Source organism: Ruegeria sp. C11 (assembly GCF_056537725.1).
On sequence record NZ_JBQFSB010000005.1, the window covers coordinates 1 to 55603 of the forward strand.

At 56.0% G+C, this 55603-nt stretch carries 60 protein-coding genes, 1 tRNA gene and 1 pseudogene; 27 read left to right on the top strand and 35 right to left on the bottom strand.

Features of this window, described 5'->3' with window-relative positions; translation table 11 throughout:
- A pseudogene (glyA, locus tag ACR0NA_RS10575) lies at window positions 1-326 on the top strand (serine hydroxymethyltransferase); the annotation flags it as partial.
- 95 nt (window positions 327-421) lie between these two features.
- Here the strand turns inward: glyA and ACR0NA_RS10580 are convergent.
- From ACR0NA_RS10580 to ACR0NA_RS10595, 4 genes are all read right to left on the bottom strand, one after another.
- Complete coding sequence (locus ACR0NA_RS10580) at window positions 422-706, bottom strand: YiaA/YiaB family inner membrane protein (RefSeq protein WP_480728715.1); 285 nt, start codon at window positions 704-706, stop codon at window positions 422-424.
- Window positions 707-755: 49 nt separating this feature from the next.
- On the bottom strand, window positions 756-1439 hold the full coding sequence (locus ACR0NA_RS10585) for a PspA/IM30 family protein (RefSeq protein ID WP_480728716.1): 684 nt from the start codon (window positions 1437-1439) through the stop codon (window positions 756-758).
- 90 nt (window positions 1440-1529) lie between these two features.
- Complete coding sequence (locus ACR0NA_RS10590) at window positions 1530-2120, bottom strand: TetR/AcrR family transcriptional regulator (RefSeq protein ID WP_480728718.1); 591 nt, start codon at window positions 2118-2120, stop codon at window positions 1530-1532.
- 57 nt (window positions 2121-2177) lie between these two features.
- A complete protein-coding gene (locus tag ACR0NA_RS10595) occupies window positions 2178-2552 on the bottom strand; it encodes a hypothetical protein (protein ID WP_480728719.1) in 375 nt (124 codons plus the stop codon).
- A gap of 48 nt (window positions 2553-2600) precedes the next feature.
- Here ACR0NA_RS10595 and ACR0NA_RS10600 point away from each other — a divergent pair, with 48 nt between their 5' ends.
- A complete protein-coding gene (locus tag ACR0NA_RS10600; protein WP_480728721.1) occupies window positions 2601-3401 on the top strand; it encodes an alpha/beta fold hydrolase in 801 nt (266 codons plus the stop codon).
- Window positions 3402-3405: 4 nt separating this feature from the next.
- Here ACR0NA_RS10600 and ACR0NA_RS10605 read toward each other — a convergent pair whose 3' ends face one another.
- The 6 genes from ACR0NA_RS10605 to ACR0NA_RS10630 all read right to left on the bottom strand — a co-directional run bounded on the left by ACR0NA_RS10605 (window position 3406) and on the right by ACR0NA_RS10630 (window position 12392).
- On the bottom strand, window positions 3406-3591 hold the full coding sequence (locus tag ACR0NA_RS10605; RefSeq protein WP_480728723.1) for a hypothetical protein: 186 nt from the start codon (window positions 3589-3591) through the stop codon (window positions 3406-3408).
- 83 nt (window positions 3592-3674) lie between these two features.
- The gene (locus ACR0NA_RS10610; RefSeq protein WP_480728725.1) at window positions 3675-4067 is read right to left on the bottom strand and encodes a rhodanese-like domain-containing protein; all 393 of its coding nucleotides are present in this window, start codon (window positions 4065-4067) and stop codon (window positions 3675-3677) included.
- Between the two features lie 105 nt (window positions 4068-4172).
- The gene (locus ACR0NA_RS10615; RefSeq protein WP_480728726.1) at window positions 4173-5513 is read right to left on the bottom strand and encodes an HlyD family type I secretion periplasmic adaptor subunit; all 1341 of its coding nucleotides are present in this window, start codon (window positions 5511-5513) and stop codon (window positions 4173-4175) included.
- Window positions 5514-5522: 9 nt separating this feature from the next.
- A complete protein-coding gene (locus ACR0NA_RS10620; RefSeq protein WP_480728728.1) occupies window positions 5523-7868 on the bottom strand; it encodes a type I secretion system permease/ATPase in 2346 nt (781 codons plus the stop codon).
- A gap of 40 nt (window positions 7869-7908) precedes the next feature.
- Window positions 7909-9891 carry a type I secretion protein gene (locus ACR0NA_RS10625; RefSeq protein WP_480728729.1) on the bottom strand — a complete coding sequence of 661 codons (1983 nt, stop codon included), beginning with the start codon at window positions 9889-9891 and terminating at the stop codon, window positions 7909-7911.
- 137 nt (window positions 9892-10028) lie between these two features.
- Entirely contained in the window at window positions 10029-12392 is a 2364-nt protein-coding gene (locus ACR0NA_RS10630) for a hypothetical protein (RefSeq protein WP_480728731.1), read from the bottom strand.
- 613 nt (window positions 12393-13005) lie between these two features.
- On the opposite strand from ACR0NA_RS10630, the gene ACR0NA_RS10635 reads away from it, so the two are divergent.
- The 3 genes from ACR0NA_RS10635 (at window position 13006) to ACR0NA_RS10645 (ending at window position 14860) form a co-directional block, all read left to right on the top strand.
- A complete protein-coding gene (locus ACR0NA_RS10635) occupies window positions 13006-13791 on the top strand; it encodes a helix-turn-helix transcriptional regulator (RefSeq protein ID WP_480728732.1) in 786 nt (261 codons plus the stop codon).
- Complete coding sequence (locus ACR0NA_RS10640) at window positions 13781-14278, top strand: hypothetical protein (protein WP_480728734.1); 498 nt, start codon at window positions 13781-13783, stop codon at window positions 14276-14278. The genes ACR0NA_RS10635 and ACR0NA_RS10640 overlap by 11 nt, the downstream gene beginning before the upstream one ends.
- Window positions 14279-14386: 108 nt before the next feature.
- Window positions 14387-14860 (top strand): hypothetical protein, encoded by a 474-nt coding sequence (locus tag ACR0NA_RS10645; RefSeq protein ID WP_480728736.1) that lies wholly within the window; start codon window positions 14387-14389, stop codon window positions 14858-14860.
- A gap of 554 nt (window positions 14861-15414) precedes the next feature.
- Here the strand turns inward: ACR0NA_RS10645 and ACR0NA_RS10650 are convergent.
- Complete coding sequence (locus tag ACR0NA_RS10650; protein ID WP_480728738.1) at window positions 15415-15981, bottom strand: hypothetical protein; 567 nt, start codon at window positions 15979-15981, stop codon at window positions 15415-15417.
- Between the two features lie 303 nt (window positions 15982-16284).
- On the opposite strand from ACR0NA_RS10650, the gene ACR0NA_RS10655 reads away from it, so the two are divergent.
- Entirely contained in the window at window positions 16285-16440 is a 156-nt protein-coding gene (locus ACR0NA_RS10655; RefSeq protein ID WP_480728740.1) for a TrmO family methyltransferase domain-containing protein, read from the top strand.
- Between the two features lie 4 nt (window positions 16441-16444).
- Here the strand turns inward: ACR0NA_RS10655 and ACR0NA_RS10660 are convergent, their stop codons facing one another.
- Complete coding sequence (locus ACR0NA_RS10660; RefSeq protein WP_480728742.1) at window positions 16445-17500, bottom strand: adenosine deaminase; 1056 nt, start codon at window positions 17498-17500, stop codon at window positions 16445-16447.
- A gap of 97 nt (window positions 17501-17597) precedes the next feature.
- On the opposite strand from ACR0NA_RS10660, the gene ACR0NA_RS10665 reads away from it, so the two are divergent.
- On the top strand, window positions 17598-18095 hold the full coding sequence (locus tag ACR0NA_RS10665) for a MarR family winged helix-turn-helix transcriptional regulator (protein WP_480728744.1): 498 nt from the start codon (window positions 17598-17600) through the stop codon (window positions 18093-18095).
- Window positions 18096-18246: 151 nt separating this feature from the next.
- Here ACR0NA_RS10665 and ACR0NA_RS10670 read toward each other — a convergent pair whose 3' ends face one another.
- A complete protein-coding gene (locus ACR0NA_RS10670; RefSeq protein WP_480728745.1) occupies window positions 18247-19143 on the bottom strand; it encodes a LysR family transcriptional regulator in 897 nt (298 codons plus the stop codon).
- A gap of 73 nt (window positions 19144-19216) precedes the next feature.
- Between ACR0NA_RS10670 and ACR0NA_RS10675 the strand changes: the two genes are divergently transcribed.
- On the top strand, window positions 19217-19672 hold the full coding sequence (locus ACR0NA_RS10675; protein ID WP_480728746.1) for a PACE efflux transporter: 456 nt from the start codon (window positions 19217-19219) through the stop codon (window positions 19670-19672).
- 272 nt (window positions 19673-19944) lie between these two features.
- Here the strand turns inward: ACR0NA_RS10675 and ACR0NA_RS10680 are convergent, their stop codons facing one another.
- Window positions 19945-20484: a CHAP domain-containing protein gene (locus ACR0NA_RS10680; protein ID WP_480728747.1), complete on the bottom strand. Its 540-nt coding sequence runs from the start codon at window positions 20482-20484 to the stop codon at window positions 19945-19947.
- A gap of 258 nt (window positions 20485-20742) precedes the next feature.
- Between ACR0NA_RS10680 and ACR0NA_RS10685 the strand changes: the two genes are divergently transcribed.
- Complete coding sequence (locus tag ACR0NA_RS10685) at window positions 20743-20994, top strand: hypothetical protein (protein ID WP_480728749.1); 252 nt, start codon at window positions 20743-20745, stop codon at window positions 20992-20994.
- A 107-nt stretch (window positions 20995-21101) separates the two neighbouring features.
- Here the strand turns inward: ACR0NA_RS10685 and ACR0NA_RS10690 are convergent, their stop codons facing one another.
- On the bottom strand, window positions 21102-22082 hold the full coding sequence (locus ACR0NA_RS10690; protein WP_480728751.1) for a hypothetical protein: 981 nt from the start codon (window positions 22080-22082) through the stop codon (window positions 21102-21104).
- Window positions 22083-22328: 246 nt separating this feature from the next.
- Here ACR0NA_RS10690 and ACR0NA_RS10695 point away from each other — a divergent pair, with 246 nt between their 5' ends.
- Entirely contained in the window at window positions 22329-23309 is a 981-nt protein-coding gene (locus tag ACR0NA_RS10695; RefSeq protein WP_480728754.1) for a serine hydrolase domain-containing protein, read from the top strand.
- A 22-nt stretch (window positions 23310-23331) separates the two neighbouring features.
- Here the strand turns inward: ACR0NA_RS10695 and ACR0NA_RS10700 are convergent, their stop codons facing one another.
- The gene (locus ACR0NA_RS10700; protein WP_480728756.1) at window positions 23332-23769 is read right to left on the bottom strand and encodes a hypothetical protein; all 438 of its coding nucleotides are present in this window, start codon (window positions 23767-23769) and stop codon (window positions 23332-23334) included.
- A 283-nt stretch (window positions 23770-24052) separates the two neighbouring features.
- On the opposite strand from ACR0NA_RS10700, the gene htpX reads away from it, so the two are divergent.
- The 3 genes from htpX (at window position 24053) to ACR0NA_RS10715 (ending at window position 29440) form a co-directional block, all read left to right on the top strand.
- Window positions 24053-24958: a zinc metalloprotease HtpX gene (htpX, locus tag ACR0NA_RS10705; RefSeq protein ID WP_480728758.1), complete on the top strand. Its 906-nt coding sequence runs from the start codon at window positions 24053-24055 to the stop codon at window positions 24956-24958.
- 163 nt (window positions 24959-25121) lie between these two features.
- A complete protein-coding gene (locus tag ACR0NA_RS10710; protein WP_480728760.1) occupies window positions 25122-26435 on the top strand; it encodes an MFS transporter in 1314 nt (437 codons plus the stop codon).
- A 470-nt stretch (window positions 26436-26905) separates the two neighbouring features.
- A complete protein-coding gene (locus ACR0NA_RS10715) occupies window positions 26906-29440 on the top strand; it encodes a cation:proton antiporter (RefSeq protein ID WP_480729211.1) in 2535 nt (844 codons plus the stop codon).
- Window positions 29441-29839: 399 nt separating this feature from the next.
- Here ACR0NA_RS10715 and ACR0NA_RS10720 read toward each other — a convergent pair whose 3' ends face one another.
- From ACR0NA_RS10720 to ACR0NA_RS10745, 6 genes are all read right to left on the bottom strand, one after another.
- Window positions 29840-31000 (bottom strand): energy transducer TonB family protein, encoded by a 1161-nt coding sequence (locus tag ACR0NA_RS10720; RefSeq protein WP_480728762.1) that lies wholly within the window; start codon window positions 30998-31000, stop codon window positions 29840-29842.
- Entirely contained in the window at window positions 30997-31374 is a 378-nt protein-coding gene (locus tag ACR0NA_RS10725; RefSeq protein WP_480728763.1) for an ExbD/TolR family protein, read from the bottom strand. The genes ACR0NA_RS10720 and ACR0NA_RS10725 overlap by 4 nt, the downstream gene beginning before the upstream one ends.
- A gap of 4 nt (window positions 31375-31378) precedes the next feature.
- Complete coding sequence (locus ACR0NA_RS10730; RefSeq protein WP_480728765.1) at window positions 31379-31744, bottom strand: ExbD/TolR family protein; 366 nt, start codon at window positions 31742-31744, stop codon at window positions 31379-31381.
- Entirely contained in the window at window positions 31737-32399 is a 663-nt protein-coding gene (locus ACR0NA_RS10735) for a MotA/TolQ/ExbB proton channel family protein (RefSeq protein WP_480728767.1), read from the bottom strand. Before ACR0NA_RS10735 ends, ACR0NA_RS10730 begins: the two co-directional genes overlap by 8 nt.
- Complete coding sequence (locus tag ACR0NA_RS10740) at window positions 32396-32899, bottom strand: hypothetical protein (protein ID WP_480728768.1); 504 nt, start codon at window positions 32897-32899, stop codon at window positions 32396-32398. Before ACR0NA_RS10740 ends, ACR0NA_RS10735 begins: the two co-directional genes overlap by 4 nt.
- 160 nt (window positions 32900-33059) lie before the next feature.
- Complete coding sequence (locus ACR0NA_RS10745; RefSeq protein ID WP_480728770.1) at window positions 33060-33593, bottom strand: TetR/AcrR family transcriptional regulator C-terminal domain-containing protein; 534 nt, start codon at window positions 33591-33593, stop codon at window positions 33060-33062.
- 75 nt (window positions 33594-33668) lie between these two features.
- Here ACR0NA_RS10745 and ACR0NA_RS10750 point away from each other — a divergent pair, with 75 nt between their 5' ends.
- Together ACR0NA_RS10750 and ACR0NA_RS10755 are read left to right on the top strand one after the other, a co-directional pair.
- On the top strand, window positions 33669-33998 hold the full coding sequence (locus ACR0NA_RS10750) for a pyridoxal-phosphate dependent enzyme (RefSeq protein ID WP_480729212.1): 330 nt from the start codon (window positions 33669-33671) through the stop codon (window positions 33996-33998).
- On the top strand, window positions 33986-34108 hold the full coding sequence (locus ACR0NA_RS10755; RefSeq protein ID WP_480728772.1) for a hypothetical protein: 123 nt from the start codon (window positions 33986-33988) through the stop codon (window positions 34106-34108). The genes ACR0NA_RS10750 and ACR0NA_RS10755 overlap by 13 nt, the downstream gene beginning before the upstream one ends.
- Here ACR0NA_RS10755 and ACR0NA_RS10760 read toward each other — a convergent pair.
- Window positions 34105-34563, bottom strand: coding sequence for an Lrp/AsnC family transcriptional regulator (locus ACR0NA_RS10760; RefSeq protein WP_480728774.1), 459 nt, complete (start codon window positions 34561-34563; stop codon window positions 34105-34107). The two genes, ACR0NA_RS10755 and ACR0NA_RS10760, sit on opposite strands and share 4 nt — an antisense overlap.
- A gap of 114 nt (window positions 34564-34677) precedes the next feature.
- On the opposite strand from ACR0NA_RS10760, the gene ACR0NA_RS10765 reads away from it, so the two are divergent.
- Both ACR0NA_RS10765 and ACR0NA_RS10770 read left to right on the top strand, forming a co-directional pair.
- Window positions 34678-35880: a methionine gamma-lyase gene (locus ACR0NA_RS10765; RefSeq protein ID WP_480728776.1), complete on the top strand. Its 1203-nt coding sequence runs from the start codon at window positions 34678-34680 to the stop codon at window positions 35878-35880.
- Between the two features lie 10 nt (window positions 35881-35890).
- Window positions 35891-38287, top strand: coding sequence for a transketolase (locus tag ACR0NA_RS10770; protein WP_480728778.1), 2397 nt, complete (start codon window positions 35891-35893; stop codon window positions 38285-38287).
- A 343-nt stretch (window positions 38288-38630) separates the two neighbouring features.
- On the opposite strand, the gene ACR0NA_RS10775 is transcribed toward ACR0NA_RS10770, so the two are convergent.
- Window positions 38631-38706, bottom strand: a tRNA-Thr gene (locus ACR0NA_RS10775).
- 599 nt (window positions 38707-39305) lie between these two features.
- Between ACR0NA_RS10775 and ACR0NA_RS10780 the strand changes: the two genes are divergently transcribed.
- Complete coding sequence (locus tag ACR0NA_RS10780; protein WP_480728780.1) at window positions 39306-39989, top strand: hypothetical protein; 684 nt, start codon at window positions 39306-39308, stop codon at window positions 39987-39989.
- A gap of 52 nt (window positions 39990-40041) precedes the next feature.
- Here the strand turns inward: ACR0NA_RS10780 and ACR0NA_RS10785 are convergent, their stop codons facing one another.
- Window positions 40042-40302: a DUF2312 domain-containing protein gene (locus ACR0NA_RS10785; RefSeq protein ID WP_170651516.1), complete on the bottom strand. Its 261-nt coding sequence runs from the start codon at window positions 40300-40302 to the stop codon at window positions 40042-40044.
- Window positions 40303-40502: 200 nt separating this feature from the next.
- On the opposite strand from ACR0NA_RS10785, the gene ACR0NA_RS10790 reads away from it, so the two are divergent.
- On the top strand, window positions 40503-40721 hold the full coding sequence (locus tag ACR0NA_RS10790; protein ID WP_170651515.1) for a hypothetical protein: 219 nt from the start codon (window positions 40503-40505) through the stop codon (window positions 40719-40721).
- Between the two features lie 9 nt (window positions 40722-40730).
- Here ACR0NA_RS10790 and ACR0NA_RS10795 read toward each other — a convergent pair whose 3' ends face one another.
- On the bottom strand, window positions 40731-40946 hold the full coding sequence (locus tag ACR0NA_RS10795) for a hypothetical protein (protein ID WP_170651514.1): 216 nt from the start codon (window positions 40944-40946) through the stop codon (window positions 40731-40733).
- Between the two features lie 264 nt (window positions 40947-41210).
- Here ACR0NA_RS10795 and ACR0NA_RS10800 point away from each other — a divergent pair, with 264 nt between their 5' ends.
- From ACR0NA_RS10800 to ACR0NA_RS10815, 4 genes are read left to right on the top strand one after another with little or no spacing between them, the layout of a single operon-like run.
- A complete protein-coding gene (locus ACR0NA_RS10800) occupies window positions 41211-42074 on the top strand; it encodes an MBL fold metallo-hydrolase (protein WP_480728784.1) in 864 nt (287 codons plus the stop codon).
- A 40-nt stretch (window positions 42075-42114) separates the two neighbouring features.
- Window positions 42115-42543, top strand: coding sequence for a YeeE/YedE family protein (locus ACR0NA_RS10805; protein ID WP_480728785.1), 429 nt, complete (start codon window positions 42115-42117; stop codon window positions 42541-42543).
- Window positions 42543-42974, top strand: a complete 432-nt coding sequence (locus ACR0NA_RS10810; RefSeq protein WP_480728788.1) for a DUF6691 family protein — start codon at window positions 42543-42545, stop codon at window positions 42972-42974. Before ACR0NA_RS10805 ends, ACR0NA_RS10810 begins: the two co-directional genes overlap by 1 nt.
- Before the next feature lie 9 nt (window positions 42975-42983).
- Window positions 42984-43415 carry a protein tyrosine phosphatase family protein gene (locus ACR0NA_RS10815; protein WP_480728790.1) on the top strand — a complete coding sequence of 144 codons (432 nt, stop codon included), beginning with the start codon at window positions 42984-42986 and terminating at the stop codon, window positions 43413-43415.
- Between the two features lie 5 nt (window positions 43416-43420).
- Here the strand turns inward: ACR0NA_RS10815 and ACR0NA_RS10820 are convergent, their stop codons facing one another.
- The 6 genes from ACR0NA_RS10820 to ACR0NA_RS10845 form a co-directional block, all read right to left on the bottom strand.
- Window positions 43421-44548 carry a FliM/FliN family flagellar motor switch protein gene (locus ACR0NA_RS10820; protein ID WP_480728792.1) on the bottom strand — a complete coding sequence of 376 codons (1128 nt, stop codon included), beginning with the start codon at window positions 44546-44548 and terminating at the stop codon, window positions 43421-43423.
- Window positions 44549-44624: 76 nt separating this feature from the next.
- Window positions 44625-47303, bottom strand: coding sequence for an ATP-binding protein (locus tag ACR0NA_RS10825; protein WP_480728794.1), 2679 nt, complete (start codon window positions 47301-47303; stop codon window positions 44625-44627).
- Window positions 47303-47575: a hypothetical protein gene (locus ACR0NA_RS10830; protein ID WP_480451013.1), complete on the bottom strand. Its 273-nt coding sequence runs from the start codon at window positions 47573-47575 to the stop codon at window positions 47303-47305. Before ACR0NA_RS10830 ends, ACR0NA_RS10825 begins: the two co-directional genes overlap by 1 nt.
- Before the next feature lie 32 nt (window positions 47576-47607).
- Complete coding sequence (locus ACR0NA_RS10835) at window positions 47608-47988, bottom strand: response regulator (protein ID WP_170651506.1); 381 nt, start codon at window positions 47986-47988, stop codon at window positions 47608-47610.
- 79 nt (window positions 47989-48067) lie between these two features.
- Window positions 48068-49363, bottom strand: a complete 1296-nt coding sequence (locus tag ACR0NA_RS10840) for a short-chain fatty acyl-CoA regulator family protein (RefSeq protein ID WP_480728796.1) — start codon at window positions 49361-49363, stop codon at window positions 48068-48070.
- Between the two features lie 199 nt (window positions 49364-49562).
- Complete coding sequence (locus ACR0NA_RS10845; RefSeq protein ID WP_480728798.1) at window positions 49563-51071, bottom strand: class I adenylate-forming enzyme family protein; 1509 nt, start codon at window positions 51069-51071, stop codon at window positions 49563-49565.
- Between the two features lie 86 nt (window positions 51072-51157).
- On the opposite strand from ACR0NA_RS10845, the gene ACR0NA_RS10850 reads away from it, so the two are divergent.
- The 4 genes from ACR0NA_RS10850 (at window position 51158) to aat (ending at window position 54385) form a co-directional block, all read left to right on the top strand.
- Window positions 51158-51694 carry a LuxR C-terminal-related transcriptional regulator gene (locus ACR0NA_RS10850; protein ID WP_170651503.1) on the top strand — a complete coding sequence of 179 codons (537 nt, stop codon included), beginning with the start codon at window positions 51158-51160 and terminating at the stop codon, window positions 51692-51694.
- Window positions 51695-51844: 150 nt separating this feature from the next.
- Window positions 51845-52345, top strand: a complete 501-nt coding sequence (gene accB / locus ACR0NA_RS10855; RefSeq protein WP_480728800.1) for an acetyl-CoA carboxylase biotin carboxyl carrier protein — start codon at window positions 51845-51847, stop codon at window positions 52343-52345.
- 9 nt (window positions 52346-52354) lie between these two features.
- A complete protein-coding gene (accC, locus tag ACR0NA_RS10860) occupies window positions 52355-53704 on the top strand; it encodes an acetyl-CoA carboxylase biotin carboxylase subunit (RefSeq protein WP_170651501.1) in 1350 nt (449 codons plus the stop codon).
- Between the two features lie 48 nt (window positions 53705-53752).
- Entirely contained in the window at window positions 53753-54385 is a 633-nt protein-coding gene (aat, locus tag ACR0NA_RS10865) for a leucyl/phenylalanyl-tRNA--protein transferase (protein ID WP_480728802.1), read from the top strand.
- Here aat and ACR0NA_RS10870 read toward each other — a convergent pair.
- The 3 genes from ACR0NA_RS10870 to ACR0NA_RS10880 are packed head-to-tail and all read right to left on the bottom strand — an operon-like array spanning window position 54349 to window position 55557.
- Window positions 54349-54708, bottom strand: a complete 360-nt coding sequence (locus ACR0NA_RS10870) for a DUF2155 domain-containing protein (protein ID WP_170651499.1) — start codon at window positions 54706-54708, stop codon at window positions 54349-54351. The genes aat and ACR0NA_RS10870 overlap by 37 nt on opposite strands.
- Entirely contained in the window at window positions 54705-55160 is a 456-nt protein-coding gene (gene mlaD / locus ACR0NA_RS10875; RefSeq protein ID WP_170651498.1) for an outer membrane lipid asymmetry maintenance protein MlaD, read from the bottom strand. The genes ACR0NA_RS10870 and mlaD overlap by 4 nt, the downstream gene beginning before the upstream one ends.
- Window positions 55161-55173: 13 nt before the next feature.
- The gene (locus ACR0NA_RS10880; RefSeq protein WP_170651497.1) at window positions 55174-55557 is read right to left on the bottom strand and encodes an NADH:ubiquinone oxidoreductase subunit NDUFA12; all 384 of its coding nucleotides are present in this window, start codon (window positions 55555-55557) and stop codon (window positions 55174-55176) included.
- Window positions 55558-55603 lie beyond the last annotated feature (46 nt).

The following is a 55603-nucleotide window of genomic DNA, read 5'->3' on the forward strand; positions in this document are numbered from 1 at the left end:
TGGTGCTGGTCGACCTGCGCCCCAAGGGCGTCAAGGGCAACGCCACCGAAAAGGCTCTGGGCCGGGCGCATATCACCTGCAACAAGAACGGTGTGCCGTTTGATCCGGAAAAGCCGACGATCACCAGCGGCATCCGTCTGGGGTCGCCCGCCGGTACCACCCGCGGGTTCGGCGAGGCCGAATTCCGCCAGATCGCCGACTGGATCATCGAGGTTGTGGACGGTCTGGCGGCCAATGGAGAAGACGGCAACAGCGCCGTCGAGGCCAAGGTCCGGGCCGAAGTCGCCGCCCTCTGCGCCCGCTTCCCGATCTATCCGAACCTGTAAAGACACCCTCTTTGAGACACGCAAACGGCGCCACAACGGCGCCGTTTCTTGTTTAGCCACACCAGTTTAGCGCCCCAACGCGCCAGGGGGGACGTCTAGATTTCCGATTTCGAGTCTGTCAGAACCTCTTCCAGCAACTTTTCATTGCGTGCTTCTTCAATCCGGTTAATGCGATCTTCGGCCGAACGTGCGTCAAAGCGGTATTTGACAACGTTGATCAGGCTCAGAGTCAAAAGAATGATGCCCATTCCCCAATACCCTTTTGTCGCCAGCGGCACGTCCGTGGAAAGGTAAAGTGAAATACCAAGCAGCGCATATGCCAGAACAACCCCGGCACCGTTCAGCATAAGGATCAAGGCGTTTTCATTACGGCTGGTCATTTGAATTCTCCTGTTTATTTGGTTCTGTAATTCGGAAAGGCAGTTGCGCTCAGTCTTTCTTTTGTTCCATCAGGCGGCTTAAGACGTCCTTTGCGGTCGAACGGCTTTTTGGCCCATATCCAGCTTCTTCAAGACGAGATGCGATCCCCGCGTGGCTCAAGCCGTCGTCGATTTCCCGCAAAATCTCGGACTGCTCGAATGGGTCGTCCTGCTGCAAAACCCGACCGATGAGTGTTTCGGCCTCATCGATGGGGCTGTCGCCGCCAAGATGGCGGTTCAGCTTTCGCTGCAGACCCTGTTCGCGTCGAACCGCACGCGCGGATATGGCGCCTTGCTTCAGGTCGACAATGCGACGGCTTGCGGCCTCGGTCGTTTGGCGCAGCTGTAAAATTCGGGCATCCAGGCGTTCAACCGTTTGACCGCGCAAGGTGACCTCGTTCTCAAGGTCGGCAATTGCCTGAGCGGCACTTTGCGCCAAGTCATCGCGTTCATCTGCTAGCGCCTGCCGGGCACGGAGCATCAGATCGTCAATGCGCGCCCTCAACCCGTCAACCTGGCGGGTTTCATTTCGCTGCCGCTGTATCAAGCTAGCCAGGGTTAGTTTCGCAGCTTTCAGATTTTGCTCCGCTTCGCGAATTTTCTGGTCAATCAGCTCAATTGAATAGCTGTCACGCAATTGCTCTTCAGCACGGGCATTTACACCGACAATCAAGGTTTTCAATGTGCCAAACATGGGCTCCTCCAATATGAACATTGTTCATGTAGTGGAGGTAGTAATTTTATGAACGTCGTTCAATACTTTTCTTGAACACCGTCCAGGAAACTATTTGTTTCCAATTCTGGAAAGAACCTGTGCGATCATGCGTTCGATCTGTTCGGGCGGGACGCCCGAAATCCGGTTTTCCAGCCCCAATGTCACAATGCCATGCACCGAAGAAAACAAGGCACGAGTCATCAGATCCAGCTCGGCCTTGTCCAGTTCGGGGAACAACTCGGCAACAGGTTCAGCGATATAGGCAAACAGCCCTTTCAGGGCGTCCCGGTACCATTCGGGCACCGGCCCATCATCGGACATTTTCAGGTCAAAAAGCGCGCGCCAGAGATTGGTATTGTCGTCGGCGAACCGCAGATAAGCGTTGCTCATGACAATCAGACGCTTCACCGGTTCTTCGCCGCCATCGAATGATCCAGATACCGCTTCTCCCAAATCGCGAAAGGTGCGGCCATTCACGGCCATGACAATAGCGTTCAGGTCTTCGAACGCATTGTAAATTGCACCCAAAGCACAACCGGCGTCTTTCGCAAGATCCCGGGCTCTCAGCTCGCCCAAACCGTCGCGTGCGATCCGGGATTCAGCTGATTCAACCAGTTTTTCGCGCAACTCCGCGCGCCGTATCTGGGATTTGGATAACATATCGCCCCTCTGCCTGAACCGCGTTCAAAGTAGCCCGGGCGTTTAACAAGCGAAAGGTCAGATCAACCCGCGCCACCAAAGAAACAAGAGAACAAGCACCGCCAGAACCAACAGATTGAACGTTAGTCCGCCCAGCATCCCCAGAAACCAACCCCACCTGCGATCCGCAAGGTCAATCGCCCTCAGGTGTGTTTGCACATCCTGAGATGCCTTGATCAAACCCGGGGTATCCAAAATCATACGAAGTTTCGGGTGTTCAGCCATCTGCTCGGCGCTGGCCAGCGTCATCGCCTGTGCATAGACCCGACGAGGCAAACGTCGCTTTACCCGGCGAACCGATGCCGCCAGCGTTTTGCCACGCACGCCAAGTTTCTTGCGCAACAGCAAGATGGTTTCGGCGATCTGGGTCTGAACCTCGGTATCCTGTTGCATTTCGCGCCTCCTGACGGGATAATGTAGCCCCGCCAAAGCGCGGCCACAATGGGGGTGGCAGTTCCCGCGACGCCCGGCTATCACCAAAACATGCTCAACACGATCATTCATGGCGAACCGACCTCCCTGCCCCCCTTGCTGATTGCACACGGCCTTTACGGCTCGGCCAGAAACTGGGGTGTCATTGCAAGACGGCTATCAGACGAACGGCAGGTGGTCGCCGTTGACATGCGCAATCACGCCTACAGTGACTGGACACAGGCGCATGACTATGCCGCGCTTGCCTCAGATTTGGCCGAGGTGGTCGAAAACCTTGGTGGCGTCGCGGATGTGGTCGGTCATTCAATGGGGGGCAAGGCATCAATGATGCTGGCTCTGCTACACGGGCAACTTGTCCGCAAGCTGGTGGTAGCCGACATCGCCCCGGTGACCTATGGCCATAGTCAGATCAAATACATCGAAGCCATGCGCGCGATCGACATGTCCGCGGTTGAACGCCGTTCTGACGTGGAACAGCAACTTGCTGAATTAGGGGTCGAGAAGGCGCTGCAGAGCTTTTTCACCCAATCGCTGGACGTCGCCGGGAAACGCTGGCGGCTGAATCTGGATGTTCTGGCCGCCGAGATGCCCAAAATCATGGGCTTTCCGGATATCGATGCATCGTGGCACGGATCAGCACTGTTTTTGTCAGGGGCGGAATCCGACTATGTCCTTCCGGAACATCGGGCCAGAATCCGCGCGCTGTTCCCGAACGCCCGGTTTGCTAAAATACCGGGCGCAGGTCATTGGCTTCACGCGGAGAAACCCAGAGAGTTCGAGGCGGCGGTCAGAACGTTCCTGAACGCCTGATTTTTCACCCGTCCTGATACAATCGCCTTGCGACCAGCCAGGAAACCGGCGCCGCAATCGCCCCCCCAACACCGGCGGCCCAAAGTATTGCCGACACCGATACCAACCCTGCGGACAGAACCGCGATTACCGCTGATCCGGCAATAGCGGTAGCAATCAGTGAATAAAGCATGGCTGCCAAACGTAGCATGGCCGTAGTCCTTTTATTGAGCTTCGGCCATTACACTGGGGTACGCGAATATGTTTGGCTTTGACATGCATCAGATCAACAGCCTACATCCCGGCATCAAACGGAGCGACCATTTCTCCACCACCGTTCTGCCAATCTGAAATGCCTCCCAGATTGTAAACCTGCTCGTATCCCATATCCCTGAGCAATTTGCCTGCAAGAGCCGCACGGCCACCTGACGCACAATGCAATACAATGGGTCGATCCTTGCGCAATTCAGGATCGTGAAACGGCGTGTTGGAATCCGCCCGAAATTCCAGCATGCCACGTGGAATATGATGAGATCCAACCGCCCGGCCTGTGCGCTCCAACTCGGGCGCGTCCCTGACGTCCAGCAGCAGGCCCCCCTGCTCTATCAGTTCTTTCGCCTGGGCGACGTCAATGCGTTCGACCACGGCGTTTGCGGCTTCCATCATGTCTTTGACCGTCAATGTCATATGCAGCATTCCCTGAACAGTTTCTCAAGAAATATCATGCGACTTTTGGAATGTGTAGACGCTGATTGACAGTAGTTGAAGGTAAGCAGCGGTCGTCCATCACACTCAGTGTTCACGAAAAGCGCGTGACATGCTGTCGACGATTGGCTTGGCGATATAGGCTGCAAAGGTTCTTTCTTCTGTCTGGATCATGATTTCAGCCGGCATTCCCGGTGTGGGAATAAAACCGCTAACCCGATCCATTTCATCCAAAGATAGCGAGATTCGGGCCAGATAAACCTCTTTGGGAACCCCCGCCGACTCTTCCATCAGCGCATCCGCAGAAACATAGAAAACCTCGCCATTCAGTACCGGCGTCGTGCGTTGGTTCAACGCAACCAGACGCACTGTCGCTTTCTGGCCATGGACGACACTGTCAATTTCGGTACGGGGGATCTGGGCTTCGATGATCAGAGGAGCATCAGATGGTAGGATTTCGGCGATGGGCTCGCCCGTTTCAATGACACCGCCTGATGTATGGTAATGCAGGCGAACGACCGTACCAGCGACCGGCGCACGAACCACCGCACGATCAAGTACACTGCGTGCCTGCCGCGCCTTTTCACGTACACTTTCCAGATCGGCCTCGATAACGCTCAGTTCATCAAGCGCAACTTCTCGATATGCAGATTGGGTACGGGATATCTGTTCCTCGTATTTCAGCAACATCTGGCTGATTTCCGAAGCCTCGGCCTGTAGCCGGGCAAGCTGCCCCTCAGCCTCGGCCTGCACCCTCCGGATTGTGTTCAACTCGCCCTTTCTGACCAGCCCTTTTTCGAACAGAGCATTTTTGGTATCGAACTCTTCCTGCAAGATTTCGGAACGCCGGGTCATGGAAACAAGCTGTGCCTCGAACCCGCTTTCCCTGATTTTCAAGGCTTCGATATTACGCGACAGCAAGGCGATATCGTTCAGCAGTGTCTTGCGTGATACCTCAAAGCTCAGCATCTGATTGTCCAGAATGGTCAGGATTTCGGCATCGTCCGAAGCTGCAACCAGTTCCTGAGAGAACGTCAAACGGTCCTGTTCCCGGTACTCGGCAAGCAACCGTTCTGCCATCGCCTGAAGGCGGATCTTGCGGACAAACAGCTCGCGCTCATTCGACTCCGCCGAGGTCTGGTCCAGTGTCATGAGAACCTGATCCTTTTCGACAGTCTGCCCTTCCAGAACACGGATTTCCTCGATTATCCCCCCCTCAAGGTGTTGTACGATCTTGTTGCGACCGGTCGCGACAAAGCTGCCCTGAGCGATAACAGCAGCGGCAAGCGGGGCGCGGAAAGACCACACGCCAAAACCGCCGAAACACACCAGCAGCATGATCATTCCTATTACAATCAGCCGATTGATCGAACGCGGTACCTCTGCATACCACTGCGATGAGTCTTCGATTTTCGCCAATTCAGTCATTTGCCACCCTCAGCCGCGCAGTTCAGGCTTGTTTCGAGGTCCCTTCAGTTGCTGCATCACCTGTTCACGCTCGCCAAACAGCGCCACGCGCCCATCCGTCAACAGCATGATCTTGTCGACAACGTTCAAAAGCGTCGGCTTCTGAGTAATCACGATCACGGTAATCTTGCTGTTTTTTGCCTGTTCGATCGCGCGGGCCAAAGCCTTGTCGCCCGCTACATCCAGGTTCGAGTTCGGCTCATCCAGCACCACCATTTGCGGATTGCCAAAGAATGCACGCGCCAGAGCGATGCGTTGCTTTTGCCCGCCTGACAGCGGGGTGCCGTCCGCGGCGACAACCGTTTCATACCCTTGTGGCAGTGTGGCAATCATGTTGTGAACATCAGCCAGAACAGCTGCATCGTGTATCTGTTCGTCTGTCGCATCATCGCGCATCCGACCAATGTTGTCCTTGATGGTGCCGGGAAACAGTTGCACGTCCTGAGGCAGGTAGCCGATGCTTTCACCGAATTGACGCGGGTCCCAGTTGCGTATGTCCATCAGGTCCAGCCGGACACTGCCGGACGTTGGCAGGATCGAGCCGACCAAGGTCTTCCCAAGGGTCGTTTTCCCGGCGCCGGAATTACCGATTATGGCCAGCGTCTCGCCAGGGTTCATCGAAAAGGTAATCCCGTTCAGCACGACGCGCTTGGTTCCGCCGGGAACGTAAAGCAGACGCTCAACATCCAACCGCCCCTCGGGTCGCGGCAGGCGCAGTTTTTCATGCTGCAAGGCCGAGTTCGCCAAAAGGTTTCGAATCCGATCATACGCGCCACGCGTCAGAAGGAACGTATTCCACCCTTCGATTGATCCCTCAATCGGCGCAAAGGCGCGGCCCGCAATGATCGAAGCGGCGATTACCATGCCCCCTGTGATTTCTCCCTGAAGAGCCAGAAAAGCACCCCAGCCAAGGATGCCGATCTGCGTCAGCAACCGCACTGCGCGGGATATGGCGGCAAAGATCACGTTCCGGTCCTGTGCCCGAACCTGCCATGTCAGCGAGGTCGCCGTGTCGCGCCCCCAGATTCGAACAGCCTCAGGGATCATGGCCAGCGCATTGATGATCTGGCTGTTTCGCGACATCGAATCCAGATGCATGTTGGCCATGGACTGCGCCCGGTTTGCCTTGGCAAAAGGTTTGGCCGTCATTCTCTGGTTGATCAAAGCAATGGTCATCAGCAGCAAGGCGGTGACGATAACGATCATCCCAAGTTGGGGGTGCACCAGAAAAATCATTAGAATGAACAAGGGCGCAAAGGGTACATCAAGAAAAGCAATCAATGTGCTGGAGACAAGAAAACCCCGCACCTGCTGCAAATCTCCCAACGTCTGATATTCGCGCCCGGTCCCGTGCAACGACGCATGAGCAGCGGCGCTGAGGATCGGCGCCCCCAACCGGGCGGCCACTTCGACCGCCGTTCGCATCAACATGAACCGCCTAACCGCGTCAAAAGCCGACTGAAAGATAACTGCGCCCGCCACAATGGCCGTCAGCATGATCAGAGTATCCAGAGAGCGACTGGTCAGAACTCGGTCACTGATCTGAAACAGATAGATCGGAATGGCCAATATAAGGATGTTGGTCGCGCAGGTGAGGACCAGAACGAAACTCAGATTGCGCCGGATCGCGCGCATCGAAATGCGCAGGATTTTCTGAAAATCTTCCGGAGGCGTTCGCCTGTGGAAATTTTGGGGTGGCCCATTGCCTCCGCCTCCGCCGGAATTTGACGTTGGCAGCGGCTGGTTCGCCTTGGCCTCGATCGTGGTACCGACCCGATCCCGTGCCCCCGTCGGCGCAGAGGGGGTCGCTCGCGCCTTTGGTTGCGGGTTGGCATCGGGTTTGGGGCCTTTGGCGCTGGCCACCCCAGTGCCGTCACCCGCCATGTCTTGTTCTGCCGCAGGTGGCGGCGGCGCGCGCCGTTGAGGAGGTTCGACGCGCCGAGTGGAACTGGTCGTTTCCGATGGATTGATTTGCTTATTGTCACCAGAGCTGGGTTTACTGGATTGTTGCCCACCCTGAATGTCAGAGACTTGCTCAGGCCCGGCATCCGAGCAGCCCGCGTTCTGAGGGAACGCATCCGTTGTCGGTTTGTTTTCCTCTTGCCCCAATGATTTACTTGGTTCCGTTCGGGCCGGATTCTCCACACGCATCCCACTGGAAAGTCGCAGTGCGGTCCTGCCTTTGGTTTCGTCGGCACCTTTAGGGCCCATCGGTTCAGTCTTGTCCCTTTGCTTAAGCGGCAACGGGCGACCGCCTCCATGCCGGTCAAGCGGGCTGGCATACCGGGTGCGGCGCGATGAAAATATGATCGACATACTCAAACCTTATGATCACTCGTATTCTGATCGCCTAAGATCAGGCCAGCATGCTCTGCATGCCATCCGACTCGACGAGCGTTTTATCTCCGACAGCTTCCTGATCATCGGGACCTTGCGATCCAGGCAACGAATTCGAGTCGGTCGGATCGTCCATCAAGAACGCGACGGCCTCGTTTACCAACTCGTCACCGTTGTCATCCTCCGGCGTGTCAATCAGGCTGGCCTGATGCAGCAACAAATCCGAATAGGTTTCGGAGTTTGCCATGACCACAGAATCAATGCCAAGTTTGTTGATGCTGGCCGAATTGAGGATTGCATTGCTTCCTGCAATTACATCCGTGTCTCCGGCGGCCGCCCCGGTCAACTCGACATCATCCTGATCGGCCAACATGCTTACTTGTTCAAAAATGTTGACCTGCAACAGGCTGCCATCAACTTTCAACACCCGCATTTGTTCAAGCCCTGCAAACAGGGGATCGTTGAGCAAGGCCTCTTCCAGTGCGTCCTGATTTGTTTCAGGCAGCGCCAGAACGTCCGCCATGGCCTTGTCCATATCCTTGTGGGTGTCCTGACCCTGCGAATTCAACGTCGCATGGTTCATAACCAGATTCTCGTCTCCAGCCCCTCCGGGACCAGGCATCCCGCCATCGACCACGTCATCATCCATCAGAACAATCGTCTGGAACAACATATCCAACGAGATCATGTCGCCGCCGATCATGATCAGATCATAATAGCTGCCAAGTTGCATAATATTATCCAGATTGGTCAGTTGATTATCGCCCATCGCGAAATACGATGACGACGCAGACACTTCGGTATTTATGTGATCGATGTCCGTGGCATCTATGACTTGTTTGATGAAATTCGCGACGACCAGATCTCCCTGTATCCAATCAACCGAAATAAATGAGGGTTGTTCACCATCCGATTGTGCATCTGCAATCCAGGCCGCCGGGTTTGACTGCATATCGATCTGAGCTGCCTGAACGACGTTTGTGCCGCTTCCACAGCCGTGCGATCCCTCGTCCATATCCGATACGACCGCCACCTGACTGAACATGGTCAGGTTGATCGATTGCCCGCCCAAAGCAATATAGGGGGCATCGACCCAACCAACGGTAACGTTGATCTCGTTAATCAGCAGGTTGCCCCCTGTGATGACTGTATGCCCGTCCTCGATAACCGGTTCGGGACCCTGCTCCCATTCATCGGGATACGGGGTGGGCGCCTGAACATCCTCGTCAGAGGTTTCTTCCGGCTTGTGGTAGGCGGGCAGTAGGTCATTCCAGACCGGCATTTCATCGACGTATTCGCCGTTTACGATCACGCCAATCGCATCAGCACCGTGAAATTGATGAATTGTCACACCTTCAACTTCAGCGGAGAAAGGCTCAAGCATCTCTTGCGCCAGTGCTTCTACCTTATCGACCGACAAATAGTCGGAAACCGACAACGAAGGTGCTGACATTGCGTGAAGCGACAGCGCAACGTCCAAAGACTGCTCGGCCTCGGCAATCAGGACGTCTGTATCCCTGAAGTCGCCCTGTCCAAGCGTGTCGTTGTCGCTCAGGAAAAGGTATTGCATCGTATAGGTTACGACAGACCCCAACAGCTCGCTTGAACCTTCCGGAGTGTGTTCGACATAAGTCACCTGCCCGGCATTCGGACTCGCACTGTCATTACCGAAGAAATCCACCTGAGGTATTACGGTTTCAGGAGCTGTCGGCGTTCCCAGCTGAATTGTAGTTCCATAGCTGACGTCACCGGGCGGAGGGGGCGCGTCAGGCAGTTTCTGGGGCTCTTGGAACCGGTAAGGTGTAAGTTCAATTTTTACCGGATCTGGTTCCAGCTTGGCGCTTATTTTGATCGTGGTCGGATCGTCTAACTGATCAAGCTCGGCCTTTTTTCTGTAGGCCGTAAATTCATCATATTGATCCCGAAGTCTGGCCTGCTCAACCGTGAGCTCAAATGTTCCGATAAAATGTGCAATTGTTTCCGTAATACTATCGAGAGACATGTCGGTTTTCCCTGTCCCCCGCGCCGGGCTGAATTCTCCGGTTTGGGTTAAGCTGGGCCGAGGCCGCAACAAACGGCCTCGGCGTTTTCATTAATGCTTGTCGGGACCCGTATTGGTGGTTCCCGGCAATTGTTGTTTTAGACCTCGGTGTCGTCGCTTGCGTAAGACGACGTCATCGAACCGCCAACCATGGTGGTATCAACCGAGTTACCAAGCACATTGGCACCCATGACAATCGTCTGGTTGAAGGCATCTGTGTCGACGACCGCTGCTGCGGACGCATAGGATTCACCGGTCACGACGCTGTCGCCACCATTGTTGGACCCCCAGTTGCCGCCGTGGCCGCCGTTTCCGCCATCGCCCGAATTTGCGCCTGACGCCTGACCACCTTTGACGTTGCCGCTTGTGGTGTCGCCAGACATGGCATCTGTCATCGACTTGCCGCTGGTGCCGCCGGTGGATGTCGAGCTGCCGCCACCGCCGCCGCCGCCAGTGTTGGCTGCGCCAGTCGCATCACCCGAGCCAGCCGAGCTTGCATCATTGTCGGAGTTGGCTGCACCACCATACCCGGCGATGGCTTCGGCCATGCTGTCCGATGTGCCGTCGGTATCCGAAGATGCAAACACATCTGCCGCGCCACCGGCACCGGCAGTGTTGGCCGCATCTGCAGAACCCGCGCCACTACCGGCCGAGTCAGCAGTCGATGTACCCGATCCGCCTGCACCAGCAGTGCCGTCTGCAGTCGAAGTACCGGTACCCGTGCCATTGGCCGCGCCGTCAGTCGTATTGCTGCCGCCTGCACCGCCGGTTCCATCTGTGTCCTGGGCGGTATTTGCCGCACCGTCAACATTACCTTGGGTTTGGTCGATGTCCGGGCCGCTCGCGGATTGGTCACCTACGGCCTGCGAGTCAGAGTTGGCCGCCGAGCTGCCACCGGTTCCTGTTCCACCGGTTCCGCTACCGCCAGTTCCCGTGCCACCGGTTCCGGTTCCACCAGTCCCTGTGCCGCCGGTGCCGCCGGTAGCATCGGCTGTGTTGCCACCGCCGGTTGTTGCGTCTGCGTCGCCGTCATCATCACCTTCTTCAGCTTCTTCATCATCATCGGTGATTTCATCAAACAGTGCTGCAACAGCCGCTTCTACAAGTCCGGCAAATCCGCCGTTGGCATCGCCACCGTTTCCGTTGCCGCCGTCGCCATTGCCACCATTGCCATTGCCGCCGTCGCCATTTCCACCATCACCGTCTGCAGTGCTGCTGGATGTAGAGTCGGAAGTACCGTCCGCATCGTTGTTACCAGCGGTCGCATCATCAGCCGATACGTCATTGTCGGTGCTGTTGTCGGCAGAACCATCGTTGTCTGCATCACCGTTGCCGCCGTCTGCTCCGTCCGAAGCCGAGTCATTATGTGCGGCACCAAAGCCCATGCCACTCGAATCTGAATCGGTGTCACCGCCATCGGCGCTGCTGTCTGCACCGGCCCCCGAAAGACCAAGACCAATACCCAGCCCCAGCGAGTCTGCGCTGCCGCCGGTTCCGCCGGTACCAGCTGCATCGGTATCTGAACTGTTGGAGTTGTCGGACGCTGAATCACTGGTGCTGTTGCCACCTCTTCCGCCGTCGCTGTCACCGTCAGAACCTGCACCGGACAGGCCTAGGCCAATACTTGCGTTACCGGCTTCACCAGATGCACCACCGGAACCTGCGTCGGCATCCGAACCAGCATCCCCCGAGTCGCCACCTTGCGCCCAGGCAGCGCTACCTTGGGTCGTGCCACCCTGGGCGTTGCCGCCATAAGAGTAGCCACCTTGGCCTGAGGCGCCGCCACCGGTTGACGTACCAATTCCCTCTTGTGCATTGGCGGTACCGCCGTTTGCATTGCCGTTCTGGGAAAAGTCGCCATCGTTTGAAACAGTAGCATCTTCGATATAGTCATCGTCGTACAGGCTGGCCACCTGGTTGTTGACTGATGCCATGTCATTCCCGGCGCCATTCATCGTGATGTCAAGGTTCATGTCATCGCCGGGATCGTAGTCCAGATTGCGCCCTGCGGTAATCACGTCACCGACAGTGGCGGAATCGCCAAGATCCAGATCCACCTGATCATCATCACGCGGAATCCACTCGCCTTCGCCGAAGTCAATATTGACAGCAGTGCTGTTGTCGATGTCGTTGCTGTCGTCACCGCCATTCACGTTTTGCTGCTGCTGACCCTGTTGCTGGCCCTGCGCCTGATCCTGGCCCTGGTCCTGACCCTGATCCTGACCCTGCTCATTCGCGTTATCCGATGTCTGAGCCTGGCCCTGACCCTGATGTTGCGAATCTGACGTATCTACGGTGTTGTCGTTATCAACTGTCTGATCTTGCTGTTGATCTTGCGAATTATCGTTTGCATCAACAGTGGCTTCTTCGACCTTAATTTTGGTCTCAAAATCAGCTTTCAGATGCTCTACTTTGATTTCGTCTACGGTTGTGACGTTGGCGTTGTTAGTATTGCGTTTCATTGTAATTTTCCATTCTACATAACGCCAGTCCACCATTCATCTAACAGGCGGCATACAGCGTTTTTGGTTTGAAAAATCTTCATCCGAACACGATTTCAGGTTCGCATGAAGTACGAACATGTTCTGGTTCGTTTTCCGTCACCTCCAATCTCGGCCCAGCCGATAATCGTCCGTGCGGGAATTTCGCTCTAATACGCGGCCGCAGGTACGTCAGGTTCAACGATGCTTCTGTAATTGAAGCCTTACTATCGTTGCAGTTGATGGCGGCAGTGGCTAGCTGACCGAAAGATCAGTTCCATCTATATATTTGTTATTTATCTGTTTTTTCGATATTCGTACAAAGTCCGAACTGATAGATTGGGGAAATTCAACAAGCGTTACTCAATTCACTAAAAACCTAATACTTTGAGATAGGTAGGAATGGGTTTTTTTTCGAACAGACTACCCAAAAGCAATAGATTTGGTTCTAGATCAAAAACAAACCGTTGAAGATTTCGGAACTTTCGGATATACTAATAGGCTAATTAATTAGATGATTCAGGCATTTTTCAGCGTGAATATTCTGCGCTGATATTCATTGGTACCATGTTCCCGGTGCCGGATTCCTTTGCAGATGGAGGAAGCCGTGAGTTTACCATTGGCAAGTGAAAATTCTAATGGAATTGAACATCAAGACGATATTCCGGTCTTATTCATTGGAAAAGAATTGTTTTTTTCCAATCAAACACTGAGAAATGTCCAGAGTGAGTTTGGCGTAACAGCGCGTCGCTGCGATTGTCTGGGGCAGGCTCCGGACATCACCGATGTCGATATCTCTTCGCTCAGGATGTTGGTGGTAGATCAGTCAATGATCGAAGACCTTCTGAGCAAACCGCAATACTATGTCAAAGCGTCCGGATCGGGATGTCTTTCTTTTGCATACCGATCAGAAAGCGCCGCCAGATCACTGTTCGAACGTTGGGACAGACGGAGATACGGTGACATCGGATACTTGCCGATGAATGTCGGACCAGATATCTGGCGGGCCGTTCTGCGCCTGTTGATGAATGATCAGAAGTACTTGCCTGCCTGCTTCGCCGAATGCGTCAATCCGAACACCAATGGAAGGGCCGCGTCTGGTTCTGCAACGGAAGAGCGACTGGAACCTTCAACCCCTGACACGCGGAATGAGGCTCTTTTTCACAAGCTGACACGTCGTGAGAAGCAGGTGCTACGCCTCGTGTCACACGGAGAAAGCAACAAGATCGTTGCATCGAGGCTAGGAATAACAGAGCACACTGTAAAGCTGCACATGCACAACGTAGTGGGAAAGATTGGCGTGAACAATCGGACCGCTGCGGCGCATTTCTATTTCGAGGTCGCACCGGAGACGGCACGGCAACAGCACATTGACCAGTGACGTAGAGAACCGTTTCGACCAGTTGATCTTGCTCGTTGGTCGCCTGAACTACATGTGGACCAATACGGAAAGCCTGTTGATCCATCTGATCGCCGGTTTATCTGGTACCAACAAGGATGTGGCCGTGATCATCTTTCTCACGTTGAACACAACTCGAGCCCGTATTGATCTGGTCGAAAGGCTGGCAAAAATGGAAGGGCAGCAACCATCGGTCCGTGATCCGATCCTGGAACAAACCCGCCGCTTGTCCAAACTCTCAGGGGTCCGCAACAAGTACAATCACTGCATATACTCCTTTGATCCGGACAGCGGAAACCCCAAGACAATTCTGATGCGAATTGCAGATCGAAAAACTGACATCAAACTCGGGCGGGCAGACACAATCGATGACGCGGCAATCTCACAGATCGAAGGTGCGATTTCGCAACTCACGGCTGCCAATCAGGATATCTGGCGCCTAATCGGGAAACTTGGGTTCCCGACCTGATCGCCTTGGGCCTTTTTTCGCCCGTGGAGCAGAATTAACCAATGCGCCACGTCGCGATGAACTGAGTTGCAGATTTAAAATATCTCTCGTTACTGAGGAGCATTTATTATGGAAAAGATATCTGTAAGGACAAAAGTCAGTGAAGATCAGTCAGTATGCTCGATTGACCTGAAAATTGAAGGAATGCACCTAGGCGAAATCCTGTTGGATGCTGCCGAATTAGAGCGTCTGATTCACAAACTCGCAAGCGCCAGGGCCAGATTGGCCGAGCGCGTCCCCCCTTCTCTGGACCCTGGTTCACGGCTCGTGGCAACGCCCAATCCGGCTTGGTTGGTGCCCGACCCACCATGGGAGAACCAGAGGCTATTGGCCATCCGCGATCCAGGCCTCGGCTGGCTTGGCTATTTGTTTCCCCTGGCTACGGCCAAAGAAATCGGCAACCGCCTTGTACATTCGGCAATTAAACCGGATCAGCGAAACTGTGCTGTTTCGAAACGCGTGCATTCAACCCCGGTAACATTGAAGCGCACCTCCACAGGCAGAATTCCACTGGTTCTTGATCCGGAACACGTTGAAAAATAAAGCATGTTCGTGGCATCGTTTGGCAGCAATCAAATACAAAGGGTGTATGACAACACACTTATTATTCGGCGCGTGGAAACCCGGTGCTATTGGATATTATTTGGACGGGCGATAAAACCTCAGCCCTACGATTTTAATACTGATCAACAAAAGTTCTTGGCGTGAACCTTGCCCGATATGGGCAGTGATGCAACTCTCCATCCAAAGGCCTGCCCTTTCTTTACCAGCACACGATTGCGAGGCAATCAGCGAATACTTGGAGTGATAAAATTACTCCGTCGGTATTGAGATTGCCCTATCCCGTGAATTCCAGAGTTTATTGGAACCCTGCATTCTTCATCAAACAGACACAATTCAGCCATTTGATGAGGCTACGAAACAACTGCGGCGCGTCATGATTTCTTATGACGATTTAAATGAGGGGGTACGAGTTCGGCGCGTCGCACCACATACCTGGTCATTGTCAGATCACATCATGACCAATTCATCTTGATTGCCACGCTTCGAAGACTTTCTCTTGATGGATTCAGCGCTGATTTAGGCTGTATCGATCATCAAGCGGTTTCCGGTGAAATAGCGGGGCTTACTGCCTTCAAAAAGTATGTTTGTGTTGGGCAAAGTTGATGGGTTTTGTCACTGCCCAAGCTACAGGCCGACCGAGTAAGACGCGTCAAACCATCGGAATCCGCTAAATTAAGCGACTTGTTTGATACCGCATTAACGACAGTCCAGTGACTGTGCTTGCCTTCGAGACCCAGCAAGGCGACCCGGCCATTCGAAGGGTCGACATGTTCACTCAGTTCTTGCCAAAACTCGTCAAGTGTTCCTTTACCCCGTTTCCACGCAACAGAGCGTTCAATGCGAATAGAGGATTTCAGGGCCAAAGTACGGCTGGCCACATCGACGAGTTCACCGAGTTTTCTGAACCCGATCCCCTCATGAATGATATCTCCTATCGGTCGTCCGTCGTCCAAAAGGTTGGTCAGCTTACAAAACAGGTGCTCTCTTTCCTCGTCCTTGAGGTCTGTGCCCATCACCAAGTCGCAAGCGTTGATGATCGCATAGATACCGCACAGACCGTCCAACGATCCCTGCGCAGATCCCCTGAAGTTTTTTGTCACTCTTCTATCCCATTTGCACGGCGCTAAAAAAGCAGTCAAGCGCGCCGAATGCTCTCAAATGTTCGATGTTCTATTGACCCGCTGCAACGATACACAACAGTCAAGTTGCCGACTGTCCTGTTTTTCTACTAAGGGTGGCAAGAAAAAGGATACATCACCTCGAAATATACTTAAATCGATGATTTATATGTACATTACTGGATGAGTGGTGCTCCCACTCGGACTCGAACCGCGGACCTACTGATTACAAATCAGGTTCTACCGTGTCCCGCCCGCCCTAGACATATCAAGAAATATCGAAAATTGTCCTTATTTCTTTGGACCGAATGCCTTGCGGACCACCTGATAGCAGCGGCGCGCGTCCAGATCGAGGCGATCACGGACGGGCTCATCAAGGTGCAGGGCATGGATTGTCTGAACGGGACCAAGCTGCTCGACATCAAGCCGGACACGAAGTGATGCCCTATTGTCTGGACGATGAACCGGATGAGCCCACGATTCTTTGCAGCGTCTCGACCTGATGGTCGATCTTGTCCAACTGTGCCTGTTTTTCAGAGTCTCTCAAAAACGAACCGGCAAAGGAATTCTTGGCCAATTGGATGACGTCTTTTTCGCTAAGGTTCAGGTTCTTCTGAACGGCGCGATAATTGTCATTGATATAGCCACCGAAATAGGACGGGTCATCCGAGTTGATTGTTACCAAAAGACCTTCATCCAACGCCTTTTTGACCGGGCTCTTGGTCAAATCCGGGATAACTTTGAGCCGCCAGTTGGAAATAGGGCACATTGTCATCGGTGTTTTCTGACGAGCCAAGCGCGACACCAGCGCTGGATCATCCAGAGCATGGTTTCCATGATCCACACGCTCGATTTTGAGCAGGTCGAGCGCTTCCTTGACGTTTTCAGAGGTGCCTTCTTCGCCCACATGGGCAACGGGCACAAACCCCTCTTCCCGCGCCGCCTTGAAAACACGTTCAAAAATCGCAGGAGGGATGCCACGTTCTGTGCTGTCCATGCCGAAACCGTGGATGTGCTCTTTATGTTTCTTCGCGCATTCCAATGCGGTGAAAGCATGCTCTTCCGGCAAGTGGCGCACGATGCACATGATCAGCTTGGACGAAATACCTAACTCCTTTGCCCCGGTCTCAAGCGCGCTCGTAATCCCTTCGACAACAGTTTCAAAGGCGACGTTTCTATCCATGTGCGGCTGGGGATCAAAGAACAGTTCAACATGGGTCAGACGATCTGCATGCACGCGGGTCAGATAAGCCCAAGTCAGGTCAAAGAAGTCCTGCTCAGTTACAAGCACGGACATTCCGAGGTAGTACAGATCCAGAAAATCTTGGAGGCAGTCGAACTCGTAAGCTCTTCGCACGTCCTCGACCGTCTCATAGGGCAGCGATACTTTATTTCGACGGGCAAGCTTCAGCATCATCTCGGGCTCTAAGGTCCCTTCAATATGAACATGGAGTTCTGCCTTGGGTAGGTTATCGATCAAAGCATCCGTTAGTTTGCACACTTCACACGCTCCCTGCTTACCTTTCCGAAAAGGTATAATGATCATTTACCTTTCTGTAAAGGTAAATTACATTTGAAAGCGTAGTAAGGGGATGCTCATGGCCGACCAGGTTCCAATTCGATCACTTCTCAAGCGGATCAAGCTCAACTGGCCTGAAGCGGCCTCGCCGGAAACCGACATTATTTTCTCGGTGATCCGTTTGAACGAACTGATCCGGGCGCGCACGGAGGAAGCCTTGGCCAGTTTCGATCTCACTCACGCAGCTTTCGAAGTCTTGGTCGCGCTTCGAGCGCAACCGAAACCCCGCCAACTTACGCCATCAGACCTCTGTAAATCTGCGCTCCTGACTACAGGTGGTGCGGCCAATATTTTGGTCGACCTTGAGCGCAGAAGTTTGGTTACACGGGCCCCCAACCCAAGCGATGGACGCAGTAAGATTGTGCAACTGACCGAAACAGGCGAACACCTCATCGAGCGCGCAATGAAAGAGGTGATGGAACACGACAAGCTACATTTTGAAGAGTTTCGCCGTCCGGACGAGATTGAAAACATACGCTGCGCTCTTTTTTTCGCGATGAGTAAGATTGAAGCTTGAGTGCCGATTGAGGGTAATGTGAATTCAGCTGGCCGTCTAATTCGCACCGTCAGCGAACGACCGAAGCAGACCTTCAGAACCAAGCCTCAAAGTTTTCCAGATGCGCAACTTTGCCCTCAATGGATGAATTATTGCGAGGCACGCTTTGAACTCAATCCGTCCATACATTTTGTGGAATATTGAAGAGCTGGCTCTGAACCCACTGACCAGCTATGCCCAGAACGTGTTGCTCTGTCCAGACAAGGTCGATGCCTTCCAGTGCATCGCTTTGCTGGAACGTGTAATCCATTTGAGCCAGCTTGTTCGATCTCAGCAATTCTTTGACAACTGGCAATGGCAATTCGGCCCATCCTAAACCACGCAAAACCAGTTCAAGGATCATGTGGGGGTTTTCCGCATACCAAATCGATGCGCTCTTGATTTCGCCGACCTGGCCAGGGACTTCACGTGAACGGCTCCTGAGTACCAATTGCCGATGTTGCCTGAGGTCTCGATGAGCGACACGATCCAGTCTGGCCAGCGGATGAGATGTACCACAGACCGGAACCAAGGCTGAATATCCGACCCCCCGAAACTGAAAACCGGTCGGGTAACTTTCCTGTTCCGTCATGAGGCCGAGTGTTACACGCCCTTCTTTGAGCAAGGTCGCCGTATCGTTTGGACCAGTGGTCAGGATTTCAAGCGAGACGTCGGGAAACTCATTTGAAAAATCGCTCAACACATCCAAAACCGGAGTCAGATTGACCCCCTGTTCGACTGCAAGGCTCACCTTGTCCTCTACTCCTTCCGACATCGATGTCGCCTTGGCGTGAAATTCCTGGTTTCCGAGCAAAATGCCCCTGGCATATGGTAACAGCGATTGGCCCGCCTGTGTGAGCGTCGGGGACCTGCTGCTTCTGTCAAAAAGCTGAAGATCCGTATCGATTTCAAGGTTAGCGATTGCAGTTGATACCGCAGACTGGGCTTTCTTCATCTTCCGCGCGGCCGCGGAGAAGGAGCCAAGCTCTGCGGCCAGTACAAAAGCCTGCAAACTTTCAGGTGACGGCATCTTAAACCTATCTGATATCCAGATAGTAATTAACTATAAATATCTGAAAACCTCAATAGAACGCAATCCAGCAATGGAGTTGGAAATGTCGGACAAAGTCACTCTCAGAACGGGCAAGGATCGTCTTCGTTATACAATCAGTTTTGAGCTATTGTTGATGGCTTTCTTAGTGCCTGTCGGCGCAGCTTTTTTTGACAAACCGGTTGCTGAAATTGGCGCGCTCGGAGTGGTCCTCGCAGTCAAGGCGATGGTTCTAAATCTTTTCTATAACTGGGTTTTTGACAGGATTGATGCCCATGCCGGTCGCGTTGCCAGTCAACGCTCGCATTTTGGGCGGATACTGCATGCTATGGGGTTTGAGGCTTCGTTGGTGATAACGTCGTTTCCTATCTACGCTTGGTGGCTCGGCATTGGGTTACTGGAAGCTCTAATGACGGATGTCGTCGTCACGTCTTTCGTCGTTGCCTATACCTATGTTTTTACTTTGGCGTATGACAGGTTGTTCCCGCTGGAAACCAAATCGGTTTAGATGAATCATTGGAATCAGCTTACCGACATATTTCACACAGCATTATCCAAATTGCGCTCAGCGCTGCCGTTCTCCGCGTTGCATGTTAATAGCAGATCGCAGCCCAAGCCTGACAATCAAAGTCAGGCTTTGCACTTTCCGATATGCGAGAGAGCACCGCCACACTAGTTCCATACGCAGGCGGCTCGTGTATGTATTTTGTTTCCGAAAAAAGGGCTGCTTGTGATGCATTCGCCGGATGTGTGGAGGATACGACACATAGTAGATTCAGGCTAACCGTCAATTTTGGGATAAATAAACCCGTTCACCGGGTAGAAACTGCCATACCGGCCTGGGTGGCTTTCGACCCGGACCAGCGTCCAATCATTGTTTTTGGATACATCCTTGACGCCCATTTCCAACGATACCTTGTTGCGGTGCCAGTTGGCGTGGTTCACGATGACTTCCCTGTCGGTGATAACATCGGATACGACAGCCACGTGACCAAGGGGCATCCCTCGGGTTGCTCGAAATGACATGACCGCACCGACAACCGGTTCACTACCTCGCTCAAAAGTATAGCGCGCCTTGCCCCACCAATCCTTGGCATTTCCGCGAATTTCGATACCGCTGAGGTTACGTGCGTAGGGTACACACCACACCCTTTGCCCTCGAGCTTGTTTTTGTGAGACCTCGCGCAAAGCCATGGACTGACGTTCTGGATCGAGATCCGCCTCGTTTGAGCCCTGAGCGCAGGCAGATAGAAGAGCAAAAAAAACCATCGCAAACGCAACGCGGGCAGTGCCGGGCTGGCGCGGCCATTTCGTAGTCATTTTGCTGTCGCTGTTTTGCAAGAAGCTATATTGCCAGTTTGAGGGGTTGCGGAGTTTTATGGCGATCTTGGGGTTATGAAAAGAGCCCGGCCAATTCCCCGGCAGGAATTTGCCAGTTGATGTTCCTCGTCTACGGGCCGAGCGCGAGACTTTGCAAAGTCAGCTTTCTGCACTTTCTGACGTTCCACAGCCGGGATGCTGCTCGGCAGCGAGTTGTCGCTTTGTCCGCGTCATCGCCATCTGCGTACCACTCAGAGAATGTCCGGTTTACGTGGTTCGCAACCTGCTGCATGGGCGAAGCCTCAAAGTGCGGTGAAGGATCGGTTACGCACTCTGAAAATCTCGTTCGTGACGATCCTTGAAGAATGTAAAGACGAGATATCGCAGCGCATGCGCTCATTCCTGATCGGTCTCTTCGGTGACTGGATGTGGATAGGTGACCGGATCTGCGTCGGCTACTTTGGATGGTATCGAAGTCGCCAATATGATCCGAAAGAGGCAATTCTCTAGCACAACGACCTCCGGGTTTCAGCTATTTGCCGAACTCGCCAGATAGGTGCGTCGAGGTGAAGGCCCTTCCTAACCTTTCAATGATTTTGCGACGCAACCACCTGATTTCAATTGCATATCGGCAATTCCAGCGGTGGCTGTTTGGGTAGGGAATCCCGCCATTGATTGATGATGGGCTGCAGATCGCTTTTGGGCCAGAATTTAGGAGATCCGATGGTCTGTAGACACGCAGCGTTCCAGTACAACCCGGCCCGCGACAGCGATTTTCCCCTTTTGACCGCTTTCGCAACGGCGTTGATATCACCGGATTCAGGATAGATGTAGAGGGTCGTCGGATTCCCCTCCACCAGCGCCAGAATGTCCCCCGAGGCAGATTGGGACCACGTGGTGCATCCGTTGCTGCGACCGCCGGTGTAATTCACCAACCTTCCGTAAGGGACATACCCTTCATTGTCAGCATGAGGACTTTGCGGGTTTTTGAACCGGCACTGCCATTTCAGAAATACAGCGGGATGGCCACCGATGGCCCGCTCGCGGGCGTTGCTTGTTTCGCCTTCTCCATCAAACAGAAGGAACGTGCGATAGAAGGGTTTTCGTGTTCCTGACTGGCTGTAGTACCCCTTGAACGAGGTTCGCGTTTCGGCCGTCATATAAGACCCGCCCGCGGTCAGCTTCGACCCCTCCGCATTACTGAAATTCTTGGCGCATTGTCGACCGTTCGAGAAATTCGCGCGTCGTAATTTCCGACCATTGCCATAGCCGGACGAGACGGCCCGGAATGTTTTCGTCGCCTCGCAAATGACATAAAACCGGCGTCCGGGATTGCCGCCGGACGACGTGCTCGGGCGTGTCGCATCCTTGGCAAGGTAACAAGGGTTTCTGACCGCGCCCTGACGTACTTTTTTCTGGTAAAGCGCCCGCGCCCGTTTCAGGACCACCGGCGCAATTTGCCCATCGCCCGTTCCCACATGCCGCTGCAACCAGTCTGGAATGTCAGCGGATTGCGCATCCACCCGATTTGGCAGCGTTCCCACCGAGGCGGTAATGAACATGGCTGCGATGACAAGACGGAGTGCATTCGAAGGCAATTGAAAAACCCCTGCTGGAATATCCTCACCGCCAGAGTACCACGAAACTCTCGAAGAATGATGATGTGCCTTAAAGGTCCGTTGCCGACTGTGGCTGATTAATCCATTACCCCAATCTCTGCGTTAACACGACGGTCTTGTCCGGGGCCGCTAATAACTCGACAGAAGTGTCATTATTTCTGCAATACCGCCGCCAACTTGTTCCTTTCCGTTGGACATCCGGATTTTCGTCGCCAAATAAAGCCCATGATTACGCGTCGTTCATTTCTGGCTACATCCACCGCGTCTTTGGCTGTTCCACATGTTGTGCGTGGGCAATCCAATGGCCTGAGTGATGCGATCCTCAACCTGCCACAGCTGCATTCTCTACAGGTCCAGCGCGGAGGCGAAACGGTTTTTGCCCAAGCCCCCAAGGGTCCTGGCCTGGATCATCCGGCGAATATCAAATCCTGCTCGAAAAGCATTGTTGCGCTGTTGCTTGGCGTGGCAATCGAGAAAAAAGAGGTTCCCTCGGTCGATGCCACTCTGCACGAGGTCGCGCCACAGCTGTTACCGGAAAATGCGACGCCCGGATCGGCAGATATCACCATGGAGGATCTGGTCACATTGCGGGCCGGTCTCGAAAGGACGTCCGGTGGCAATTATGGCGAATGGATCAGCTCTCCGAACTGGATAACGGACGCGCTCACCCGCCCCATGGTGGCCGAGCCCGGCAAGCGGATGCTGTATTCCACCGGGTCGACCCACGTCCTTGGTGCGGCCTTGACCGAAGCGACGGGATACAGCCTGTTAGAACTGGCGCGTGGGCGATTGGGCGCCCAGCTGGGCATCGAAATCCCAGCCTGGACGCGGGACCCGCAGGGCTACTACCTCGGCGGCAATGAGATGGCGATTACACCAAGGGCGATGCTGAAAATCGCGGTGATGTTTCGGGACCGGGGCGTTTTTGAGGATAAGCAGGTTATTCCGGAAAACTGGGTCTCAGCCTCGATAGAACCGCGCGGCCGATCGGCTTTCTCTGGCCTGAACTACGGCTATGGCTGGTTCCTTTCACCGTCCGGCTATGTGCTGGCCCGAGGTTACGGAGGGCAAATTATTGCGGCTCATCCCCGTCGCAATCTTGCCGTCGCGATCACATCCGATCCAACGCGGCCCGCCCGGTCGGCCGGCTATTTTGGAGAGCTTGTCCGATTGTTGGACGGTCCAATTCTGAATGTCGCAGGGTGACGGGCCGGACACTCAGAACCTTTCAGTGCACTTCAAATTTGACGATATCCCGCTCCTCACCGGCCCGTCCAGCGACGTCGATCACACGATCATCGCCCATCCGGATGCAGGTCGCAGGCAGCTTCCAACCCAATTCCTTTTTGGGTGAGGTCATCCAAAATGCACATTGCCACGGTGTCATGTCACGCGGCAGCGCCTTCAACACTTCTTCCATTAACGGCAGCGGCGTGCCATCTTCAGCGAACTGAAACGAAGGATAGGCGTCTGCGCCTTCGTAAGGGACCGACAGTATTTTCCCCGCCCGTTTCCAGATGTCCCCTATGCGCGTGATCTGCCAGGAACCGTTCTTCCATTTTGCGTGAACCGCGGCGTCATCCAGCAATGGATGCTTCCGCGCAAACTTGTTTCGCTGAATGTCACTTGCGGCATCACAATGCCGGTCGATCTTCGACAAATACATCTACTGACTCACAATACTCACCAACCACGTGGGATTATTGTACCGGAAAGCGCTTCCCGCCAAAGTGAAACACTTCACTTGTTGAATATCGAATACCAACGTGTCCAAGTTGCCGCTACTGTGCATGAGGGAACGACAATGGGCGACCTGCGGGGCCTGAAAAGCCAGCTTTGGCGCATCGCCGAATGCTCTCCTCTTTGTCACAGCCCATGGAAACCAACCCAGCAGACAATATATGATAGGGTGATTTCTTACCCGAAGATTGTGCGCGGGAACACAACGCATGGGCTATACGAAAACTGCGATACTGATGGCCGCTATGACGGCCTTGTTCATGGGGTTGGGATATCTTCTTGCCGGTACCGGGGGGATGTTCCTTGCCCTAGTGATTGCCGCTGGCATGAACGTGTTTACGTGGTGGAACTCGGACAAAATGGTTCTTCGCATGCATAATGCACGGCCCGTTCCAGGCGGTGACCGGTCGGGGCTGTCTCAGATGGTCGAGGATCTGGCGAAGAACGCCAACATGCCGACCCCTGCTGTCTATTTGCTGGACACGCCGCAGCCAAATGCATTCGCTACAGGGCGCAACCCGAATAACGCGGCGGTAGCCGTCACCTCCGGGCTGATGCAAACGTTATCCCGCGACGAACTGGCTGGTGTCATCGCCCACGAGCTTGCGCATATCAAGAACCACGACACCGCCATAATGACTGTCACCGCCACCTTCGCAGGCGCCATTACAATGCTGGCAAATTTTGCGCTGTTCTTCGGCGGAAGGCGGGACAGCGCGATTGGTCTGGTTGGAACCATCGCGCTGATGATCCTGGCCCCACTGGCCGCTGGGTTGGTGCAAATGGCAATGAGCCGAACACGAGAATACGTGGCAGACCGGATCGGTGCCGAAATTTGTGGCCAGCCGCTGGCCCTGGCTTCGGCCTTGGAGCGTATTCAGCTGAGTGCAGCCCGAATTGACAATGATGCGGCCGAAAGGAACCCGGCGACTGCGCATATGTTTATCATCAACCCCCTGCATGCCCATACCCGCGACAAACTGTTTTCGACGCACCCCTCGACCGCAAATCGCATTGCGGCGCTGAGGAAACTTGCCGGGCAAATGGCCTCTCCACGCCAAAGCGAAACTGATCGGGAAAGCAAAGGGCGGATTGGTTCAGGTCCCTGGGGATAATGTTTTTCAAGCCGGGTTGAGACGCTTTTGCTATCCGGTGCCCGTCGGCATGCAGATCGACCGGAAACCGGCCCGCCCGGGTCACCAATGGATTTGATTGGCATCATGCTCCGGCACCGTCTATACTCCTGAAACATTGGACATTATCTGACCAGGCGACGCTATGATTGATGCGACCGTGCCTGCGACCCGATTTCGTTGGGCTATTATAGCGCTTTTGTTTTTGATCAACACGATCAACTATGTCGACCGCTCGGCGATTTCCTACGCGGCCCATGCCATTCAAACCGAGTTCAGCTTGTCATCCTCTCAACTGGGATTGGTGCTGGGCGCTTTCGGCATCGGCTATTTTCTTACAACGCTGCCCGGCGGATATTTCGCTGACCGGTTCGGAGCCCGCAAGACCTTTGCATTTGCCGTTCTGCTCTGGTCCGTCGCAATCGGCTGGACCGGTGCGGCAGTCGGCTTCGCCATGCTGTATTGCGCGCGCATGGCGCTTGGGCTGGCTGAGGGGCCATCCTTTCCAGCACATTCGCGCGTTCTGGAGCGGTGGCTGCCACCCCACGAACGGTCCACGGCCATGGGTGCTGCGCTGGTCGCGATCCCGCTGGCGCTGGCGGTCGGCGCCCCATTGGCCACATTTGTCATCGTCGATTTTGGATGGCGCGTAATGTTCTTTGGCCTCGCGTTGCTGGGCCTTTTGTGGCTGCCCGCGTGGCTCTGGCTATCCAGTGATTCACCTGAAATGTCGCGTTTCGTGAACAGCGCCGAGAGGGACCATGTCCTCGAAGGCCGCAACGCCACGGCGAGACCTGCAAACAGCGGTCGGCTGTCGCGCGAAGATCTCAGGATATTGCTGCGAACACCTACCCTGCTGGCCAGCTATTGGTCGTATTTTGTGTTCGGTTACCTCATCTTTTTCGTAATGACCTGGCTACCTGAGTTCTTGCGCACGACCTATCATCTGGACCTCAAGCAAATCGGTTGGGCGGCAGCGATACCTTGGGCCGCCGCTGCGGCTTCGCTGTATACTGTGGGGCGGCTGTCGGACTGGCTGCTGATCCGGACCGGAACCTATCGGATCGCTAGAACCTACCCTATGGCGGCCCTCCACGGGCTTGTTGCGCTTGCAGTTCTGCCGCTCGCCTTTGTCGACAGCTTCCCAATCGCGCTGATCTGCATTTCGGTCGCCGTATCCGCAGGGCTCGGAGCAAATCCGATTTTTTACGCGGTCATCGCCGATATCGTGCCGCAGCACGCGGGAACCTGCATGGGCGTAATGAACAGCGGCTTTGCCCTTGCCGGATTTCTGGCCCCTGTCATCACGGGCTATGCCCTCAGCGCGACCGGTACATTCGCAGTGGCCTTCGGCCTGATTGCTTGCTTTGCAGCCTCCTCAGTGATCGGTCTGCTGGTTTGGCATCACCCAAATGCCATCGTCGAGTCTGCAAAACCCACGGAGGACGAAGTTTCTTAGAGCCATGCAATGGCTTGGTCATGTTCGCCTGCTCATGCCGGGCACGAACCAACGGTTCAGGTTGTCCCATCCTTTAATCTAACGACTTCTGCACAGAGTTTCGGGATTTCCGACCTCAAATGACTGTTTTTTTGATGCAGTTAATCCAAGCCGAAGCGGGTGGCCCGTATAGGTTCAGAAGGTTTAGACGCCCCGCTGGCCTCAGTGTGCCATTGTGGGTTTTCAAACAACCTGAATGGAGACGTCGGAACAAGTGCTGCACCCTATCGTTGGACGCCTCGCATTCAGACGAGAACGGCCCATAGCTGCCGTTCACTCACCGCGCTGGTGTCGCACTGCGGCCCATCATTCCTGACATTCGCTGCAACTGCACAGTCTGGACGAGTGTAAGTACACACATTGATTCCACGTGGTCGATCCGGCTTGAAGGGTAGATTCCATTAGTTCGAGTTCTCAGGTAACAAGTAATGATGGATATCGTCGTCACTACGACCATCATCACTTCTCTTTTTGTTGTAATCGGCGTGGCGGAACCACTGGCCGCGCGAATGCGCCTGCCCTACAGCGTTATCCTCGCCGTCCTGGGGATAGTGATCGGCCTTGGCGCGACGTTCTTTCTCGACACTGACCTGACGGATGCACTGAACCCGGGGGCGCAGGCAATTATCGATCTACCGATCCGGTCAGACGTCTTCCTCTATGTTTTCCTGCCAACGCTGCTCTTTCAGGCGACACTCGGCATGAACCTGCGCAGGATGCTGGATGACTGGATGCCCATCCTGATGATGGCAGTTGTGGCAGTAATTGTCGCGACTCTCTCCATTGGCTATGCGCTGAGCTGGGTAAGTGCCCTGCCGCTGGCCGCCTGCCTGTTGATCGGCGCTATTGTGTCGACAACTGATCCTTCGGCGGTTGTCAGCATTTTCCGGTCGATTTCGGCACCGCGCAGGTTGTCGCGAATAATTGAGGGTGAAAGCCTTCTTAACGATGCTGCTGCGGTCGCTCTTTTCGGGCTATTCATGAGCTTCGTAATGCTCGGGAGACCCGATCCATTGCTAAGTGAAGCCGTGGGGCAGTTTCCGCTGTTGATAGCAGGCGGAGCACTCACTGGTTGGCTCATGGCGCGCATGGCGGTCTGGCTGATGGCTTTTGTAGATCGCTGGGAAATGGCGCAGATTTCGATTTCCATTGCGCTGCCTTACCTCGCCTACATCGTTGCAGAGCAAAGCGTCGGGGCTTCGGGTGTCATTGCGGTGGTGGCCGCAGGTCTTACGCTCAACCTCACAGGCCCCGGTCGTTTGTCACCGGTCGCCTGGACAAATCTGCAAGAAGTTTGGGATCTTCTGGCACATTGGGCAGGCGCGCTGATCTTTATTCTTGCAGCGTTGCTGATACCGAGATTGCTGGAAGAGGTGCGGCCGTCCGACTTTGGCCTGCTGGTTGTGGTGGTTCTGGCCGCCATGTTCGCACGGGCAGCAATTCTGTTCGGGTTGCTGCCATTGCTTACGGCAATAGGCCTGTCGCCTGCTGTTGAACGCCCCTATCGCACCGCAATACTGTGGGGTGGGCTTCGTGGTGCCGTGACGCTGGCACTGGCACTGGCTGTTACCGAAAGCACGCATATCCCGCTTGAAACCAAGCGCCTGGTCGGCATTCTGGCCACTGGCTTTACGCTGTTTACACTGATTGTTCAGGGTACAACCTTGCGCATGGTGATCACAAAACTGGGGCTCGACAGGCTTTCTCCGCTTGATACTGCCCTGTCGCGTCAGGTGATCGCGGTCGCCTTGCAATCGGTTCGCGAGGACGTGTCCCGCACCGCAGAAAACTACAACCTGACCCACGATATCGTCAGAAACGAAGCCAAGCAGTTTAGCGAACGCCTCGACGAGGCCGTAAAGGCCGCTGAAGACAGTGCGCAGATCCTTGATCGTGACCGGGTCACACTTGGCCTTATTGCGCTGGCCGGTGCAGAGCGGGATTCCGTCTTGGCTCGGATGCGGGAACGCACAATGTCATCGGTTCTGAGTGAGAAGATTCTGTCCGATGCGGATCGGCTCATTGAAGGCGCACGGACTGGCGGGCGGATCGGCTATCAGCGCGCATCAAATCGGTCGGTCGTTTACGGCAGATCTTTTCGGATCGCCGTTTTTCTGCACAACCGGCTTCGAATTTCGTTCCCGCTCACGCGTCTCACAACGGATAGGTTCGAAAGATTGCTCATGCAACGTCAGATCCTGCAGGACCTCGATGGGTTCGTCCGCGGCCGCATCCGCCGAATCCACGGCCGCCGGGTTGCAGATTTGCTGGATGAAGTGTTGGCCCGTCGATCCGAGGCGGTTGAAACAGCGCTGGACGGTCTACGGCTGCAATTTCCCGGCTATGCCGAAAAGTTGGAGCGGCGATTTATCCGGCGAACCGCACTGCGCCTTGAAGAACGTGAATATGCGGTCATGCGCGAAGACGGCCTTGTGGGCGAAGAACTTTATTCTGTGTTGATGCAGGAAGTGGCGAGGCGACATACGCTATCTGAAGGGCGTCCAAAGTTGGACATCACTCTTAAAGGACGGGATCTGGTCAGGCAGTTCCCACTATTTTCCGATCTCGACAAATCTTCACTCAGGAAACTCAGCCGGGCGCTGCGTACCCGATATGCCAATGCGGGTGATACCATCATATCCAAAGACGAATTCGCCCGGAGTGTGTTCTTCATTGCTTCCGGAGCGGTGGAAGTGGAACTCGGCAGGCACAGCTCGCGGCTGGGTCGCGGTGAAATGTTTGGGCAATTGGCCATGCTATTGAAACGGCCCCGTCGCGTAAACGTGCGGGCGTTGGCACCCTCGACCCTGCTTATGCTTGACGAGGCAAGTTTCCGGCGTTTGCTGCGGCGAAGCAAGGCCATGCGAAACTCTGTCAAGATGAGCGCTGACAAGCGCATGATCGACCCAGCGGTATTGGATTTGGATGAGGCAGAGGGATCCTCTGAAAAAGGGACCATATCTTGAGAGATACTCAATTGGAAAGGAACCGCGAAATCAACAGAGGTGTTTCACGGGCACCAGTCGGGTTCTGTTTCGTTGAATGTCTACTCCTATCAGAGGCTTGTTCACTCGAAAAAATCGTCGCTACCCTCAACATCTCGGACAATCGCCCAATTGCCGACCTCTCATTTTAAGAGCGTCAGTCAGGAAGTGCAGCTGTATGAGACAGCGGGGCGCACGATCTGCGATATATCAACGGCCCAATCCGGTCATTGAGCCTTGCCAAATAATGCTGCGCCGCGGCCCGTCGCACCTGTCGTTCGCTGCAGGCGCAAAATCAGAGACTGGCTAAACTCACGTTGCCCGGACTAAATGAACTTTCGCTGCGCCTCCACCAAGGTCGGCTATCGCCTGCGCTGCTGATCATTTGATCTGATAGAAGAATGAAAGCTTTCGGCTTACGCCGCCCGGCGGGCGCGGGAATGGTGCCGCGCTCTGAACCTGTGCCTTGGCGGCGCGGTTGAGATTCTGGGAACCTGAACTGTCGACGACGTCGACCCAAGCCAGCGTTCCATCCGGATTGATCTCGAAGAAAACCTGCGCGAACCCTCTATCTTTGACATAGACGACCGGAGATCGATTGAGATGGACCAGTACCTCACCGGCATAGTTTGTTGTGTCAGCGTTGCCCGGTCCGCGCCCACCTGTCCGGCTTCCGCTGCTTCTCTGGCTGAAGGCATCGACACCATCGCGCTGATAGGTGCGAAGCGGCGACTCGACCAACTGCGTGGGATTGCGCAGGTCACTGAAATCGTTCAATCCGTCGCGCAAGCCCTTCAGCGTGGGTGTTGGCCGCTCTTCGCGTAGACGCGGACGGGGAGAAGTGGCCATGGCCAGATCGGTCGCATCCGTTTCTTCATCGCTTGCTGCGGCATCGGGTTCGTCAGGCACTGGCTCTGCCGTTTCAAGCGGGATTTCCGGCGCGATAGCCGCCTGTTCCAACGGGACAACGGGAACTGCCGCGGTCTCGGGCGCCGGAGCAATCGTGGCAGCAGGTGCAATGGATGGCGCGACCGCGGTCTCGGCCTCAACGGGTGCTGCGCTGCCGTCAGCCGTGCCAACCGGAGTTTCTGTAACCGTGTCGGGTTCCACCGGCGGTGTTGCGGCCGTTTCCTCGGCGGTGTCAGCGCCATCTTCGGGCGGGTCTTCACCCTCTGGCGCGTCGGGTTGAGGCGGTTCCGCTGCCGTCGGTTGCAGGATTTCAGCAGTGCCGGTGTCGGGCGATGACACTTGTTGCGGGTCGTCCGAGGCCACACGCGCATCGCTGGTCGGTACTTCCGCCGGTTCAGGTTCCGGCGCCGTCTCGACCGGAGGATCGGGCACTTCTGCGGGTTCGGGTTGCACCGGTTCGACGGGGGCATCCGCCAGATCTTCGAAAGCATTGCCCAAGGCGACCGTGTCCGCTGTGCTGTCCGCCGCAAGCCGTGCTGCCGGATCAGGCACAACAACGCTCAAGCCAAAAAAGTGAACCAGCAGCGACACCAGCAGGGCAATCGTCGCAACAGCCAGCGACCGGCGGATCATTCGAGGGCCTGCTCGGTCACGAGAAACACCGAGGATGCGCCAAGGCGGCGGAGCGTGCCGGTGACCTCGATCAAGCGGACGCCAGAGACGTTGCGGTCGGGTACGATCCTGACGGGTTCGGTGCCGTGATCCGTCATGTAAGCCTCCGGATCGGTCGCTGTGCCGCGAAAGCTCAGGCTTCCGTCCTGGTGCAGCACCAATGCGTCGGGCGGTTCCCTCCCCTCAAGCTCGGTTGTGTTCACAAGCTCCAGATCGGAGTCGAGCGGTGCGGCCAGCGTGCCGGTAATCAGGAAGAAGATCAGCATCAGAAAGATGATGTTGATCAGCGGGATGGTCGAGTCGCGTTTGCGGCGGGGGCGGGCGTGGCGGATCATCGGCTCACTCCAACACCGTTACGCTCAACCCGTCGCGCCCGCGTAGGCGAACCAGCAGATCCACCAGCCGCTGCGCCGAGGTGTCGGCATCAAGGCTGACCAGAACCTGCCCGGTCTCGACCCGCCCGGCCAGCTCATCGAGCGAGGCCGGCGCGCCATTCAACTTCAGCCGCTCTGCGCCAAGCTGAACAAAGACCCGTTCCGTCGGTTCGCTGGCTGCTGCGCCCCCGGCGGTTGCACTGCTCAGCTCGATCTCGCTGAAACGCGAGAAGGTCGATGACAGCATGAAGAACAGCAAAAGCAAGAAGATCACGTCGATGAGCGGTGTCACCGACAAGGGCCGTCTGACAAAGGGCGCTGCCCTACGCATGCTCGGGCGTGGCCGAGGAGGCCTCGGTTCCCGCCGCCGCGATGGCCTGACCCGGCACCAGCACGGTGCGCAGGGCTTTGTCCGCGAAGACCCGCTCGCGCGCGGTGCGGCTTTCGAACCAGGAGAGCAGCATTGAAGTGGGCATGGCCACGGCAAGGCCAACCGCCGTGGTCACCAAGGCGACCCATATGCCGCCAGCCAACAGAGAGGGATCGACAGAGGAGCCCGCCGTCTGCAGGCTCTGAAACGCTTCGATCATGCCCAGTACAGTGCCAAAGAGCCCTAACAGCGGGGCGAGCTGCGCAATGGTGTCCAGCAAACGAAAGCCTTTCTCAAGCCCGGCAAGCGCCAGACCCGCTTCGGCGTCCAAACGATCATCGAGGCCGGGCGTCTCGGGTGTATCCATTGCGGCGCCGACAATCGGGGCGAGGTAGCTGCGGCTGTCGTCAAGACGCGCACGCGCCGTCTGCCGGTCTCCCTTGTCCCAAGCTGCCAGCGCCTCGGACAGAACCCGGTGTCGACCGACCCCACAAGCCGCATATTGCCAGATCTTGTAGATGGTTACCGCCAAGGTCAGCACAGACATTACGATCAGGATCGCGACCACCGGACCGCCCAGGGCCAGGATCTCGCGTAGGGCTTCAAACGGGTTCATCCGAGAAGCTCCACTTCGACACGGCTGCTTGGAGACAGCGCCTCATGGCAGATCTTGCTCTCGGCCCCCGCGACAACGCAAGAATTCGCCCCGTTGATCAATGCCCGTCCCACCATGTCGCAGGTCATGCCGGGCAGATCGAACTGGCGCACGCGCGGTCGTCCCGCCGGTAAATCGCGGAAATCGAAGAGCGACAGGCGCACGACCCCACCGGTTGCATCGAATATCACGGTCTCGAACACGGCTTTGTCGATCTCTTCTTCTGTCATGTTTTGCGCAAAGAAGGTCAGGCGGCAGGCGCCGTCGACATCCTTAAGCGCATTCAGTTCAATAAGAAGGCCCGATCGTCGCTCTGTGGTGACCTGTGCGAGCAGCGTCGTCTGAAACGAAGATGCTACGACCAAAAGCCCAGCAAGAGCAAGGCGACGAAATAGCATGGTTTGTCTCCCGAGCGCAGATTTCTTGAATGCCATAGAACCGCGACGCTCCGCGTCGGCCATGCCAAAACTATGTCAACTCGTCCCTGCTTTAAAGGGCCATTCGAGACAACCTTGGCAGCAGCCAAGGTCGGCTTTCGGCAATCGCTTCCATTTATTCAAGGTGCCGCATTTGGGACTATGGGCTCGAGCTTACCTTAGAAGCGCCGCGACATTAATACACTCAAACCATTGCACCAAATTGAAAACGGCCCTTTGCCGCCATTCGAGTTTTGCGAGCCGAATTTCCGTTCGTTAGCAACAGAGCCAAGTGGGAAACTGAAGCGGATTGGGAAAAGGTTCGCAGGCCCTGGCTCAGGCCGGCTGGCTTGTGTATCTCAACAGGAACAGCTGCACGCTTCCCTGGGCGATGCTGTCGATGTCCTCTGACGCGCGCGCCCACGCTGTTCAGGATGGCCGACAGCAGGATCATGCTCTTGAACATGGCTAGCAGCCGCGTCGTCGCGGCATTGGGGTCATCTTCAGAGAGCTGGCCAGCCGTCATCGCATCTGAGACAAGTCGGGTCAGCGGGGCATCGACCTTGAGGTAGGCCGCTTTGAACCTTTGGGCCGCCTCGGGATTGCGCATGAATTCGGACTGCAGCACTCGGGAGCCGATCAGGAATTCGGCCGTCATGGTCTGGCGCATATAGGCGGTAAGCACGTCGGTCAGCTGTGGCTCGAGGGGAGCGTCCAGATTATGTTCCGGGATATCCATATTCGCAAGCAACTGTAGGATCGAGGCGCTGATCGCGTCGAACAGTAACAGGAACTTGGTTTCACTTTCGACTACATTGTCGTTTGTGTTGTCACCGGCTCAACCCAGGGTGGGATGATCGTGGGTTTTGCTGCACAGGACCGTGCGGATCGGGTGATCGGGATAGATGCCTCCGGTACGCTGGACCAAACTCGTGAACGGGTGCGCGGGATTGTCAATAAGACTGCAGGCCTGGTCGGGTTGGGCCGGGAAGTGCGCGAAGATGATATCGTCATCAACCCGGATTATTCCTATCCGGCCTACGGCGTCCCCTCGGAAGAAACCAATGAAGCCATTCGTCTCGCCGCACGCACCGAGGCAATGATCACCGACCCGGTTTACGAAGGTAAGTTATGCAAGGTCTGATCGATCTGACCCGCGAAGGCTTCTTCCCTGATGGGTCCAAGGTTCTCTACGCCCATCTAGGCGGAGCGTCCGCGCAAAATGGATACAGCTACCACTACAAGGACGGTTAATCGATTGCCGGAAACACGTTTGTCTTCTTCACGGTAGAGTAGACAAAACTGGTGTCGATCGAGGCAATACCTCCGATGGGATGGATGCGATGGCGGATGAAATCCTCATAGGCGTCCAACCCGGGCACCACCACCCGCAACTGGTAATCCGAGGCTCCGGTCAGGACATGGCACTCAAGCACTTCGTCAATCGCATGGATTCGGCTTTCGAAGCGCCGCACGTCGTCTTCGTTGTGGCGTTCCAACCGAATACGCACGAATACCGTGATCGGCAGCCCATAGGCCTTTGCGTCCACCTCGGCGCTATATCCCCGGAGCGTGCCGTTTTCTTCGAGGTTGCGCAGGCGGCGCAGGCAGGGCGACGGCGACAAGTTGACTTCGGCAGCGAGGTCCTGATTGGTCATGCGCCCATTTGCCTGCAGGGCGCGGATGATTTGTCGGTCTTTGGCGTCCATTTCGACCCCCTATTGGCAGATAATGCCAAAATTAATACCAAGTGCAGCATAACTCGCAATCATTACCCCGCCAATACATCGCATCCTGCCTCAAACAACATGAGAGAGGTTGCCATGATTTCATCCAAAGGCTTCGCCACCCGCGCCATCCACCACGCCTATGATCCCCAGCAGAACGAAGGCGCGCTGACACCGCCCTTGCACCTGACATCGACCTTCGCGTTTGAGACCACCGAGGCTGGGGGCGAGATGTTCGCCGGCGAACGCCAAGGACACATTTACAGCCGCATCTCAAACCCAACCTGTGACCTGCTGGAGCAGCGCATCGCCACGCTTGAAGGGGCCGAAGCCGGGCTGGCCCTGTCCAGCGGCATGGGCGCGATCACTGCAGTGCTGTGGACGCTGCTGGCACCCGGCGATGAAGTGATCGTGGACAAGACGCTTTACGGTTGCACCTTCGCCTTCATGCGGCATGGGTTGGCAAAGTGGGGAGTGACAATCACCCACGTGGATATGACCGACCCTGAGAACCTGCGCGCCGTGATCTCGGATCGGACCCGGGTCGTCTATTTCGAAACTCCGGCCAATCCGAACATGCGGCTGGTGGACATTGCCGCCACCGCCGCGATCGCGCATGAAGCCGGAGCGCAGCTGGTCGTCGACAATACCTATGCCACGCCCTTCCTGACACGACCCATTGAATTGGGTGCTGACATCGTGCTGCATTCCGCGACCAAGTACCTCGGCGGACATGGCGACGTGGTTGCAGGGCTTGTTGCCGGCACAACCGAACAGATCGCCGAGATCCGGCTTGTTGGTATGAAGGACATGACCGGCGCGGTCATGGCGCCGTTCAATGCGATGCTGATCCTGCGCGGGTTGAAAACTCTGGCCCTGCGTATGGAGCGTCATTGCGCTTCGGCTCGAATTGTGGCCGAGCATCTTCAGGGGCATCCGTCGGTTCGCGCCGTGTACTTTCCCGGTCTGGATAGTTTTGCCCAACACGAACTTGCAACGCGCCAGATGGCCAAGCCCGGCGCGATGATCGCCTTTGAAGTCGATGGCGGAATGGCAGATGGCGTCCGGTTCATGAACAATCTGAAAATGATCCAGCGGGCCGTGTCACTGGGTGATGCTGAAACGCTGATCCAGCATCCCGCCTCGATGACCCACTCGACCTATACGCCCGAGGAGCGCGCCGAGCACGACATCACCGACGGGCTGATCCGTTTGTCAGTTGGGTTGGAGGATGTCGATGACATCATCGCCGACCTTGATCAAGCACTGCCTCAACCTATTCATCACGCCGCCGAGTAAGGAGCCTCTCATGTCCACCGACATCGCCCACCTGAAAACCATCGAGCAACGGCTTTTGTGGCTGTCGCACTGGATGATCCACCACGCCAATCATGTGCGGCCCAAGGTGGACGGGATTAAGATCGGTGGGCATCAGGCTTCGTCGGCCTCAATGGCGTCGATCATGACTGCGCTCTATTTCTCGGCCCTCAAACCCGAGGACCGGGTTGCGGTCAAACCCCATGCCTCGCCGATTTTTCACGCGATGCAATATCTGATGGGCAACCAGACACGCGAGAAGTTGGAGAACTTCCGGGGCTTTGGTGGGGCCCAATCTTATCCCAGCCGGACCAAGGACATTGACGATGTGGATTTTTCCACCGGATCTGTGGGCCTCGGAGTGGCGATAACTTCGTTTGCCTCAATCATTCAGGATTACATCAAGGCAAAAAACTGGGGCGACGGTGCCCCGATGGGCCGGATGGTAGCGCTTGTCGGCGATGCGGAATTGGACGAGGGCAATATCTACGAAGCTCTACAAGAGGGATGGAAGAACGATCTGCGAAACACCTGGTGGATTATCGACTATAACCGCCAGTCGCTTGACGGGATTGTGCGCGAGGGGCTCTTTGAGCGGATCGAGAAGATTTTCGATGCCTTCGGCTGGGATGTGGTGCGCGTGAAGCACGGCGTGTTGCAGCGGGCAGCCTTTGAAGAGCCGGGCGGCGACAAGCTGCGGGGCTGGATCGACGCCTGCCCGAACCAAGACTATTCGGCACTGACCTTCATGGGGGGCGCGGTCTGGCGCAAGCGGCTGATGGACGATCTCGGGGATCAGGGCGATGTCTCTGCTCTGATCGACCGGCGCAGTGACGAGGGACTTGCCGCGCTTATGGAAAATCTCGGCGGCAACTGCGTGGAAACGATGGCGGAAACCTTCGATGCCATTACCCATGATCGTCCGACCTGCTTTCTGGCCTATACGATCAAGGGTTGGGGCACGCCCATTGCAGGCCATAAAGACAACCATGGCGGGTTGATGAACAACAGCCAATTCGAACAGTGGCAGGCGCATATGGGCGTCGCCAAGGGCGAAGAATGGGAACCTATGGCTACGGTCGCGAACCCGGACGCATTGCGGGATTTCCTGTCGAAAGTAGCATTCTTTGCTAAAGGCACTCGGCGTTATCACGACGGTAAGTTGGACGTGCCCAGCATTGCCATCGACACCTCTCGCGAGATCTCTACCCAAATGGCATTCGGCAAGATCCTCGACGATCTCTCCAAGGGCGACAGCGATCTTGCCGAACGGATTGTCACAACCTCACCGGATGTCACGGGGACCACAAACCTTGGTCCATGGGTGAACCGCCGCAAGCTCTTTGCTCGCTCCGAGCAGGTCGATGCGTTTATTGAACATCGCATACCCTCCACCGCGAAGTGGGAGTTCACGCCCGAGGGTCAGCATATCGAGTTGGGCATTGCCGAGATGAATCTGATGCTGCTTCTGGGGGCAGCCGGTCTGTCGCATTCCCTGTTCGGCAAGCGGCTCATCCCCATCGGCACGGTCTATGACCCCTTCGTCGCGCGCGGCCTAGATGCCCTGAACTATGCCTGCTACCAGGATGCGCGCTTCATTCTTGTCGGAACGCCCTCGGGTGTGACGCTGGCGCCTGAAGGCGGGGCGCACCAATCAGTTGGTTCGCCGCTTATTGGTATGAGCCAGGACGGGCTCGCGAGCTTTGAGCCCGCGTTTGCAGACGAACTGGCGGTGATCATGGAATGGGCATTCGATTACGTCCAGCGCGACGGAGAGGGCGACCCCTGCGAACGCACTTGGTTACGCGATGAAACCGGTGGTTCGGTCTATCTGCGTCTGACCACCAACCCTGTTGAGCAGCCAGGCAAGCGCGTGGACGAGGATTTCCGCCAAGGAGCCATTGACGGTGCTTACTGGCTGCGCAAGCCGGGTCCGAATTGCGATGTGGTTATCGCCTACCAGGGCGCCGTTGCCACTGAGGCGATCAAGGCTGCCGGGATGATTGGGGAAAACCGGCGAGACATCGGCGTGCTCGCCGTGACCTCGGCTGACCGGCTCAACGCAGGCTGGACCGCAGCCCAACGCGCCCGCTCGCGCGGCAATCAGGTGGCACATTCCCATATCGAAACCCTGATGGCCGAGCTTCCGCCGCATTGCAAAGTCATCACCGTCATTGACGGACACCCTGCGACGCTGTCCTGGCTTGGGTCCGTTGCCGGTCTTCAAACCATTCCGATGGGCGTCGAGCACTTTGGTCAGACTGGCACAATCGGCGACCTGTACCGCCATCACGGTATTGATGCCGCTGCCATTGTCGAGAAAGTGAACGGTTTGACAGATGGGAAGAATGTGCGCCGTGGCGCCCTGGCTTCGATTACCTGCAACTGACCATCGCCACGAAAGCAGTCATTCGACCGTTCAGCGGCGAATGGCAGCTTACCGCCCTGAATGACGAATACTGCATGTCCTAGCCCCCCCTAAAACTGTGCCACTACAGTTACCGCGAGAAGGAGAGTCGCTTGGCGGCAGAAACTTGATTTGGAAAAGTTACCAAAAAAACTTCAAAGACTATGCTTAACGTTATCTTTTGCCCCAACTGGTCTTTAGCATCTGCAGCCATCCTGGTTCCAATACCAAATGCCCCAGAGGGACACCCTCGGGACACAATAGCCAGAGCGACTAAGAGATGTGTCCCGGAGTATAGTAATTCTTTGTTATTTCAGTAATTTGATGGTGCCCCCACACGGACTCGAACCGCGGACCTACTGATTACAAATCAGTTGCTCTACCAGCTGAGCTATAGGGGCACTTTCTAGCTTCGTTGCGGCGCCATAGCTTGACCCATAAGTTCTCTGGATCAGTTTGCGGTGCTACTCAGCATCAAAAGTTAGGGCTTAATCTGGAACGCGGTTACCCTTATGTTCCTGGCTATGCCTCACTGGATGAGCAGGCATATAGGACAAAAAAAACTGCCCCGCAACCCGCTAAATTTCGCCTTCGAAACTCATTAAAAAGGCCCCCTGGCTGGCCGCGCAAAGCTAATAAAGGACGAAACTCCCCGCCGCGAAATACTTGCAGCTCTAATGCGCACATCCAAAACTTGCGCCTGCCAACTTCCATTCGTTCGCAGCGCGGCATATTTGACTGCAGATGGCGCAAATAGTAACCCGAATTCCGGCGGTATTAGCGAGCGAAGACGAAAATGCAGTTGGTATTTCATACAGGTGCTCACGCGACTGACGAAAGGCTCCTCCTGAAATGCCTGACGTCCAACAAGGAAATGTTGCAGAAGCACGGCGTCATCCTTCCGCGACTAGGCCACTACAGACCAGCTTTCCGAAAGGCATTTGACACGATCGGCTCGGAAACTCCGCCAAACAGCATTAAAAATGACCTGCTCGAAGCCATGTTGGAGGGCAACCAGGCCGACCGCGTAGTACTTTCTCACGTTCAGTTCTTTGGCACACATTCAGCGGCGATCGGGAACGGGCGCTTCTATCCGTTGGCCGGTCCTCGCATGGCATTTTTGACAAGCACTTTTAGCGATGACCAGGTTGAATGGTTCATGGGGCTGCGAAATCCGGGCAGCTTCATTCCCAAGATCCTGATGGCCCTGCCCGAGAAACAGCGGGATGAAATCACTGCGGATACAGACCTGAGCACTCTGAACTGGGCAGACATGGTCACACAGGTTCGAGAAATGGCACCAGATGTGAAAATCACACTTTGGTGCAATGAAGATACGCCCCTGATCTGGGGCGAAATCCTGTGTGCAATGGGTGGGTTGAAGCCGGGAACACCGATACGCGACGAGTTTTCCTTGCTGGCATCACTGTTGTCAGACAGCGGCAAACAGGAGTTGCTTGCACTTGTACGGCAAAATCCCGGTCCGATGACACCTGAACTGACAGAACAGATCGCTGATACGTACGCCCGGCATGCGCAGGAAGATATGCTCGAGGAAGAGCTGGGCTTGCCGGACTGGACCGAAGATGTGGTCGAAGCTTTTTCCGAATTGTACAGCCAGGACATTGCACAGATTGAGGCGATGCCGGGGGTTCACTTCATCAAACCAACGCTACCCGCTTGAGCCGAAACAAAGAAGTTTGCTCGACCTTTGCGCGGGTACCGTACAGTCGAAATCAGGTCATGCCTAAGGCTTCTTTGTACATTTCGATCACAGCTTCCTGTTCGGCCAGATCGTCTTTGTCTTTCTTTCTGATGCTGACGATGCTGCGCAGTGCACGGGTGTCGTAACCGCGTGATTTGGATTCGCTGTACACTTCCTTGATTTGATCGGCGATGTCTTTCTTTTCAAGTTCAAGACGCTCGATCCGCTCGATGAATTGACGCAATTCGCCTGCGGTTACCTTATAGCTGTCGTCGGGGCTGCTTTGATCCATTGTCGGACTCACCTCTTCTGGGGATTTCTTTCAGGTGCAAAATCGCGGAGAAACAACGCGGGAAATTCTGGGGCAATGAGCGGGATACATCGCTGCCGCGTTGGCCGCAAGCCAACAATCGGATTGCTTGGGCAAGGCTTGTACCACCGCCAGCAATCCGCTAAGCGGCGAGATGCCCGCACGACAAGCCTGAGGTCATCATGTTCGAAATCATCATCTGGAGTGGCGCAGCCCTGTCACTGGCCGGTCTCACCGGATTGCTCTGGTGCATCCTGCGGGTGATGAAGGCGCGCAAGGCCGGGCTGTCGGACGACGAACTGCGTGCTGCCGTTCAGGGCGTCCTGCCGTGGAACCTGGCCTCGCTCTTTCTGTCTGTAATCGGGTTGATGCTGGTCATCCTGGGCATTTCGTTCGGATAACCGCAACTATCAAACCGGCAAATTGTCAAACTGCGCTTCTATGGCATCTTCGCACAACGCGGCATCCAGGCGACGCAACCGAGACGGAATGTGAATTCCGTTCACCCGCATCCTTTCAAGCACTTTGCTGACCGAAGGCTGCAACTCCAAGCGCGTATCAAGGCAAGCGCCTTTCAACTTTTGCTCCAAAAGTTCGACTTCCCTATTGAGATCCTGTGCAAGCATCTGACTCCTCCCCTGTTCTGCAAGCCTGACAGATATAGGTAACGGCAATAAGACTGGCACGCTGCTCACCGCGCGATATGCGGAAAATCGCCCGGACCTGCACACAAATTCGGCAAATCACCGCGCTTCGAGTATTCTTATATCAGAATCCCAACAAGTTGGTATTGACCGATATCAACCTTCACACCCGGTCTGACTGGAAAGGTCATTGCATCACATTCCATTCTTAATATATGTATATCCGGAGTAATGATGGAGACACGCATGACGCCCAAAGTGAAAGCTTTCTTCGACAATGCGACCTTTACGGTGTCCTACGTCGTACAGGAACCCGAAGGCACAGCCTGTGCAATTGTCGATAGCGTACTGGATTTTGACCACGCCTCAGGCCGGACCAACACGTCATCGGCTGATGAAATCATTGAATACGTTAAAAATAATGACCTTAAAGTCCATTGGATTTTGGAAAGCCACGTGCACGCCGACCACTTGTCTGCCGCGCCATATCTGCAAGAGAAACTGGGTGGCAAGATCGGTATCGGCAAGAATATCACCATCATTCAGGATACGTTCGGCAAGGTTTTCAACGAAGGTACAGAGTTCCAGCGGGACGGCAGCCAGTTCGACGCGTTGTTTGTCGAAGGCGACAGCTTCCACATCGGTCAGATGCGTGGTGACGTTCTGCACACTCCGGGCCATACTCCGGCTTGTCTGACATACGTGATCGGCGACGCGGCCTTTGTCGGGGACACATTGTTCATGCCGGATTTCGGCACGGCGCGCTGTGACTTTCCGGGCGGTTCGTCCGCCGAACTTTACGCTTCCATTCAGAAAATCCTGTCGCTGCCCGATGAAACACGCGTTTTTGTCGGACACGACTATAAGGCGCCGGGGCGCGATGAATACGCGTGGGAAACAACGGTTGGAGAGCAAAAGGCGCTCAACGTTCATATCGGTCAGGGACGAAGCATCGAAGAGTTCGTTGAAATGCGGGATGCCCGCGACGCGACGCTGGACATGCCCCGACTGATCCTTCCGTCGTTGCAGGTCAACATGCGCGCAGGCCAGATGCCTCCGGCGGACGAAAAGGGCGATGTTTTTTTGAAACTCCCGGTGAACAAGCTCTGAGTTCCGGAAGCTCGCGCGGAATAAGAAGGAACACGATCGTATGGAACCAGAATGGATACGAGGCCTGATTGGCGGCTTGCTGATCGGTCTCGGCGCGGCGGTCTATTTGCTGGGCAATGGGCGGATCATGGGAGCCAGCGGCATACTCGGGGGGCTTGTAGACGGCAGCGGCAAGAGTAATTTTCCCGAGCGGCTTACCTTTATCGCGGGCGTTGTTGCGATGCCTTTCCTGCTGCGCCCACTGATAGCACCGCAGGCTCAGACGCACCTGACAAGCAATGTAGCGATAGTGATTGCCGCCGGGCTGCTGGTGGGCATAGGAACCCGGATCGCGAACGGCTGTACGTCCGGGCATGGGGTCTGCGGTATCTCGCGATTTTCACTGCGCGGCATCGTGGCCACTGTTTTCTATATCCTTGCCGGCGGCATGACGCTGGTTGTGTTCCGCCACCTATTGGGAGTGGTCTGATGCGCATATTATTGGCACTGATCGCCGGCTCTCTTTTCGGCAGCGGTCTGCTAATTTCCGGCATGACCGACACAACAAAAGTCCAGGGATGGCTGGATGTCTTTGGAAACTGGGACCCAACGCTGGCATTTGTAATGGGCGGGGCCATTGTTCCCATGTTTTTTGCATGGCGCCTCACTCAGGGGCGCAAGCCTTTGTTGAGTGACGAATTTCCGACGCACCCTCGCCCCGAACTGGATCATCGCCTAGTGACCGGATCTGTCATGTTCGGCATGGGGTGGGGGCTGGCCGGGCTTTGCCCCGGCCCAGCGATGGCGTCTTTGACATATGGCGGTGCTGGGGGCCTGATCTTTCTTGGGTCAATGATTGCTGGCATGATTGTGTCCCCAAAAATCGGCACGCAACTGGACAGGATCGCAAGCGCGGCCTAAGGAATTGACATGGAGATTCGCCAGATCACACCCCGCTATGCCGTCTCGCCGCAAATCACGGTTGAAGATGTCCCATCCATCGCCGCCGCCGGGTTCGTCAAGGTCATTTGCAACCGCCCGAACTCCGAAGTTCCGGTCGATCAGCAGTCGGACTCAATCGGTGCCGCCGTACGGGCAGCGGGCATGGCTTACGAGGTTCTGGAACTGACCCATCAGACCATGACCCCGGAAAATGTCGAACACCAACGCACTTTGGCTGAGAGCTGTGAGGGACCTGTATTAGCCTATTGCGCATCGGGCACCAGATGTTCGGTCGTCTGGGCGCTTGGGCAATGTGATCGCATGGAGCCCGAGGAAATCCTGAGCGTCACGAGCAAAGCGGGCTATGATCTGAACAACCTGCGCCCTGCTTTGGAACAACTGCGCAATCGGCCAGACTGATCTGATCAGGTAGGTTTGCCGGGTTCACTATCCGCTTCATACAGCCCTGCAAGTTCGGTAATTTCCGCCAGCATGTTTTCCGTGTGATCCGTATCAAAGTTATCGGGCACCACCTGATCATCTTCTGCAGGCAGGACTGCGGAATGGGTAGGCTCATCCTGATGGTCGATAATGTCGCCGGTATCGTCGACAGGTGGATCGGCATGTTGCGCGACAACGGCCTCCTTTTCGACAAAACCGCCTTCGGTTCGCTTTTCAGGGTGCAGCCCGGCAAGGTCTTCGTTGACGCGAACCGCCCGCATTCCTCCACACTGCCCCAGACGGCCAGAGGCAACCTTGCCACGTTCGATCGTCCATAGTTCGGTCCGGTCAAGCCTGACACCGGCCAATGGCAGCACATCACCCGCCTTTAGCCCGGAAAATGCCGACAGAGGCACTTGAGTTTGGCAGATAACGGCAGTCAGATCGGCCCTCAGAACCCCAGAAGCATGGTCCAGGGTCTGCCCGTTGCCTGACGCCTCGATTTCGCTATCGTCAGACTCGGCCGGTCGATCCGGCAAGATCAAATAAAGCTGCCCCTGCCGCTGGCCCGAGGCAATTTCTAGAGTAAGGTCAAATACCCTGTAAGCATCGTCTTCCAGCTCAAGCATCAGCGCCCTTACATCCCGATATCGCGCGACAAATGCACAGCCTGTCAGGGTTGCGCCGTCTTCGGCTGTGCCTGCCAATTCCGCGGCCCGTGTCAGGGCAAGCTCGATAACCGGGGCAACCATAGCTGCATCCGTGTCCGTAAATTCACGTTCGGACACCTGACCGGGCGAAACTGAACCGATTGTCTGCTTCTGCAGGATCGCAGACACGCAACCTATGTCGATACAGGCCGCCGCAATTCGCCCATCGGAGGTCGAGAATGCCAGCAGCAACCGGCCATTTTGCAGCGTGTCAGACAATTCCTCCCGCTGCCGATAGGCTTGTTTTGCCCCGATGACAGACATGGGCAAATCCAAACTTTCGCTTGCCGCACGCGCCAGCCCAAGCCTCAAGGCGCGCAGGATCGACCTTGGCTTGTCGCGCGTGTCCCCCTGCCCCAGCGCCAAAATGCTTGTCAAAGCCGCAGTTTTTTCCACCGACATAATACCGAACCGTATGCGTTATCCCGTTCGCGAACAGGCTAATCCAGCACCAGTTACGAATGTCTTTATTCCTGCGTCATTGGGCGGCCTGCTTGTAGGCCAATGGCAAACTGATGCGGAACGCACCACCGCCCTGCCCGGATAAATAGGTGACCTCTCCGCCGAGGCGCTGCATGATCTCACGGCAAATGGCCAGGCCCAGCCCGGCGCCTCCGGCCTTGTCCGACCCAACGCGCGAGAACTTTTCAAACACCATTGACTGCGCTTCGGGCGGAACACCGCTGCCATTGTCAACAAAATCAACGACGGCCTGCCCGCCGACATCGTGCACCGAGATAGTCAGGACCGGCTCGGGTGCATCACAATATTTCTGGGCGTTCGAGATGAGATTGATAAACACCTGCCCCAGCCTGTCCAGATCCGTATGCAGGGCGATGCGTTCAGATGTCCGGTTGCGCCTGACCCGCAAACTCCGGTCAGATCCCGCCAATACACTAGAAACAGCGCGATCAAGAACGGATTGCAAATTCCCGTCACCCATATTCAGGCTGACCTGCCCGCTTTCCAGAACACTGAGGTCCAGCAGGTCGTCCAGCAGGCGCGTCAGACGCAGAGACTCGTCGTGGATAATGGCGGCATACCGGATTTGCTCTTCTGCGCTCAGCCCTTCGGTGTCCCGCATGATTTCGGAAAAGGCGCGGATGGATGTCATGGGTGTCCGCAACTCGTGGCTGACCTGACTGAGAAATGCGTCCTTCTGCATCGAAATTTGTGTCAGCTTTTCATTCGCTTCACGCAATTTGCGCGCCGTTCTGCTGAGTTCCGCAGACTTCGCCTCCAGCTCACCGGAATACTCCAGTAACTGCGCCGATTCATCTGCCACCGCCAGCAGGTCTTCGACCGAAACGGACGATCCACCGACGATCTGACCGATCATCGCATGGGCAGTGGCCGCCCCGACCGACCCGCTCAACTCCCTCTCCAACCGCTCCAGAAACTCTGGCGTTGGTTCAGGCAGGTGCCCACGTCCGCCCTGCCGTTCAGCCTCTGCCTGAAAAAACTCCTGCGCGGGCAGCGCACCAAGTATACGCTGCGTCATGATCATAAGGTCTTCGCTTTGAGCGACCGACCCGGTCCAGCCTCGCGGTGCAACAGAATGATCAAAGACATTGACGAATTGCGCGCCCTGCAAACGCTCCAGCGGGCTTGGAAAGCTGGCCAATGAAGCAATGCAAAATGCGACCGTGTTCAGAGAAAGTGACCACATGACCGAGTGAACCATAGGATCGATACCTTCAATCCCGAACAGGGCCTGCGGGCGCAGCCAGCCGATACCAAATGGCCCCTCGACGACAACTGATGCGGGCATAAGGAAACTGCCCATCCCCGGCAGCAACAGGGTGTATACCCAAAGGAAGAACCCCACGCTCAGCCCGGCCAATGCGCCTGTTCTGGTTGCGCCCCGCCAGAACAACCCACCGACCAGAGACGGCAGAATTTGCGAGACACCGGCGAACGCAATCAACCCGATAGAAGCCAACGCCGCGCCACCCCCGGACAGCCGGTAATAAAAATAGCCAAAAGCCATAATAACCGCGATGGATACCCGCCGCGAAAACAGAACGATATCGCGGACATCGCCCGAGACCGAGGCCACACCCTCCTGCGCATTCAGCCATATTGGCATGACGATGTGGTTGGAAACCATAGTCGACAGTGCCATCGCCGTCACGATCACCATCGAGGTCGCCGAGGAGAACCCGCCGATGAACGAAAGCATGGCCAGCCAGTCGTTCCCCTGAGACAACGGGACCGTCAGAACAAAAAGGTCCGGGTTTGACCCGGCAGGCAGCAAATCCAGCCCGACAACCGCGATGGGAACCACGAACAGGCTCATCAAAAGCAGATAGAGCGGGAATGCCCAGGCCGCCGTTCTCAGATGGCGTTCGTCATCGTTTTCCACAACCATGACCTGAAACATCCGCGGCAGACAGATGAAGGCGGCGGCGGACAAGAATGTGAACGTCGCCCAGCGCCCCCGATCCACACTCCAATGCCCGATCTCCGACGCATCAATCTGCGCCATCATCGGGGCTATTCCTCCTGCGATACCCCAAACCACAAACACGCCGACGGCGATCAGCGCAAACAGCTTAACGACCGCCTCTAACGCGATGGCCGTGACAACGCCATGGTGCCGTTCGTTTACATCAAGATTGCGCGTCCCAAACAGAATCGCAAACACGGCCAGACCGGCCGCAACCCAGAACACGCTGGAGCCCTCGCGGTAGAGACCCGATGGGTCCGCCTCGGCGAAGATGGAAAAGGACAGTGTTATCGATTGAAGTTGCAATGCAATGTATGGCGTGCCCCCCAGCACCGCCAATATCGTCACGCAAACCGCCAGAGTGTTGGATTTTCCATAACGGGACGAGATCAGGTCAGCGATGGATGTCACCCGCTGGCTACGCCCGATCCGCACCAGCTTTCGCAGCCCCCACCACCAGCTGACCATCACAAGTGTCGGGCCAATATAGATCGTCACGAATTCCAGCCCGGACCGCGCGGCATTTCCGACCGCGCCGTAAAACGTCCAGGCCGTACAGTAGATCGAGAGTGATAGTGTATATATCAAAGGCGACCGCAGCCAGGCCCCGCGTCCGGAAGCGGCCAGACGATCGGCCGCAAACGCGACGCCAAACAGCAAAACGACATAGCCCAGGCACACCAGGATCAGCACGTTCAGCGTTGCCATCACTCTGGCTCCGTCTCACCGGCATCGCGTCCGGACAAGCGCCCTGCAGCGATGCCGAATATCACGCTTACCGCTATCAACCCGATCCAACAGGCAAATATGTAGAAAATGGCCGAAGACATCGAAACTGCTTCGGTCACATCGTCGCCGGTCGGCCATAGCAGCGGAATCGCAATCAGACCTCCACCCAGAATGGGCAACAATCGGGCAGCGTCCGCCAGTCTGCGCCGCCGGTAACTTTGTCGCTCCAGAAAAACCGATGGGCGGGCCACCGGGGGCTGTGATCCTCTGTCGCGCCCCGCCGTCACGTGCGTGAGGCCTGAGCGTGCAGATCGCGTACAGCCGTCAGGACTTCGGTATTTGAGAATGGTTTGGTCATGAATCGACTGACACCGGCCATTTCGGCCATCTCCCGATCCCGCGCCTGACCACGTGCAGTCAACATCAACACCGGCAGAGACTGCATCTCGTCAAACTCCCGCAAACCGCGCAGGACATCCATGCCGCTTTTGCCCGGCAGCATCACATCAAGAATGACCAAATCGGGCTTTGCAGCCATGATCACCTCGACCGCGTCCGTGCCCTCGGCATGGGTTTCAACCTGCCATCCCTCGCGCGTCAGCAGGAACCGTATCGCCTCGGTGATGTTGGGCTCATCTTCAATCAACAGAACCTTGCGGCTCATCCCTGTCCTTCCCTCCCCCGTGGCGGACAATGATCCAACCACCTGTCGTGGCCAGACTACTCCTGACGTTATGAAACTGTCAAAAACCTTCGCTCAGAATCGAAGGTTCGCGCCGCGCATTGCAGTCCTGTTTGGGACAAATCCTGCAACTTGCCCCAACCTGTACCGCAGTTTCCTGTCCGTGTTCGGCACTGTCTGTCGGCAGGATCAGCATGACCGAGCGGTAAACCGGGTCCTGATCGAACGCCAAAGCGGATTGCGGCCATGCAACGGCAAAACACTCGAACTCGGCAGCGGTCCGCCCGAGTTGAGCGACTCTTGTCCGGATCGGCACCAAAGGCCTGTTCAGCGCGGTGAAAAGGGGCCACAACGGGCAGGATTCACCATGGCGCGGCAGTGCAAATCCCGGTGCGGGTTTGCGAAACAGGACGCTGCCAGAGGCGTCGCAGACAACCAGTCCCGCCGGCCGAGCAAGCAACCTGTCCGACAGAAAAGCAAGCCGCCGCAATACGGTAGCCAGATCAGTTGAAAATCTGGCCGCGAGTTTCAGTGGGTTGGTCTCTCCGTTGGCTACAGCTTTTTCCAGAACATCTTCCGGTAGCGTGCGGGCATCGGCAGCGTAAACCGCCAGCATCTGGCGTGCGATGGCTTTGGCAGCGCCGGAACTCAGCAAATCCAGATTGACGCTGCTGGCGTCGCCCTCCGTTTCCAGAGACGGAAAATGGTAATCATTATCAGCAAAAAACGCCTCAACCTGTTCCAGCGGAACACCGCGCCGGTCCTGCGCCGTTTCGCTTTCATCAAGGTAATTGACCAGCGCCTTTGAACTGTCAGCCAGACGTTCGGCATCCTGATGCAGGTTGCGATGAAACTTGTCTTGCCATTCCGGTTCGATATCACCGGGTTCTGCAAGGATGGCCGCCGTCGATCTGATTGCAGCAGCGGTTGACAGAACTTCGTGCATCGAGGACGCCAGATAAGGGTCGTGTGTCATGCGGTCCGACAGGGTTTCGACGGTGCGTTCCAGCGACACGACACGGCGGTGCATCTGCGCCAAGACCCCGGCCCATCCCGGAAACCGCCCGGCAAATTCTTCAAGCCCGTCCACTTCGGCCGTCAGGCCAACCGCATCCACCGCCGCTTCGCGCAGGGCTGCGATCATCGTTGCTTCGACACCTCGGGTCAAAACGGATGGCTCCACCGCCAGAGCAGACGCGATATCCACCAGAATCTTGCCGCCAATCCGGCGCCGGTTGTGTTCGATCAGGTTCAGATAAGACGCAGATATCCCCGCCAGACGCGCCAGTTCGGCCTGCTTGAGACCAACGATGCGCCGCCTTTCACGGATTCGGCTGCCTGTCAGGGTTTCGCGCAAAACTTACCTATCCTTATCAAAGGATGCCCGGCGCAACAGTGCCTGACATCCGTTGTCACCCCATCCGAGTTTTCAGTATAGTTACGTCAGTCTAATAGGTTACTCAAAAATTTCCAAAGCAGTTTTACACGGTTTACATGCCAATTGAGGCACAAGCCTTTACCCTCGCAACAAGTCCAGCACAGCAAGTTGCCATCGGTTATTTCTGTTCCTCCAAAATTTTCCGCAGCTCTGTTTTCAGAACCTTGCCATAGTTGTTCTTTGGCAATTCGCTGATCCTGAAATAAGCTTTTGGCCGCTTGAAACGCGCAATATTATCCGTGCAAAGCCTGTCCAGATCCGCCGGTTCGGCATTTCCGACAACAAATGCAACAACCTCCTCTCCCCACTCGGGATGTTTGCGTCCGACAACGGAAACTTCGGAAACTTCGGGGTGAGCCAAGATGATCTCTTCGACTTCACGCGGATAAATGTTGGATCCGCCCGAAATGATCATATCCTTGGATCTGTCTTGCAACGTGACATAGCCGTCACTATCCATGAACCCCATGTCTCCGGTCATCAGCCATCCATCGACCAGAGTTTCTTTCGTCGCTTTTGGGTTTTGCCAGTATCCCGGCATTACGATCTCACCTCGCACCATGATCTCGCCATGCTCACCGGGCGGCAAAGGAGTTCCGTCCGAATCTCCGATCTGAACCTCCACGACCGACTGGGCCCGACCCACGCTTGCAAGGCGCTCTTTCCAGCGGGGATGACTGCGATCCGTGACGTCATGCCGGGATAGTGCAGTGATCCCCATCGGGCATTCGCCCTGACCGTAAATCTGAACAAAGATCGGGCCAAACTGGGCCACCGCGTCCTGAATGTCGGCCAGATACATCGGTCCACCCGCATAAACGACAGTCCGCAAACCCTCGCCATTCTCGCCCGTCGCCTTTGCGATATCAGTCATGCGTTTGACCATAGTCGGCGCTGCAAACATCTGCACACGACCGAAATGTCGCGAAAGATCAAAGATTTCGGCCTCATCGAATCCGCCTGACACCGGACAAACATGCCGGGCCCCTGTCAGGACGTGGATCATGTTGTACAGGCCCGCCCCGTGGCTCATTGGCGCCGCATACAACACAGCATCCTCGAGGGTGACCATGTCGGCATCGGTGCAATAGGCCAGTGAAACCCCGATCAACATGCGATGAGTAATCATGACTCCCTTGGGTTTCCCGGTCGTACCCGATGTGTAGAACAGCCACGCCAAATCGTCAGGTTCCCGAGATACGATATCGGAAATTGGCGGATGAGACAGGGCCACCGCATACTCATCCTGACTAGTATCGACCAGCCGCCCCTGCACATCAGCATCAGACAGAGCCTCAGTTAGACCGGGTGAGGTAAAGGTTATTCCCGCTCCGGAATTTCCAAGAATATAGGCCACTTCGCGTCCGTGAAGCTTGGCATTGATCGGAACCGCCGCCGCCCCGGCGTACCAGATCCCATATTCGACGATCAGATAATCAGGGCAATTTTTCATGAATATCGCAACGCGATCACCCGGGCGCACCCCCTGCGCCACCAGCCATCCGGCAATGCGCAGAGCACGATCATGAAAAGTGCCATAATCCGCCATCAGTTCTTTACCGGAATACAACGCCGCCCGTGACGCATTTACCTGCGCCTGACGTGCAAGCCAAAAACCGATATTCATTGCCTTCCCCCTGTTCTTGCACGAAAACACCAAGTTCCCGCGCTTAGCCCCTTCAATTCCACAGAAATACCCTGCACGATACAAGTATGAGCGATCCAGCCTTCGAATATGCTCCAATCGGACTTGTCGAACTTGAAAACCGGGTCATCCGGCGCTGCAATCTGCAGTTTGCCCGCACGTTCGGCGGAGATGAAGAAGATTATCGCAACATGCCGCTTCTGCACCTTTACCCATCAGTTGCCGATTGGGAAAGAATTGGTGCGCGCGGACTACAGGTCATGCGCGAGACGGGGTACTATACGGACGAACGGGTTATGCGGCGACGAAACGGTGATCTGTTCTGGTGTCGGGCGCGCGGGCGATCCCTTACCCCTGACGACCCGTTCCGACACGGAATCTGGAGCTTTTCCGACATCTCGGAAGAACGTCCACTGGTTGAACTGACCCCGCGCGAACGCGAAGTCGCCATCTTGTCCTGTCGCGGTCTTTCGGCCAAGGAAATAGGCGCCGAACTGAACCTGAGCTTTCGGACGATCGAAGCCTATCGTGCGCGTCTTCTGGAAAAGTTCGGTGCGCGCAAACTGTCGGAACTGGTGGCAAAATTGTCTGGCATGCCGCTATAAGGCCCGCTGTCTTGCTCAATCTTTGGATAACCCCCCGATAAACAGGCCCAGACGGCGCTTTTCATGGCTCTCTGCATGCCGTATAACGCGGCGTAATTGATCAAAGCCCGCAGGAACAGACGGGCCATAGGGGAACCGTCGAGGACACTCATGACAGATACCAGACACGAAGCGGACGTGGCGTTCATCAAAGCCTTGGCTGAACTGCTGCGCGAAAACGACCTGACCGAACTGCAGGTCAAACGCGAATATGGCGAGGAAGACAGCCTCAACGTTCGCGTCAGCCGCGCAACGCAAGCCGTGGCCGCACCGGTACAGGTTGCTGTTCCGGCACCAGCGGCACCCGCAGCTCCTGCCGCAGCAGCTGCACCCGCACCGGCCGAAGCACCCGCCGCCGCAGAAGATCCCGCCAGCCATCCGGGCGCCGTGACCTCTCCGATGGTCGGAACCGTTTACATGCAGCCCGAACCCGGGGCTCCGTCGTTTATCTCGGTCGGTGCCAGCGTGTCCGAGGGCGACACCCTGCTGATCGTCGAAGCGATGAAAACCATGAACCACATCCATGCGCCCAAATCGGGCACCGTCAAACGCATTCTGGTGGGCGACGGCGATGCCGTGGAATTCGGCACTCCTCTGGTCATCATCGAGTAAGGCGGGCCCATGTTCGACAAGATCCTGATTGCCAACCGAGGCGAGATCGCCCTGCGCGTGATCCGCGCTGCGCGCGAGATGGGGATTGCGACGGTCGCCGTGCACTCCACCGCCGACAGCGATGCGATGCATGTGCGCATGGCGGACGAATCAGTCTGCATTGGCCCTCCGCCCAGCCCGCAAAGCTATTTGTCGGTCCCTGCAATCATCTCGGCCTGTGAAATCACCGGCGCGCAGGCGATTCACCCGGGCTATGGCTTTTTGTCCGAAAATGCTGAGTTCGTGCAAATCGTCGAAGATCACGGTATCACCTTCATCGGACCCACCGCCGAACATATTCGCATCATGGGTGACAAGATCACCGCCAAGGACACGATGAAGGCGCTGGGTGTACCGTGTGTTCCGGGTTCTGACGGTGGCGTTCCCGATCTGGCTGCGGCCAAGCGCATCGGTGAGGAAATCGGATATCCCGTTATCATCAAGGCCACCGCCGGCGGCGGCGGGCGCGGCATGAAAGTCGCGCAGAACGCAGCCGAAATGGAAAGCGCCTTTATGACCGCGCGCGCCGAGGGCAAAGCCGCCTTTGGTAATGACGAGGTTTATATCGAGAAATACCTGACCACGCCGCGCCATATCGAGATTCAGGTCTTTGGTGATGGCAAAGGTAAGGCCGTGCATCTGGGCGAACGCGACTGTTCGCTGCAACGCCGTCACCAAAAGGTGTTCGAAGAGGCCCCCGGCCCCTGCATCACCCCTGAAGAGCGAGCCAAAATCGGCAAGGTCTGCGCGGATGCGGTCGCCAAGATCAACTATATTGGTGCCGGAACCATCGAATTTCTGTACGAAAACGGCGAGTTCTATTTCATCGAAATGAACACCCGTCTGCAGGTGGAACACCCGGTGACCGAAGGCATCTTTGGCGTCGACTTGGTGCGCGAGCAAATTCTGGTTGCCGCGGGCGAGCCCATGTCCTTCGGCCAGGATGATCTGGTTATCAATGGTCACGCCATCGAAGTGCGCATCAATGCAGAGCGGTTGCCGAATTTCGCGCCCTGCCCCGGCAAAATCTCGGCCTATCACGCGCCGGGTGGTCTGGGCGTCCGGATGGATTCAGCGCTATATGACGGCTATTCGATCCCGCCCTACTATGACTCGCTTATCGGCAAGCTGATCGTTCAGGGCCGCGACCGGCCCGAGGCGCTGGCGCGTTTGAACCGGGCCTTGGGGGAACTGATCGTGGACGGCATCGACACAACCGTTCCGCTGTTCCATGCCCTGCTGCAAGAGCCCGACATTCACAGCGGTGACTACAACATCCACTGGCTGGAGCGCTGGCTTGCGGAGAACATGGCCCAATAAAATTGCGGAACCGGGGGGTAATTGCCGCCCGGTTCCGGGGCAAATGGCATGAGCCTGTCACCCGAACTGCTGCTACACGGGTATTCCATCGGGATTTTTCCGATGGCAGAAGGCCGTGACGATCCTGAACTCTTTTGGGTCGACCCCAAGTTTCGCGGCGTATTCCCGCTGGATGGTTTCCATATCTCACGCAGTCTGGCGCGTCGTATCCGAAACTGCGGGTTTGAAATATCCATCAACCAGAACTTCGCCGACGTTGTCGATGGCTGTGCCAATCGGGCCGACACCTGGATCAACGCCGAATTGCGGGACCTCTACGCTCAGTTACACGAACGTGGTCATGCGCACTCCCTCGAAGTCTATGATGGCGAAGCTCTGGTCGGCGGCGTCTATGGTATCGCTATAGGGGCCGCCTTTTTCGGAGAAAGCATGTTCAGCCGTCGCAACGATGCGTCCAAGGTCGCTCTGGCCTATCTGGTGGATCGGCTACAGATAACGGGTTTCAAATTGTTCGATACGCAATTCCTGACGGCTCATCTGGCATCGCTGGGGGCAATTGAAATCCCCAGAACCGAATATCGGAAACTGCTGGACGCTGCGATCAACGAAAGCGCGGATTTTCCTGCGCTGCTGAATCAGACCCCTCAGGGCGTCATACAGCGGATCACCCAGACATCATAGCGCGCGTGATCCAGTGCATTCAGCGCAGGTGACGTTGCAATCATCCAACCGTCGAACAGTTGTTCTGACTTTCCCTGTTCCCAGATCGTGAGATAGGCGAACGCGTCACCTGTTGGGTTCTCAGCCGGATACCGGCAATCACCCAGAGCGACATCCAGGCCGAAAACAGCCGCCGTCTGACCGGACCGTAACTCCACATCCACGGTCTGGCCATTGACTTTGTCCAGACCACGCAGCATCGCACCCAAACCGGATGCGACATTCTGCTGAGCAAAAGCCGTGCTGGCAGTCAGGGCCAACGCTGCGGCAAGCACATACTTCATTCGCCGCTCCCGTCTCCGGCCACGAACTTAACCAGAAGCGAGATCAGGCTGACCGCACCTTGCGTATCCTCGATCTCATCACCGGCCTCGAAGTAAAAGGGAGAGCCTCCGGGCATGACTTCGACAAAGTTGCCACCCAGCAGCCCCTCGGAGGAAATCACGATGGCACTGTCATCGGGAATCAAAATACCATCCGCGACAGAAAACGTGGTATCGGCCCGATAAGTCTCGGGGTTCAGATCCACGCCGGTCACGGTACCGATTTTGACCCCTGCAAGCCTGACGTCTGTCCCGACATTCACGCCCTCAAGCGACCGGAACGATGCGCCGAGTTCATAGCCATTTGTGCCGCTCGACAAGCCAGTGGATTGGCTGGCATAGACACCAAATGCCACAGCAAATGCCAACACGGCTCCGCCGACAAAAATTTCGGTCATATTATGAGTGGACATGTGCCTGCCTCGATTATTCCGGACTCCACGCCTCGTAATCCGAGCGCTCAACCGGATCGGGGCGCCGGATCGATCCCGCTGGCGCATAGGCAAGGGCGGTTCCGGTCAGGTTTTCCTGATGCGGCTTTTCCCATGACTTGTGCTGCAACGGTTTGTCAGTCGGCGGCTCGTCCCAAGTGCGGTGCAGCCAGCCATGCCAATCGGGATCAATCCGGCTGGCCTCGGCCTCACCATTGAAAATCACCCAACGTTTGCTGTCATCGGCGTTCCGGTAGAACACGTTGCCCTGATCATCTTCACCAACTCTGGTGCCCTTGCGCGCAGTGTATATCTGCGTGTTCAGGGTCGCCCCGTTCCACCAGGTTACGGCTCGCAATAGAGTGTTCAGGATTCCCATCGACTGCCTCCGGCATTTCTTTCAACGCAGGTATGGACCAAAGCCG

Coding starts and splice junctions, on each gene's coding strand:
- ACR0NA_RS10590 (WP_480728718.1), bottom strand. CDS start 2,120: ATGTTATCCAAATCCCAGATACGGCGCGCGGAGTTGCGCGAAAAACTG.
- ACR0NA_RS10675 (WP_480728746.1), top strand. CDS start 19,217: ATGGAGTTGGAAATGTCGGACAAAGTCACTCTCAGAACGGGCAAGGAT.
- ACR0NA_RS10635 (WP_480728732.1), top strand. CDS start 13,006: ATGGAGGAAGCCGTGAGTTTACCATTGGCAAGTGAAAATTCTAATGGA.
- accC (WP_170651501.1), top strand. CDS start 52,355: ATGTTCGACAAGATCCTGATTGCCAACCGAGGCGAGATCGCCCTGCGC.
- ACR0NA_RS10670 (WP_480728745.1), bottom strand. CDS start 19,143: ATGCCGTCACCTGAAAGTTTGCAGGCTTTTGTACTGGCCGCAGAGCTT.
- ACR0NA_RS10770 (WP_480728778.1), top strand. CDS start 35,891: ATGTCCACCGACATCGCCCACCTGAAAACCATCGAGCAACGGCTTTTG.
- ACR0NA_RS10825 (WP_480728794.1), bottom strand. CDS start 47,303: ATGGCAACGCTGAACGTGCTGATCCTGGTGTGCCTGGGCTATGTCGTT.
- ACR0NA_RS10755 (WP_480728772.1), top strand. CDS start 33,986: ATGCAAGGTCTGATCGATCTGACCCGCGAAGGCTTCTTCCCTGATGGG.
- ACR0NA_RS10715 (WP_480729211.1), top strand. CDS start 26,906: ATGGATATCGTCGTCACTACGACCATCATCACTTCTCTTTTTGTTGTA.
- ACR0NA_RS10700 (WP_480728756.1), bottom strand. CDS start 23,769: ATGTATTTGTCGAAGATCGACCGGCATTGTGATGCCGCAAGTGACATT.
- ACR0NA_RS10820 (WP_480728792.1), bottom strand. CDS start 44,548: ATGTCGGTGGAAAAAACTGCGGCTTTGACAAGCATTTTGGCGCTGGGG.
- ACR0NA_RS10610 (WP_480728725.1), bottom strand. CDS start 4,067: ATGACATTGACGGTCAAAGACATGATGGAAGCCGCAAACGCCGTGGTC.
- ACR0NA_RS10785 (WP_170651516.1), bottom strand. CDS start 40,302: ATGGATCAAAGCAGCCCCGACGACAGCTATAAGGTAACCGCAGGCGAA.
- ACR0NA_RS10790 (WP_170651515.1), top strand. CDS start 40,503: ATGTTCGAAATCATCATCTGGAGTGGCGCAGCCCTGTCACTGGCCGGT.
- ACR0NA_RS10685 (WP_480728749.1), top strand. CDS start 20,743: ATGTCCGGTTTACGTGGTTCGCAACCTGCTGCATGGGCGAAGCCTCAA.
- ACR0NA_RS10760 (WP_480728774.1), bottom strand. CDS start 34,563: ATGGACGCCAAAGACCGACAAATCATCCGCGCCCTGCAGGCAAATGGG.
- ACR0NA_RS10600 (WP_480728721.1), top strand. CDS start 2,601: ATGGGGGTGGCAGTTCCCGCGACGCCCGGCTATCACCAAAACATGCTC.
- ACR0NA_RS10800 (WP_480728784.1), top strand. CDS start 41,211: ATGACGCCCAAAGTGAAAGCTTTCTTCGACAATGCGACCTTTACGGTG.
- ACR0NA_RS10645 (WP_480728736.1), top strand. CDS start 14,387: ATGGAAAAGATATCTGTAAGGACAAAAGTCAGTGAAGATCAGTCAGTA.
- ACR0NA_RS10630 (WP_480728731.1), bottom strand. CDS start 12,392: ATGAAACGCAATACTAACAACGCCAACGTCACAACCGTAGACGAAATC.
- ACR0NA_RS10730 (WP_480728765.1), bottom strand. CDS start 31,744: ATGCGTAGGGCAGCGCCCTTTGTCAGACGGCCCTTGTCGGTGACACCG.
- ACR0NA_RS10720 (WP_480728762.1), bottom strand. CDS start 31,000: ATGATCCGCCGGTCGCTGGCTGTTGCGACGATTGCCCTGCTGGTGTCG.
- ACR0NA_RS10740 (WP_480728768.1), bottom strand. CDS start 32,899: ATGGCCGACGCGGAGCGTCGCGGTTCTATGGCATTCAAGAAATCTGCG.
- ACR0NA_RS10620 (WP_480728728.1), bottom strand. CDS start 7,868: ATGTCGATCATATTTTCATCGCGCCGCACCCGGTATGCCAGCCCGCTT.
- ACR0NA_RS10835 (WP_170651506.1), bottom strand. CDS start 47,988: ATGAGCCGCAAGGTTCTGTTGATTGAAGATGAGCCCAACATCACCGAG.
- htpX (WP_480728758.1), top strand. CDS start 24,053: ATGGGCTATACGAAAACTGCGATACTGATGGCCGCTATGACGGCCTTG.
- ACR0NA_RS10725 (WP_480728763.1), bottom strand. CDS start 31,374: ATGATCCGCCACGCCCGCCCCCGCCGCAAACGCGACTCGACCATCCCG.
- ACR0NA_RS10710 (WP_480728760.1), top strand. CDS start 25,122: ATGATTGATGCGACCGTGCCTGCGACCCGATTTCGTTGGGCTATTATA.
- ACR0NA_RS10745 (WP_480728770.1), bottom strand. CDS start 33,593: ATGGATATCCCGGAACATAATCTGGACGCTCCCCTCGAGCCACAGCTG.
- ACR0NA_RS10810 (WP_480728788.1), top strand. CDS start 42,543: ATGCGCATATTATTGGCACTGATCGCCGGCTCTCTTTTCGGCAGCGGT.
- ACR0NA_RS10615 (WP_480728726.1), bottom strand. CDS start 5,513: ATGACTGAATTGGCGAAAATCGAAGACTCATCGCAGTGGTATGCAGAG.
- ACR0NA_RS10765 (WP_480728776.1), top strand. CDS start 34,678: ATGATTTCATCCAAAGGCTTCGCCACCCGCGCCATCCACCACGCCTAT.
- ACR0NA_RS10850 (WP_170651503.1), top strand. CDS start 51,158: ATGAGCGATCCAGCCTTCGAATATGCTCCAATCGGACTTGTCGAACTT.
- ACR0NA_RS10735 (WP_480728767.1), bottom strand. CDS start 32,399: ATGAACCCGTTTGAAGCCCTACGCGAGATCCTGGCCCTGGGCGGTCCG.
- mlaD (WP_170651498.1), bottom strand. CDS start 55,160: ATGTCCACTCATAATATGACCGAAATTTTTGTCGGCGGAGCCGTGTTG.
- ACR0NA_RS10815 (WP_480728790.1), top strand. CDS start 42,984: ATGGAGATTCGCCAGATCACACCCCGCTATGCCGTCTCGCCGCAAATC.
- ACR0NA_RS10585 (WP_480728716.1), bottom strand. CDS start 1,439: ATGTTTGGCACATTGAAAACCTTGATTGTCGGTGTAAATGCCCGTGCT.
- ACR0NA_RS10695 (WP_480728754.1), top strand. CDS start 22,329: ATGATTACGCGTCGTTCATTTCTGGCTACATCCACCGCGTCTTTGGCT.
- ACR0NA_RS10780 (WP_480728780.1), top strand. CDS start 39,306: ATGTTGGAGGGCAACCAGGCCGACCGCGTAGTACTTTCTCACGTTCAG.
- ACR0NA_RS10845 (WP_480728798.1), bottom strand. CDS start 51,071: ATGAATATCGGTTTTTGGCTTGCACGTCAGGCGCAGGTAAATGCGTCA.
- ACR0NA_RS10595 (WP_480728719.1), bottom strand. CDS start 2,552: ATGCAACAGGATACCGAGGTTCAGACCCAGATCGCCGAAACCATCTTG.
- ACR0NA_RS10680 (WP_480728747.1), bottom strand. CDS start 20,484: ATGACTACGAAATGGCCGCGCCAGCCCGGCACTGCCCGCGTTGCGTTT.
- ACR0NA_RS10870 (WP_170651499.1), bottom strand. CDS start 54,708: ATGAAGTATGTGCTTGCCGCAGCGTTGGCCCTGACTGCCAGCACGGCT.
- ACR0NA_RS10625 (WP_480728729.1), bottom strand. CDS start 9,891: ATGTCTCTCGATAGTATTACGGAAACAATTGCACATTTTATCGGAACA.
- accB (WP_480728800.1), top strand. CDS start 51,845: ATGACAGATACCAGACACGAAGCGGACGTGGCGTTCATCAAAGCCTTG.
- ACR0NA_RS10605 (WP_480728723.1), bottom strand. CDS start 3,591: ATGCTACGTTTGGCAGCCATGCTTTATTCACTGATTGCTACCGCTATT.
- ACR0NA_RS10805 (WP_480728785.1), top strand. CDS start 42,115: ATGGAACCAGAATGGATACGAGGCCTGATTGGCGGCTTGCTGATCGGT.
- ACR0NA_RS10580 (WP_480728715.1), bottom strand. CDS start 706: ATGACCAGCCGTAATGAAAACGCCTTGATCCTTATGCTGAACGGTGCC.
- ACR0NA_RS10795 (WP_170651514.1), bottom strand. CDS start 40,946: ATGCTTGCACAGGATCTCAATAGGGAAGTCGAACTTTTGGAGCAAAAG.
- ACR0NA_RS10665 (WP_480728744.1), top strand. CDS start 17,598: ATGGCCGACCAGGTTCCAATTCGATCACTTCTCAAGCGGATCAAGCTC.
- ACR0NA_RS10880 (WP_170651497.1), bottom strand. CDS start 55,557: ATGGGAATCCTGAACACTCTATTGCGAGCCGTAACCTGGTGGAACGGG.
- aat (WP_480728802.1), top strand. CDS start 53,753: ATGAGCCTGTCACCCGAACTGCTGCTACACGGGTATTCCATCGGGATT.